Raw genomic sequence first — 57671 nt, 5'->3', positions numbered from 1 at the left:
AAGTTCTGGACGGCGGTGAAGGCTTCATGCGTGCCGACGACCACCAGTTCTTCCAGCCGATCTACATCTCCTCGTTCGGCGAGATCAAGCCGGGCCAGTTCGATGAAGAAAACACCGGCTGGGGCTGGACCCAGGTCGCGAAGGTCGACACGCCGCAGACCATCGTGCCGACCACCTGCAAGATGGACCGGCCGTAAGGCTCGCACGTCGCTCCTCCCTCTCCCCGCTTGCGGGGAGAGGGGCGGGGTGAGGGGGCGCCTCTACACGACGCAACGTCCGCGCTCTGTCGAGACGCCCCCTCACCCGGATTGCTGCGCAATTCGACCTCTCCCCGCAGCGGGGAGAGGTGACCCTCGACCATCCCCTCAGTTGCAGGCAAAAACGTGCTCGAGCTGATCGTCATCTCCACCCTCAACGGCGTCCTGTACGGCATGCTGCTGTTCCTGATGGCGAGCGGCCTGACGGTGATCTTCAGCATGCTCGGGGTGTTGAACTTCGCGCATGCGAGCTTCTACATGCTCGGCGCGTTCTTCGGATTCCAGATCAGCCGCTGGTTCGGGTTCTGGCCCGCGCTGCTGATTGCCCCGCTGCTCGCCGGTGCGATCGGCGCCGCCGTCGAACGCTTCGGTCTGCGCCGCGTCCACAAGAACGGCCACGTCGCCGAGCTCTTGTTCACCTTCGGCCTCGCTTTCGCGATCGAAGAAATCGTCGGCATCATCTGGGGCAAGGTTCCGGTCGATTATCGGCAACCCGATATTCTGGACTTCCCGGCGTTCACGATCTTCTCGACCAACTATCCCGCCTACAAGATGTTCATGCTGGCGGTGTCGGTCGTGATCTTCATCGCGCTGTTGCTGGCGCTGAAGAGAACCCGGATCGGTCTGATCGTGCAGGCGGCGCTGACCCACCCGCACATGGTCGGCCATCTCGGTCACAACGTCGAACGCATCTTCATGCTGGTGTTCGGGGTCGGCACCGCGCTCGCCGCCGTCGCCGGCGTAATCGCCGGTCCGTCGCTGGTGACGCAGTCGAACATGGCGGCACTGCTCGGCCCGATCCTGTTCGTCGTCGTGGTGGTCGGCGGGCTCGGCTCGCTGCCCGGCGCGTTCATCGCCTCGCTGCTGATCGGGCTGCTGCAGACCTTCGCGGTCTCGATCAACGGCTCGCTCGCCTCGCTGTTCGGCCCGCTCGGTCCCGACCTCGCGGCCACCTGGCTCAACGACATCTGGAACGTCACGATCGCGCAGATCGCGCCCATCATGCCGTATCTGCTGCTCGTGCTCATTCTGATCTTCCGGCCGATGGGGCTGTTGGGAACCCGCGAAACATGACCGACCTCGCCTCATCCAGCGTCGCGCCGCCCCGGCCGACGCTGTCCGACCGCATGAAATTCTACGGGATCTGGATCCTCACCGGGCTGGTGCTCCTGGTGTTGCCGAAGGTGTTCTCCTCCGGCGGCTCGATGACGACATTCAGCCTGGTCGGCATATCGATCATCTTCGCGCTGTCGTACAATATCCTGCTCGGCCAAACCGGCATGCTGTCGTTCGGCCACGCGGTGTACTACGGCCTCGGCGGCTTCCTCGCGATCCATGCCATCAACATCGTCGGCTTCCACAAATGGCCGATCCCGCTGCCGCTGATGCCGCTGATCGGCGGGGTGGCCGGATTGTTCTTCGCCGCCCTGATCGGCTGGGTGATGACGCAGCGGTCCGGCACCGCGTTTGCAATGATCTCGCTCGGCCTCGCCGAGCTGGTCGCCTCCTCGGCATTGATCCTGCGCAGCTTCTTCGGCGGCGAAGCCGGCATTTCGGCCAACCGCACCAAACTGTTCAAGGTGTTCGGGCTGTCGTTCGGACCTCAGATCCAGATCTATTATCTGATCGCCGCCTGGACGCTGATCGCGATCATCGCGATGTATGCACTGACCCGCACCCCGCTGGGCCGGATGTGCAACGCGGTGCGCGACAACCCGGAACGGGTGCAGTTCGTCGGCTACGATCCGCATGTTGTGCGCTATATCGCCTTCTGCTTCTCCGGCTTCTTTGCCGGCATCGCCGGTGCGCTGGCGGCGATCAACTTCGAGATCGCCAATTCGGCCTATCTCGGCGCGGTGCAGTCCGGCACCGTGCTGTTCGCCGCCTATATCGGCGGCATCGGATTCTTCATCGGTCCGATCGTTGGTGCGATCTTCGTCACCGTCCTGTCGCTCGGCCTGTCCGACCTCACACAGGTGTGGCAGCTCTATTTCGGCCTGTTCTTCATCGCCGTGGTGCTGTTCGCTCCCGGCGGCATCACCGGCCTGTTGATGATGCACCGGCCGCTGGTCCGCGCCGGGATGCTGAGCCGGATGCTGCCGAGTTACGCGATGGCCGCGCTGCCGACCCTGGCGCTGTGCGTCGGCTTGATGCTGATGATCGAGACCATCGTGCACTACACGGTCAATCCCAACGAGGATCCGCACATCCAGGCGTTCGGCATCCCGTTCGACGCCGCCAGCCCGATAACCTGGGTGACCGCGGCCGTGCTGATCGTCGGCGGCTTCCTGCTCGCGCGGCGGGCCTGGAGCCGGGTCGGCGAGACCTGGGACACCACCCTCACCGCCGCCCGCGCCAAGGTTCACGCCCTATGAGCACCGCGATCGAACTCCGCGGCGTCGAAAAGAGCTTCGGCGTCACCAAGGTCATCCAGAACATCAATTTGACGATCGCCCAGGGCGAGAGGCATGCCCTCATCGGCCCGAACGGCGCCGGCAAATCGACCACCTTCAACCTGATCAGCGGCTATATGCGCCCGACCACGGGCAGTATCCTGCTGCGCGGCGAAGAGATCGCCGGCATGAAGCCGTTCCAGATCAACCGCCGCAGACTGTCCCGCTCGTTCCAGGTCACCAACGTGTTCGCCAACATGACGGTGTGGGAAAATCTCCGCTGCGCCGTGCTGTGGGCGACCGGGCACCGCTACGCGTTCTGGAAGAACATCGACAACCTGCCGGTGGTCCGCGAGCGTACCGCGCAAATTCTCGAGGACATCCACCTCACCTCGCGCCGCGACGTGCCGGCGGGTCTGCTCACCTATGCCGAGCAGCGCGCGCTCGAGATCGGCATCACCATCGCCGGCGGCGCCGACGTGATCCTGCTCGACGAGCCGACCGCCGGCATGAGCAACGCCGAGACCGAACGCGCCGTGACCCTGATCCGCCGCCTCACCGAAGGCCGCACGCTGCTGATCGTCGAACACGACATGAGCGTGGTGTTCGGCCTCGCCGACCGGATCTCGGTGCTGGTCTACGGCCAGATCATCGCTTCGGGCACGCCGGACGAGATCCGCGGCAATCTGAAGGTCAAGGAAGCCTATCTCGGCGAGGAAGCGGCCTGATGATGCTCGAGATCAAGGATCTCCACGCCTATTACGGCAAGAGCCACATCCTGCAGGGCGTCGATATGCACATCGACGCCGGCGAGGTCGTCAGCCTGCTCGGCCGCAACGGCGTCGGCCGTTCCACCACCGTCAAGGCGATCATGGGCGAGGTGCCGCCACACGGCCACATCCTGTTCAAGGGCAAGAATATCGCCGGGCTGCCGAGCTACAAGATCGCGCATCTCGGGCTCGGCTACGTCCCCGAGCACCGCGACATCTTCCCGGGCCTAACGGTCCGGCAGAACCTGATGCTCGGCATCAAGAACCCGCGCAATCCTGGCAAATGGAAGCTGGAGGACATGCTCGACATGTTCTCCAACCTCAAAGCCCGTGCCGATACTCCTGCTGGCGTGCTGTCGGGCGGCGAAAAGCAGATGCTGACGATCTGCCGGACGCTGATGGGGGATCCCGAGCTGGTGATGATCGACGAGCCGACCGAAGGGCTGGCCCCAATCATCGTCCAGCAGGTCGGCGACCTGATCGCCGAAATCGCCCGCCGCGGCGTCGCCATCCTGCTGGTCGAGCAGAAACTGTCGATCGCAATGCGGATCTCGCATCGGGTCTATGTCATGGGCCACGGCAAGATCGTGTTCGAAGGCAGCCCCGACGATCTCAAGGCCAACTCCGCCGTCCGCAAGGAATGGTTGGAGGTCTGAGGTGAGGCCTGCCGAAGCGCATTTCTCAGGGAGAGACTGCTAGCCGACTCAATTCTTCTGCGTGACAGTGATCTTCTTCTAAATCTTCTGGAAAGTCGTGACGCCAAACATTTCCTGCTGCACCTCAGCCAAATCTTCCTTTGGTTGATTTGCTTTTCGGTAGGCTCGACTCATCAGTTTTGGCGCTTCGTCATGATCCGATGCGTGGATCATGTGGTACATCACACGCTTGGCTCCGGCCTCCTTGTTGTAGATGGGCCAAGCATGAGCGTGCTTGTATCCTAGCTCCTCCTTAAATCGATCGGCGAAGAGAAGCGCACGATCAAAAGATCGCATGGTAGCTAGCACCGCCCAATCGTCGCGCCCCCACCACTTGCGAATATTCTGCATATTACGGGTGGTGCCCGCTATAGCTCGTTCCAGCCACCCGGTTGCCAGGAAGTAGAACAGTTCGATCTTGTTGCCCTTCTTGTGAGCAGCAAGCTTCTGGACCGAAACCCATTCACACTCAAACGTATGCTGATCGAGCAAGCAAAACGTCGCCATTTTCTCGGTTATTTCCCCATTGGCGAGAATGCCGTCCAGGTTCCGATTGAAATCACCTGGAACTACCGTGATTGCTCGCCCCTTTTGCTTGCAAGCTGCGGCCAGATGGTAGAGTTGAGGGAGTTTTTCCCTATCCTGCTCACAGAGCCAGAATTTTCGGAGAAACGGCGGCTTCGATTCCAAAACCAACTTTGCGGCCCAAGCATCGTGCTTGTCCGGATATTGAGGGCCTGCAAACCCGTCGATGTAGGCTCCATGCTTCGTAATCATTACGAAGTAATAAAGATATCGCTCGATCAGCTTCGACTTGTTTTCGGTCCAGATCGGGCGGTCTGGTGTTCGAAATCTAATCGGCTTATCGGTAATCGGTAACTTATCGAAAAGATCGTATTGACGGCTCATAAGTAATATTGGGGAACGACATCAATTCCCGTCAAGCAGCCTCTGTCGACAACGCACGAGATTCTGGGAAGACGCGGTAAAGGCGTCCATCGAGCATTCCTCCCCCCTTACCGTTCTCAGGCGGGTCAATGAGCATTGCCTCTCGCTCCGATAAATTGTCTTCTAAAACCAGCGGGTTGTTGGCGTATCGCCCCCACTGTTTGAGGAAGGGGGCAACACCGTATTTCTGACATTCCGCGATTGCTTCTCGAACCCATGCCGGCTTCGTCGGCCGTGTGCGGTCCAGCGCAACTCCACTTTCCCCGCCGATTATCAGCCAATCCGGCACTTGATTACGGACGGACAATCTCCCGATTGGCCCCATGGCAGGTTCATAGCTTATAAAATGAACGACAGCCGGAATCCTCAGCAGATGTTTAGCGCGCTGCTGGTACGCCGCTGCATCCTCTGCCGTGGTCCCCAACCAAACGTTCTCGTAGCCGATCCCCCAATCTGCAGGGAGCATCTTCTGGATATTTTGAGGCCGTTTGGTCAGAAGCTGCCAATCCAATTGGCCACACTCGCGAATCAATTGCCAAAGGTCACTACGCCAGACGGGATCAACTTGATTATCGAAGACGTCGGCGAGAGAAGCGCAGAAAACCCGCCTTCGTCGACCGCGCTCAGCTAGAAAGTCAGCGCCTCGCGCATTCCACTTTCTCGCCTCGTTCCAGTAGGCTTCCGTGGTCCTTCGTCGTGGATGATTGCCCCATTTGACGTGGCCGCTGCGTTTCGACCAACTCTCCGCGTAGCAGAAGTCGCACGCTGATGGAGCGCCTTGTGGTCGATCGATCTTCGTGCACCCGACCCACGGATTGAACGTCGAATCGGTCCACTCGATTGAAGAGAGCTTTGCCATCCCGAATCCTCTTACAATTGCAAGAGAATCTCACAATCTCTTAGATTTGGTTATCGGCTATTTTGGGATAGAATCCTAAATTCGGAAAGAGCTATTGCCCTTCTCTCTCCCCCTAGGAGTCTGTGGAGGCTAAAGCGGAACCCGACCTGATCGCCGAAATCGCCCGCCGCGGCGTCGCCATCCTGCTGGTCGAGCAGAAGCTGTCGATCGCAATGCGGATCTCGCATCGGGTCTATGTGATGGGCCACGGCAAGATCGTGTTCGAAGGCAGCCCCGACGATCTGAAGGCCAACTCCGCCGTCCGCAAGGAGTGGCTGGAGGTCTGAGCCCCGAGTCCCTGACGCCAACTCCGTCCGCTCGCGGTTGCGCTTGACTTAGAGCACGCTCTAACCTGTAGCAACGGAGCGTCGTGACGGACAGAGCGGGCCATGAAGATCGGAGACCTCGCCAGGCGAACCGGACTGTCGGCCCACACGCTGCGTTATTACGAGCGGATCGGGCTGTTGCCCCGCGCCTCTCGCGATTCATCCGGCCAGCGCGACTACGACGCGTCGATCCTGATCTGGATCGAGTTTCTTGGTCGACTCAAGACTACCGGGATGCCGATCCGGGACATGCTGGCTTACGCCAGACTGCGCGCACGCGGAGCTGCAACCGAAGACGCCCGTCGCGTCCTGCTGCAGCAGCACCGTGACAAGGTTCAGGCGCATGTCGCCGAACTTCAGGCCTGCCTGACCGTCCTCGACACCAAGATCGCCGGCTATGCGGCCGGCGCCAGCAAGGTGGAGACAGACGATGACGCAACAGCTATCCGACCAGCACGAAAGATTCGAGCGCGGCCTGCGCGCGCTGTCGACGATTGACGGCGAGGCCGGCCACAAGGTCGTCGATTCACTGGCCGACATTGCGCCGGATTTCGCCCGCTATCTGATCGAGTTTCCGTTCGGCGACATCTACAGCCGCCCCGGACTTGACCTGCGCGCACGCGAGATCGCGACCATCGCCGCGCTGACCGCGATGGGCAACGCCACGCCGCAGCTCAAGGTTCACATCCAGGCCGGCCTGAATGTCGGGCTCAGCCGCGACGAAATCAGCGAAATCATCATGCAGATGGCGGTGTATGCCGGCTTCCCGGCGGCGCTGAACGGTCTGTTCGCCGCCAAGGAGGTGTTCGCCGCCCGCGCTGCGGCGGGCCAGGACGCCCCAGCCTGATCGATCCCTGTCATGCCGTGGTCGCCCGGCGGACAACACCGCCCGTGGCAACAGTCCCCGTCATTGCGGATGCAGCGAGACAGCCCAGCAACCGGGCGCGATGACGCCGGGGTGTCACGTTCTCGCGCGTCACCTTCCTGACAGATGGTTTCCAGGCTACCATTTGGGCCCACTCGCTGATCGATTGTGAGCCTGATGCTGCCACCTGCCCTGATGCGCGCCGCCGACTGGTTTCGCGCCTACGCCGACAATTCCGATCCGCTCGCTGCCGCCGGCAATCTGGTAGCTCTGGTGCTGGCCGGCAACGGACCGTTCTATCCACTCTACGTCGCCTTCGTGGCCGGCACCGGCGGAATGCCGTGGCTGCTGCTGACGCTGTTGTCGTTTCCGCTGTTCCTCGCCGTGCCGGCCCTGGCGCGGGCCCATTCGCGGCTCGGACGGGTGACGCTGTCCTTGGTCGCGACCGGAAACACCATCTTCTGCACCTGGCTGCTCGGCGTGCCCTCGGGCGTCGAGTTGTTTTTGCTGCCTTGCGCAATGCTCGCCAGCGTCCTGTTCCGTCCCAGCGAACGGCTGTTGATGCTGCCGCTGGCGGGCCTGCCGGTCGCGGCCTATCTGTTCCTGCACAATCGCTACGAGCCGCCGCCGCACAGCTACCAACCGGCCGAATACGCCGGCCTGCTGTCGATGAACGCGTTCAGCGCCGCGATGATCTCGATCTTCATCGGGATGGTGTTCTCGCGGCTGTTCACAGAACCGAGCGGCCACTCATCCAGCGCACCATTCTCCCGCCACTGACAGAGAATTCGAGAAACATCCCCGCCTTATCACCGTCGCCTCGGGCGTGATATCAGATGATTGCGGCCGCCCACATTGCAGCGGCGCCGCCATCGCTGGGGATATCGATGGTCTATGTTGGGCGGCAGGACGACGGAACGACCTATAGGCCGGCAGACGCGCCGGTTTCGGCGATCGGCACGGCTCGCCGTTGGCCCGAGACAGCCGCATTCCTGATCGTGCTCGCCGCGGCGATCGGCATCGCCGGGGCAATGTACGCAAGCTACGATCACGCGCCCGACCTGCTATGGCGTGGCTTCTACCACGACCGCAACTCGCACTACAGTTTCGGGCTCGATCTGGCGCTGGCAACCCGCGGCCTCGAGCCTGGATGGTTCTTCAGCGAGCTCGAGAAGGCCAAGGTCTGGCCCCCCTTCCACGGACTGGTGCTCGCCGGGGTATTGCTGCTCGGCGGCATCGACCATCGCCTCGGCGTCGTGCCGAGCCTGATCGGCTGGGTGATGACGATCGCCTTCGTCTGGCTGATCGCACGCCGGCTGTTCGCCGACCGCTCAAGCGGCCTGTTCGCCGCTGCGGTCGCCGTGATTTTCACCGCTGCCAGCCCGACCTTCCGCCTGATCAGCACCGACGTCATGCTGGAAGGGCTCGGCGCCGGACTGTCGGCGGCCGGCCTGTGGGCGTATCTGCGCGCCGAGACCAAGCCGGATTTGCCCGGACGCTGGCGGCTTCTGGCACTGATCCTGACCGTACTGTTCTTTCACAAGGGCAACTATTGGGGACTGCTGATCGCACCGCTGGCGGTAGCCTACGCCACCAGCCATTGGCGGGAGATGGCCACAGGGGTTCGAACGGTCTGGGCGGCAACAAATCCCAGGACGGCACTCAAAGCGACTGTCGGCTCGCCGCTGCTGATTCTGGCAGCCGTGGTGACCGTCTTGGTGGCGACGATCTACGCGCGGGGGCCAATGGCGCTGGACCTGTTCGGCCGCTCGGTATCGCTGTATCCGCCGGAGAACCTGACCACCCTGGCCTACGCGCTGGTGTTTCTATGGTGGTCGCTCACTTGGCTCCGGCATCGCGGCGCGATCGATCGCACGCTCGGCACCGCCGGACGGGCAATACTGTATTGGCACCTGACGCCGATCGCGATCTCGTTTCTGCTGCCGCATCGGCTATCGAAATTTCTATGGTTCGTCGGCCCGGCCAACAACGCCGACCCCAATTACAGCCTGATCAAGGGAGTCCAATTCTATTGGACCGTGTTTGCCGATGGCTTCCATCAGGTGCCCTGGCTCGCGCCGATCGTCATCGCGCTGGCATTGATCGGCGCGATCGCGATCCCGAAGCTGACGCCCGGCGCACGCGCCGTGTTCCTGTTTGCCCTGCTGGCCTGGATCGGCGTGATCGTGCATCCGCAGCACCAGGGCCGTTTCATGTCGACCTGGGTATTCGCGGTGTGGATCTGCGCCGGTACGGGCGCTGGCGTCCTGCTCTCACTGACCCGTGCGTGGCTGTCACCGGTTTGGCGCGGCGCGGTAGCCGCCGTGCTGGCTGCGGCGCTGCTCGCCGTCAACCTGGCCTGGCCGACGCCGAGAGCGGCGGCGGTCTACGCTCTGCAGGACGCCTCCGGCCCAAGCGATCTCGAACTGATCCGCCCTTATCTGGCGGAACTCGACGGCGCGCATGAGGTCGCGATGTTCACCACATTTGGCATGAGCAAGCTGTTCGCCTGGGTGATCCGCGAGCACTGCCGCTGCCACACCATCGTCGACGATCCGTTTATTGCAGGCGTCACCTCGCGCGAGGCGGCGCGGGCGTTGATGGCCGACCGTATCGGACATGCGACCGCCGATGTCGTCGTGACGATCGATGCGCCTCACAGCCGCGACGAAAGCCCTGCGTTCGGATGGGTTCATGCCAACATGGTCGGCATCATCGACGCCATGGCTGAGCAGACCCGCTATGTTCGTGGAAACAGCTATGCGCTCCCGATCGGAGATGCGACGGCCACGATCTGGCGCCGCCGTTAGCAAACGGATTGCTGCAACGCGACAAGTACCGCAGTCCCTGCGGCATCCGGTCGCTCATCCGCCGATTCGTCAGCGTCCCCTGGTAACGACAGCGGTCTTTGTCCGCAGGCTTGCGTCGAGTCTCTCTTCCAAAACTCAAATAGTCGAATATCGTTGGTCTGGTCGCCAGAATAGGCTTAGCTGAGCGACGGAATCGCCTGGCAACAAGGCGAGCCTCAAAGAACGCTGCGGCATCAGATCCAGGCGCGAGCAACGCGCCGGCCGGTGTCCGGGAGGAAATCGGGCTTGGAACACGCATTGGAAGTGCGCAATGTCTCCTTGCGCTTTGGCGGCGTCCGCGCGCTGAGCGAGGTGAGCTTTGCCGTGAATCACGGTGAGCTGTTTTCGATCATTGGACCGAACGGCGCCGGCAAGACCTCCGTCGTCAATTGCATTTCCGGCCGCTACCAGCCGAGCGAAGGCCAACTGTTTTACCATGGCCACGACATCACCGGCCTGAAGCCGAACGCCCGCGCGTCGCTCGGCATCGGTCGCACCTTCCAGAATCTCGCGCTGTTTCACCACATGAGCGTGCTCGACAACATCATGGTCGGGCGCCACCACCTCCTCAAAAACAACTTCCTGACCGGCGCGCTGTACTGGTTTGGCGCACGCCGCGAGGAGCTCGTTCACCGCCAGAAGGTCGAAGAGATCATCGACTTTCTCGACCTGCAGTCGGTGCGCAAGGCGACCGCCGGTACCCTGTCCTACGGCCTGCGCAAGCGTGTCGAGCTCGCCCGTGCGATGGCGCTGGAGCCAACGCTGATCCTGCTCGACGAGCCGATGGCCGGCATGAACTTCGAAGAGAAGGAGGACATGGCCCGCTACATCGTCGACCTCAACGAAGAGTTCGGCATGACGGTGGTGATGATCGAACACGACATGGGCGTGGTGATGGACATCTCCAACCGCGTCGTGGTGCTGGATTTCGGCCGCAAAATCGCCGAGGGCGATCCAGCCGAGGTGCTGGCCGATCCGCACGTCAAGCGCGCTTATCTCGGCGAAGAGGACGAGGTGCTGGTCGATCCTGACGATGCGCCGGATCATCCGACGGCGGCGGAGCGCGTGGCATGATGGACTATGCCGGCCGCGTCGCGGCAGCCGACACCTTCCCGAAGTTGCTGCGGCTCAACGCAAAGGAATTCGGGACCGATATCGCATTGCGCGAAAAGGATCTCGGGCTGTGGCGGGTGTTCACCTGGGCCGATTATCAGGCCCGCGTGCACGACTTCGCGCTCGGCATGATCGAACTCGGCCTCGACCGCGGCGACGTGATCGGCATCATCGGCGACAATCGGCCCGACTGGGTCGCGGCCGAAATCGCCGCGCATGCGATCGGCGGCCTCAGCCTCGGTCTGTACCGCGACGTGCTCGATGAGGAGGCCGACTATCTGCTCAACTACGGCGAGGCCAAGCTGGTGTTCGCCGAGGATGAGGAGCAGGTCGACAAACTGCTCGGCCTCGCCGACCGCGCGCCGCATCTGAAGCACATCGTCTATTCCGATCCGCGCGGGATGCGGAAATACGACGATCCGCGGCTGCTGCCGGCCGATCAGCTCGCCAAGCTGGGTCGCGATCGCGCCGGCCGGGAGCCGGGCCTGTACGACCGGCTGGTCGACGCCACGCAAGGCGAGGACGTCGCGATCCTCTGCACCACCTCGGGCACCACCGCGCATCCCAAGCTGGCGATGCTGGCTGCGGGGCGCGTGCTCAAGCATTGCGCGACCTATCTCAGTTTCGATCCGAAGGGGCCTAACGACGAATACGTCTCGGTACTGCCGCTGCCCTGGATCATGGAGCAGGTCTATGCACTCGGCAAAGGGCTGCTGTGCCGGATGAAGGTCAACTTCGTCGAAGAGCCCGACACGATGATGAACGATTTCCGCGAGATCGCGCCCACCTTCGTGCTGTTCGCGCCAAGGGTCTGGGAAGGCATCGCCGCCGACGTCCGTGCCCGGGTGATGGACGCCTCGCCGCTGAAGCAGCGACTTTACAACGCCGGCATGAGGGCCGGGCTGGCTGCGCTCGACCAGGGCCAGCATTCGGCGTTCGCCGACGCGGTGCTGTTCCGCGCGCTGCGCGACCGGCTCGGCTTCACGCGGCTGCGCTCAGCCGCAACCGGCGGCGCCGCACTCGGCCCGGACACCTTCCGGTTCTTCCGCGCCATGGGGGTGCCGCTGCGCACGCTGTACGGGCAGACCGAACTGCTCGGCGCCTACACGCTGCACAAGCCGGACGCGGTCGATCCCGACACCACCGGTGTGCCGATGGGCGCCGAGATCGAGATCAAGGTCCTGAACCCGGATGTCCAGGGCATCGGCGAAGTGGTGGTACGCCACCCCAATATGTTCCTCGGCTACTACAAGAACCCGGAAGCCTCGACCGCCGACATCAAGGACGGCTGGATGCATTCCGGCGACGCCGGCTATTTCAACGGCGCCGGCCAGCTCGTCATCATCGACCGCATCAAGGACCTCGCCGAGCTGTCGCATGGCGAACGGTTCTCACCGCAATACATCGAGAACAAGCTGAAGTTCTCGCCCTACGTCGCCGAGGCGGTGATCCTCGGCGCCGGCCGCGACATGCTGGCGGCGATGATCTGCATCCGCTACTCGATCATCTCGAAATGGGCGGAGAAGAAGCGGATCGCCTTCACCACCTATTCGGACCTCGCCTCCCGTCCCGAAGTGTACGAGCTGCTGCGCCGCGAGGTCGAAACCGTCAACGCCACGCTGCCGCCGGCGCAGCGGATCGCCCGCTTCCTGCTGCTCTACAAGGAACTGGATGCCGACGATGGCGAACTGACCCGCACCCGCAAGGTCCGCCGCAGCGTGATCAGCGACAAATACGCCGACATCATCGACGGCATCTATGGCGGCAAGAGCGACATCCCGGTCGACACCACCATCAAATTCCAGGACGGCACGACGCAGCGGATCAGGACGTCGTTGAAGGTAGTGGACCTCGGCGGCAGCGCCGCGCACGCGGAGGCGGCGGAATGAGCGCTGTGAGTCTCACGCCGGCGCCGATGGCGGCGCCCTCTCCCCTTGTGGGAGAGGGCAGCCTCGGCATCGGCCCGATTGACGGCCGGATGAGGGGTTGCGCGCGACCTCGACGCCCCCTCACCCGCCCTCGCTTCGCTCGGGCACCCTCTCCCACAAGGGGAGAGGGAAGAATGGCATCCCTCGCTGGCGGTCACGCAAGATGAACTCGCACCTCCTGATCCAGTTGCTCGTCAACGGCCTCGTGGTCGGCACGCTGTACGGCGTCGTCGCGATGAGTTTCGTGCTGATCTACAAGGCCACCCAGGTGGTCAACTTCGCGCAGGGCGAACTGCTGCTGATCGGCGCGTGGGTATGCTGGACGCTGCTGGCGAAATATCAGCTGCCGTTCTCGGTCGGCATGCCGATCACGCTGGTGTTCATGTTCATCTTTGGCATCGCGGTGCAGATCATCGTGCTGCGGCCGATGATCGGCGAGCCGATCATTTCGGTGATCATGGTGACGATCGCGCTGTCGACCGTGTTCCAGGCGGCGCTGAAGTGGATCTACGGCGTCAACCCGCAGCCCTTCCCGCAGATCTTCACCACCCAATCGATCTCGATCGGCGGCCTGCAGATCCAGACCGTCTATGTGATGAGCCTCGTCGTCTCTGTCGCGATGATGATCGGCATGGCGTGGTTCTTCAAAGTGTCGAAATACGGCCTCGCGATGCGCGCCACCGCGTTCAACCAGCAGGTCGCGCAGTCGCTCGGCATTTCGGTGAAGAGCGTGTTCGCGATGGCCTGGGCGATCTCGGCCACCGTTTCGGCGGTCGCCGGCGTCGTCGTCGCTGTGGTCAACGGCGTGTCGTCCGGCCTGTCGGCCTACGGCATCAAAGTGTTTCCGGCCGCGATCCTCGGCGGCCTCGACTCGATCGGTGGCGCGGTGCTCGGCGGCATCATCATCGGCTTGCTTGAGAACATCGCCCAGTACGTCGACAGCGAATATCTGCACTGGGGCAATCTCTACGAAATCGCGCCGTTCTACGTGCTGATCATCATCCTGATGATCAAGCCCTACGGCCTGTTCGGCACCAAGGACATCGAGCGGATATGAGCTTAGGCGCGGACCGAGACAGAACAGCTCATGGTTCGAGACGCGCGGCGTGCCGCCGCGCTCCTCACCATGAGGGCAGCCTCATCCCGAGGAGCCCGGTGAAGCCCGGAGGGCGAAACCGGGCGCGTCGAAGGATGATTTGGAAGGCTGGAGGCTTCTAAAGATGGCGAATGCTTCCCTGATCCCCGCCGGCGATTTCCGCACCTCCTACGCCGCCGACACCACGATTTTCCCGACGAAGACCAGCCGCAACATGGCGATCCTGGGCGTGGTGCTGGTGTGCTTCGCGCCGCTGGTGCTGTCGGGCTATTGGCTGACCATCCTGATCCAGATCGGCATCTTCGGCATCGCCGCGCTCGGGCTGAACATCCTGGTCGGCTTCACCGGCCAGATTTCGATTGGCCACGCCGCGTTCTTCCTGCTCGGCGCCTACAGCTCGGCTTATCTGAACAACCACTTCCAGATCCCGGTGTTCTTCGCGATTCCGCTCGCCGGCCTCGTCACCGCGCTGGTCGGGCTGGTGTTCGGCGTGCCGGCAGCGCGGCTGAAGGGGCTGTATCTCGTCATCGCCACGCTGGCGGCGCAATACATCCTGATCGACTTCTTCTCGCGCGCCGAATGGTTCTCCGGCGGCTCGGTGCCGGCGATGGCCAATCCGTTCTCGCTGTTCGGCTACGTCCTGCAGGGCGACAAGCAGTATTTCTACGTCGTGCTGGCGTATCTCCTGGTCAGCTATATCCTGGTGACCAACCTGATGCGGACCCGCGACGGCCGCGCGCTGGTGGCGGTGCGCGACCATTATCTCTCGGCCGAGATCATGGGCATCAACCTCACCAAATATCGCACGCTGTCGTTCGCGCTCGCGGCGTTCTTCGCCGGCATCGCCGGCGCGCTGTACGCGCACTACCAGCTGGTGGTCTCCAACGAAGGCTTCGGCATCGAGCGCTCGATCCTGTTCCTGGCGATGATCATCATCGGCGGCATCGGCTCGATCTCGGGCACGCTGATGGGCACCGCCTTCGTGGTGCTGCTGCCGGAGACGATGGAATGGCTCAGCAGCGGCCTGAAAGGCAGCGCGGTCGACCAGACGCTGGGGCTGAACAACAACCTGACCTTCCTGCGCGAAATCGCAATCGGCTTGATCATCATCCTGTTCCTGGTGTTCGAGCCCGATGGGCTGGCGCACCGCTGGCGGCAGATCAAGGCGTATTGGAAACTCTACCCGTTCTCGCATTGAGCGCGTGAACGGACGGACCACAAGACGGCAATAAAAACGACACTGGAGGAGAACACCATGACGATGAAATCCCTGCTCAGCAGCGCCGCGCTGGCGCTGGTGATCGCCGGCGCCTCCGCGACCGCGCAGGCGCAGATCGCGATCGGCCACCTCGCCGATTATTCGGGCGGCACCTCGGACGTGGGTACGCCCTACGGCCAAGCGGTCGCCGACACCTTCGCCTGGGTCAACAAGAACGGCGGCGTCGCCGGCAAGCAGCTGAACGTCGACACCAACGATTACGGCTACCAGGTGCCGCGCGCGATCGCGCTGTACAAGAAATGGTCGGGCGGCGACAAGGTCGCGGCGATCATGGGATGGGGCACCGCCGATACCGAAGCGCTCACCGGCTTTCTCGCCAACGACAAGATCCCCGACCTGTCCGGCTCTTACGCGGCCGCGCTGACCGATCCGGAAGGCACCAGCGGCAAGGCCAAGCCTGCCCCCTACAATTTCTTCTACGGCCCGTCCTATTCCGACGCGCTGCGCGCCGAGCTGATGTGGGCCGCGGAAGACTGGAAGGCCAAGGGCAAATCCGGCGCGCCGAAATTCGTCCACATGGGCGCCAACCATCCCTACCCCAACGCTCCGAAGGCCGCCGGCGAAGCGATGGCCAAGGAGCTCGGCTTCGAAGTGCTGCCGCCGCTGGTGTTCGCGCTGGCGCCGGGCGACTACTCGGCGCAGTGCCTCAGCCTCAAGAGCTCGGGCGCAAACTACGCCTATCTCGGTAACACCGCAGCCTCCAACATTTCGGTGATGAAGGCCTGCAAGGCGGCCGGAGTCGACGTCCAGTTCATGAGCAACGTCTGGGGCATGGACGAGAACGCCGCCAAGACCGCCGGCGATGCCGCCGACGGCGTGATCTTCCCGCTGCGCACCGCCGTGGCCTGGGGCGGTAACGCGCCCGGCATGAAGACGGTGGAGGCGATCTCAAAGATGTCCGATCCCAGCGGCAGCGCCTATCGGCCGGTGCACTACGTCGCCGGCGTGTGCTCGGCGCTGTACATGAAGGAGGCGATCGAATGGGCCGCCAACAACGGCGGCGCCACCGGTGAGAACGTCGCCAAGGGCTTCTATCAGAAGACCGACTGGGTGCCGGCCGGGATGGACGGCGTCTGCAACCCGTCGACCTGGACCGCCAAGGACCACCGCGGCACCATGAAGATCGACCTCTACCGCGCCAAGGTGTCAGGCACGACCGACGGCGACCTCAAGGACCTGATCGCCAAGGGCACCATCAAGCTCGAAAAGGTCAAGACCGTCGACCTGCCGCGCAAGCCGGAATGGGCCGGGTGGTGAGCTAACGCGGCCGTGGCGGACGCCGCGGCTGAGCACAGCATTGGTGCCGCGTCCGCCTGAAGCCGCGGCGCCACACCACAAACAACCGTCATCCCCCGCGCATGCGGGGACCCAGTACGCCGCAGCGTCGCGTTTGGATTATCGGCACTCTGGAATACTGGGTTGCCCGCTTTCGCGGGCGATGACGGCAGTCGTTGGGGTTTAGACTGCGCAACCATCAAGTTCAGCGAGTTCGAGAACGTAGGACCACCATGACCGAAGCCGCCGAACTTCACCCTCCGCAGGCCGGAGCCTCCACGGCGCCAGCCCCGCTGCTGAGCGTCCGCAACATCGAGGTCGTCTATGACGACGTCATCCTGGTGCTGCGCGGACTCAGCCTCGACGTCCCGCAGGGCTCGATCGTGGCTCTGCTGGGCGCCAACGGCGCCGGCAAGTCGACGACGCTGAAAGCGATCTCCGGTCTTTTGAAAACCGAAGACGGCGAGGTCACCCGCGGCGAGATCGTGTTCGATGGGGAGCGGATCGACGGCACCGATCCGGACAAGATCGTCCGCCGCGGCATCTTCCAGGTGATGGAAGGCCGCCGCATCGTCTCCGACATGACGTCGCTGGAAAACCTGCGGCTCGGCGCGTTCACCCGCAGCGACCGCGAGGTCGGCCGCGACATCGAGATGGTCTACAATTATTTCCCGCGGCTGAAGGAGCGCACCGGCCTCGCCGGCTACCTGTCGGGCGGCGAGCAGCAGATGCTGGCGATCGGTCGCGCCCTGATGGCCCGGCCCAAGATGATTCTGATGGACGAGCCCTCAATGGGCCTCTCCCCGCTCTTGGTGAAGGAGGTGTTCTCGATCATCCAGCAGATCAACCGCGACCTCGGCGTCACCATCCTCCTGGTCGAACAAAACGCCCGCGCTGCGCTCTCCGTCGCCAGCCACGGCTACATCATGGAACAAGGCAAGGTCGTCCTCGACGGCACCGCCGACGAACTCCGCGACAACGAAGACGTCAAGGAATTCTACCTCGGCGGCGCCGGCGACCAGCGCAAGAGCTTCAAGAACTTGAAGAGTTTCAAGCGGAGGAAGAGGTGGTTGTGAGGGGATGGTGACGGGGTGCCGACCGGATCGATCCTGGTCGTTCAAACTTGTGTGGCCCCACTCACTCACCCAGCCGAGGCCAGAGTCAGGATTTCCGATCGGGGCGGGCGCGCCGGTTGAACAATAGCTGTTCTGGGGAATGCTGCCGACCGTCCGTTGCCAAGCCGGCGCGCTCGCGCCGCTCTCAACCAGCGACGATGGCCTCAGCTCGATAAAGGCGTAGGACCATCGCAGGCGAACAAATCTAAATCACAAAGATCCGGCCATCATTCGCGTGTGGGATCGGCAATTCCGTACAAGGCGACGAGAAACGAACAAGATCATGTCCAGACGCGCATGAAACACCACCGCGCGTCCTGAATTCCCTCCCTCAAGGTCGACGCGCGACGTCCGCCAAACCAAGTGCGGCAGATGATCTGGCTCCGATATGGAGGGGCGGTCGACGGGCCGTAAAACATACAACAGCCGTGCAAAGCATCAGCACAAGCCCCATACCCACACCCCAATTCCACGGATTATAAGTAATAATCACCGGGCCAAACGCCAATAGCGCAACCAAGAGCATTCTCGCCGCAAATGAATCCGGCCTCCCGCTTGCAGCGCTTCTGAGCAAGCCACCCACAAGCAAAACGAAGAAAGCGACCAACACGGCGGCACCCAACCACCCCGTTTCGGCCCAAACATTCATGAGGAAATTATGCGGCTCCGGAAATCCACTGGTACGATATCCTCCAGTTCCAGGACCGAGACCAATTAGCTGAGCGATAGGCGATGAATGATTCATCTTCCTGATCGTGTCCATGGCGAGCGGCGTTCGATCGGCGACAGACAGAAACCGATCCGAAATGTCCCTGCTCGGATCAACCTGCGTTGTGTAGAATCTTTCAACGGCAGACGGCAACGATTGATAGAAAAAGCCGACGAAGTAGGCTGCGACCGACGATGGTATCATTGAAAGAGCAACCCGCCGTGTCGCCGGGCTCGCAAACACCAGAGCCAACAACACAACAGGGAAAACCAGTCGCGCGGTTCTACTTCCAGTCGCCATCATCAGCCATGGCATCGTCTGCAAATATACAACAACAGCCCAACCGATGGCCGCCGACGGCAACAACCACCCCCCCTTGGAACAAGGCAATACGGCGTTTCGATAAGCCCAGAGCAATACTAACGGCACGGAAATGAGAAACAGCATTCCGAGCGAGACCGGCCCCGACAACAGCGATTTGTATTTGTCATAGTAGCCAAACCCAAAAACCGTGTCGTTTCCCTCCGAGACAGGAATGTAGAAAAGCAGCGGAATCGCCACCAAGGCAACGATTGCCTGCCCACCGATTCCCCAAACAAAGCCGTCCAGCAAGCCCACAAAGCGCTTCTCGGATTTTTCCGGATCAACCGAGATCGCGTACAACAGAAGCGCAAAGGAGCCGAACAACACCAGGTAAGCGACACCTACCTTGAGCTGCCATATATTCTGGAAAGTCGTGAAACTAACGACCGTCGAGACCACGCAGACCGCAATAAAAAGCAGAAAAGTCATTCCCCAGAGCGGTACTGAGCGCAACGGGACGAGCCGGAACGCCCCAATCGAGACGGAAACCAACCAGACGAGCACGACCAGATGGGTGTAATCCCTCAGAAACGGCAAGAAGGGCAGTAGAGGAACTGTTCCCAAGGAGATCGACAGGCCAGCCAGCCAAGCCAATCGGTCATCTCTACCGATGAGCAACAGAGCCGGCACCGCCATTGCCAACATAACTGGAATTCTAAGAATCAGAGGCACCGGATCGGCGGCGCCATCCTTCCCCCAGTCAGCGTAGGAAGATCTTAGGAAGCACCACGCAAGGGCCGCCGCAAAGAGCCAGCAACAAAGGATCAGCTTTCCAGCACCTCGATCCAAAAACGACAGGTTCGGCTCAGATACTAGCGAGGCGTCGATCGGAACTGGAAATGCACCCTCCTGTCGCACTGCTGGATCCTCCCTGGCATGGACCTAGAGCTAAGTCCTTGATTGCAGCTTCCGCCTATTCCATTTTAGCAAGACGTAACACGACCAAAGCAACTGTGATCTGTCGGCGCGTCCGCAGCGATGCTCTTCCGCGAACTCGTCGATCGCCTTTGTATTCAGGACAGACTGCTGCCGGGCCAGTTCGAGCAGTTCATCCCGCATCCTGCCTGACTTCATCCATTTACGGATAGGCAGCAAGAAGCCCTTTTTACCGCGCCCGAGCACGTCGGCCGGCAGCAAATCACAAAATGCCTCGCGTAGAATGTGCTTGCGCGAGCGCCCCGATATCAAGAACTCCTGCGGTAAATCAAGCGCGAACTGGACCAGGTGAGAATCCAGGAACGGTAGACGCACTTCCAGGCCGTACTGCATGCTGGCGAGGTCGACTTTCTTCAGCATGTCGGCAGACAGGTTGAAACTGATGTCTGTCGTGAGAATGTCGCGGAGCGTTCTTAGATCAAAATTGACCAGCTGCTCCGGAAGCGCGGAGGCCTCAGCTCGCGAAAAGCCGAGCTGCTCGATCTGTTCCGGCGTCGCGTAGGACCGCCACGAAAGATACTCCGACGCCGACGTGCGCCGCAAATGCATGCGAAAGAACGCCGCAGCGCGAAGCAGACCGTTGTCGATCGCAGTGGGATTACCATGAATCGGGACTAACTGGGCCAGCGTTTTAAGCCAACCCGGGATGCGAGCACTCATCAGCATCGCAGAATAAACGCCGTAGCCACCGAAGAGCTCGTCGGCACCGTCGCCGCCGAGAATTACCTTCTCGTCGACCTGCGCACACAGGAATGCGGTTGGAATCAGCGAGGCATCGGCATAGGGCTCCCCCAGCAACGCCAGCGTGCGATCGATGAATCCCGCAAGGCGATCTTCCGTCACGTCGATGACGTGATGCTCGATCTGCGGGTAGCGCGCTGCCAGCGAACGCGCGAACTGCGACTCGTCGAACGCCGGGTCTTCCGGAAACCCGACCGAATAGGCGGCGATCCCGCCGCTCGATGATTGCGCGGCGATCGCCGATATGATCGAAGAATCCAGCCCGCCGCTGAGGAAGGTCGCGATCGGCACGTCGGATGCGGCCAATCGCTGCTCGACCGACGCCGTCAGTCGGCGGCGTAGTTCTGCCTTCGCTCCCTCGAAACTCGGCTCACCGCTGCGACGCTGCGGCGCCATCGCGGCCGGCAGCTGATAGTAGCAGCCCTCGCGCGTCTCCCAGCGGTCGAGATCGAGTTGCAGCCAATGGGCAGGGCGCAGCTGTCGCATCCCGCGATACGGCGATGCCGGCGCGGGCAGATAGGAAAACCGGAACAGCCACGGCAGCGTGCTGCGATCGACCTCGAGCCCGTCGCCCGCCAGGATCTCGATCGGCGGAATCTCGGATGCAAATAGCAGCCTGTCGGCATCCGCGTAATACACCATCGGCTTTTCGCCATAGCGGTCGCGCGCCAGCGTCAGCATCCGCCGGTCGCGATCCCAGATCGCGAACGAAAACATGCCTTCCAGACGCGGCAGGCATTCAAGCCCGTCGAGCGCGAACGATGCCAGCAGCACCTCGGTGTCGGATTCGGTGCGGAATGTGACGCCGCGTTTGACGAGATCATCGCGCAAGTCGCGGTAATTGTAGATCTCGCCGTTGAACACGATGCTGAGCGCACCGGCATGCATCGGCTGTGTCGAGCGCGGATCGAGGTCGATGATGCTCAGTCGCCTGTGCCCGAGAAACACGCCCGGCTCGTGATGCTGAGCCTCGGCATCTGGGCCGCGATGCGCGAGCGCGCCGAGCGCGGCCGCCGCCACCCCAGGCGCGAGAGGATTTGCCCGTCGCCACACGCCTCCGACCAGACCGCACATCAGGAGTCGGCCAAGAGTCGGCGGAACAGCGCATGGTAGCGCGCGGCATTTGCTTCAGTCGAATACTCGCGCTCGACGCGCAGACGCGCGGCGGCGCCGAGCTTGCGTCGCAAATTGATATCGTCGATCAGTTTCAACAGTGGGTCGACCATTGCCCCCGGACGGCGTTCGACGATGAATCCAGTCTCGCCTTCGCGGTGGCATTCGGTCACGCCAGGTGCGTCCACCACCACGCTTGGCAGACCAAGCGTCATCGCTTCCAGGACCGCGTTGCTCATACCCTCGATCTCCGAGGCGTGGACGAAGATGTCGCTGTCGACCAGCCGGCAGGTGATGTCCGGAACGTGGCCGATGAATCTTACCTTCTCATTGATACCCAGCTTGGCAGCCTGATTGATCAGATTCTGATGTTCCGGCCCGTCGCCGGCAATAATTAGCTCAGCACTGGGTCTTTGCTGCAACACGCGCGCGAACTCATCAAGCAGAAACGCCTGCGCCTTGTGTTTCAGCAGCCGTGCAGAAGAGATCAGCCTGACGCCCCCCGCCGCAGGCGTGCGTTCGCAACGCTCCGCGGCGGCGACGAATGCCTGCCAGTCTATGCCGTTCTCGAGGGTCACGACCTCGCCGCGGCGAACCAGCGATGTCAGAGAATCTGCGGTCGCCACCGAAACACCGGCGACGGCGTCGAACGGCCGGTACAGCAGCTTGAAGATCGGATGCGACCCCGCCTCCGACTTGGTTCCGCGATGCACGTAGACGAACTTCATGCCGCGCAGCAACCACGCCGCCGGCCAGCACGCTGCAGCGGCCTGGACGCCGTGCACGACGCAGATCCGGTGCCCGCCGGTCGCCAGCAGCCACAGCATGCGCAATTGCAGGATCGGCAGCAGCGCGAGCAGCACCAGCATCTCGCTGCGCAGTGACGGAAACACCGGAGCGCGGAATGGAAATACCATCCGCTGCCGCAACTGCGGAATCCGCGCGAAATACGCGGTGCAGTCGGGATTGTCGTACAGCGAATAGAACGTGTTCTGGTAGTTCACGCCATCCTCGGCGGCGAACAGCCGCGCCAGTTGCCGCTCCCCGCCGTGCACGCCGTAGGTCCGCAATACGTGGGCAATGGAAACTGGCATGTCGCTCTTAATCGTCCGAGTGTGAGATCGTCAGCATGTTCGAAACCGCAACGCCCTGCGGAAGCCGCCGCGTCGCTGCGCCGGCAAGGTCGCCGCACAGATCGTGATAGCGCTTGCCGCAAGCGATCAGGTCGAACCGCTGTTCGGCAACGGCGCGGGTCGCCGCTCTCAGCGCGGCGACGTCGGTCCGGTCGAGTAACTCGGCCACACCGCGTGCAAGAGCGTCGTCGTCGCCGACCGGCGCGAGGACGCCGTTGATGCCGCCAATGATCGCATCGGGAATCCCCCCGGCGGCAAAGGCGGCGACCGGCGTTCCACACGCGATCGACTCCAGCACGACATTCGGCAGGTTGTCTTCGAGGAACGGAGCGATCAGCAGGTCGGCGGCGGAATACACCCGCGCCAGTTCCGCCTCACCGTCGATCCGTCCGAGATGGTGGAGCGGGAATCCGCCGAGCTGGCCGATCTCGCCGGCGGCGGCGCCGCCGAACACCACGCAGGTCAGGTCCCGCCGTCCGGCCGCAGCGAGGCGCTCGATCGTGCCCAGCAGATGGCGATATCCCTTGCGAGGGTCTTCGGTGGCCCCGAGCGCGCCGAATAGCACAATCCGGCCTTCAGAGGGCAGTCCGAGAGCGTGGCGCGCGCCTGCCGGATCGTGCGGACGGAACACCGACAGGTCGACGCCGGTTGGAATGTGCTCGATCCGCCGGCCGCCGAACAGGCTGGAGCGTCGGGCGAGATCTGCGATCCAGCGGCTCGGCGCCGCCACCGTGATGTCGAGTCCGCGGTACCCCTGCTCGCGCCGGCGATGCCCGTCGCGCGACAGATCGCCGGCATCAGCGCTGTTTAGCTGCGGGCACTCGCCGCAGGCCTGCTCGAAACGGGTGCAGGCACCGGGATAGTGGCAGCCCCCGCTGAAAGGCCAGATATCGGATAGCCGCCACACAATCGGCTTGCCGATGGCGCGGAGCCGGCGGGCGTCGAGAAACGCGCCGGCGACCCAGTGCAGGCACACCACATCGGCCGAGGCGAAGCTCTGCCGATCAATCCGCCCGTAGCTGAATCGCATCGGCGAGAACGGGGTCGGCGGCCGCCCGGTATAGCGGCGCAGCGCGCGGGCATTGAGATAGGCGACGACATCACTGCCGAACCGCCCGACGCCCGGCCAATGGGCCGGCACCACAGTGGGGTCGTCCTTCGATCTCCGCCCGACATGGAACGTCGAATTCAGCCCCAGCCCCAGCAGCGTCCGATGGATCCGGAACGCCGCCTTGTTGGCGCCGCCTTCACTGTCCGATTGGGCAAGATGCGCGACAGAGAGCGGCTGCATCGGATGGCGCATTCATGCCCGGGCGATAGCGATCAAGGATTGCGGCTTGCGGAAGCGATTCAAAAGCTCGGAGAGTTGATAGCGCAGCGCCGAGACGTGCGCCGGCTTCTGCCCGGGAAAGGTCCGCACTTCGGTCTGGACATCGCGAAAGCCGTGCGCGGTGAGGCATTGCGCCAAAGTGGACTGCGACCAACTTCGGACATGTTGCCAGCGATGAAAGATCACGTTGGATACCGGGCAATACACCATGCTGTCGGCTAGTTGCTCCTCGTTCGGCGTGGTGACGATAAGCGCGCCGCCGGGCTTCAGCAAAGTCTTTGCCTGATTGAGCGTCTTCGACAGCCAGTTATCGTCGAGGTGTTCGACAACTTCGAGCAGGAATACCGCATCGAACCGTCGGCCTTCGGTCAACAGCTCATCGATCGTCGCGAAGCCGAGAAACCCCTTCCGACCCGAAACGCTGACAGCAGACCCCATCGTCTCGCGCGAGAGGTCGGCTCCTTGCACCGAGAAACCTGCGTCGAGCAGATGCGGCAGCAGATGGCCCGGCCCACAGCCGTAGTCGAGAACCGTCAAGCCGCTGGGAAGCCTCGACTTGACGTGAGCTACGACGGCACGCCCTTTCTGATAACTGAAGTAATTCTCTGAAAACTGCGAATGGTAGCCCCAGAAACGCGAAAGCGTTTCCTCATTCCATTCCAGCATCGCCGGCTGAGATGTGGTCATCGCCTTGCCTCTCACAAACCGGCAGACTGCGGCGCGCGTGCCGTGGAGCGCGCCAGATAATCGATCGCCTCGGGGTTCGCCGCCCAGGCGGCGAAGTCGTCGAGGTCGCCATTGTGGCCGATCTGCCGATTGTCCGCCACCGTGGGCACGAGGTTCTGGAACAGAGGATCGGACACGTCGGTGCCGATCTCGGTCCGAAAACTCCGGTAGATCCAGGGCCGCAACGCGAACAGCGCGTGCGCGTGCACCCGGGCGCGGTGCACCCGGTCGGGTGGCAGCCGCTCGATCTGTTCGAGGCAGGCCATCCGCGCCAGATAACTGGCTCGCGTGGCATGGTCCTCGGTGAACCCGAAGCCGGAATAGCGGCCGCTGCCCGCGGTCACCACCGGCACACCGAAGCACGGCAGTTCGTAGCCGATACTGCCGCGCACGGTGATGCCGACGTCGACCATGCGGAACAGCGACAGCGTGCTGATTTGGGTGTCGGGCAGCAGGATCCGGACGTGATCGGGCAGCTCGCCGATCTGCTCGCGGATCAGCCGCATCTCGCCGAACTCGTCGGTGACGCCGGACATCTTGCGCTTCCAGAGGTTCGCAGGGTGCAGCTTGATCAGCCAGTTCAGCCGCGGATTGGCGACAGCGGCCTTGACGGTCTCGATGAACCACTCGCCGTAGTTCTCGAACACGTCCTTGCCGTAGAACAGGTTGGCGTCCCACAGCACATGAGAGAACAGAACCGCGGTCGGCCGCGCGGGGCTCAGCTTCAGAGAGTCGCGGATTTCGTCCGGCGTCATGTCGACCGTGCCGGGCTGGTTGCGCGCCTGCACCTTCCAGACGCCACCGTAGCGCTGTTCGAATTCGGTATCGAGCTCCCGCTCCTGTGCTTCGCCCCAGGGCGACGCGATCAGCCGGTCCAGCGTCTCCGCGGTGATCGAATTCGGATGCACCCGCCGGGTTTCGCGTGTCAGCTTCTTCTGCACCAGCGCGTCCTCGCGCGACGGCTGGGTGAAGTGGATGGTGGAGATGCCGCGCGCGATCGCAACGTCCACGAAGGGGCCTATCACGTGGTAGTTCGGCTCGTTGACCAGGATCAGCGTCGGCAGCGCGCGCTCGAGATAGTGCTCGGCGGCGTGGACGAAGCGCACCGACTCGGCGAGCTGCTCCAGCAGCGCCTCGCGAACCTCGGGCTTGCGCGGATCCGGCGCGCCGTCGAACCGCCGCCGCGACACCGACGACAGCAACTGCGGACCGAGCCAGGCACCGCGATAGGTCCACTCCAGCACCGACTGGAAGTCCATCGGCGTCTCGGCGCGGCGCGCGCCCTCTTCATTCGCAGCGGCTTCCGCCGACTGGCTCGCGATCAGGTCCTCGAAGGCGACGAATTCGTCGATGCCGAACGCGCGGTACAGGTTACGGGCGTGGGTGTAGACGTTCGACGTCAGGACCCTCACCCGCCACCCCTTGCGCCGCAGCGCCAGTGCCTGCATGCATTCGAGCTTGGCCGCGTAGGTGTTGTTGGTCATGCTGAGCACCAGCAATACCGGCGCATCTGCCGCAGGCGGCGGTAGCTGTCGCGCGAAGCCGACCGCGTCCCATGTCCGCGCCTCGTCTGCGCGCAGCCGACGATACAGATCCGGCGACCGCAGCCGGACAACAGCATCCGCGAGCGGTCCGGCGAGCGGCGTGCGGCGAACCCAATCCTGCAGCGCCTTCATGGGACGTATCCAGTGCGCATCAGGTGATCAGCCAGCCGCAAGTCCTCGGGCGCGTCGATGTCGATCGAGGCGATCTCGTCCATTTCGTAGCCGACGGTCGGGTCGCCATAGAGTGCGCCGGCGTCGAGCACGGAACTCCTCACGATCAGTACCGCCGGGCCGTTCCGGCCGAACAGCGTCTCCTTGTCCTGGCGCCGGGTCTTGCCGACCTCACCGCCGAAATACGGCGCCAGTCGGCCATCCTGCTCTCGCATCTGGCCTTCCGGCACGAAGCGGTGCGGCACCCGCACCACGCTGACCAGCGTCGACGCTCTGCTGGCCCGGAACTTCTCGACCGCCTCGCGGACGTGATGCGGCCGGCGGAACGGCGAGGTCGGCTGCAGCAGTACCAGCGCCTCGACCTCGGCGCCGTCGGCGCGCAGCGCGGCGAGCGCGTGCTGCATCACGCCGAGCATCAGTGCGCCGTCGTTCGACAGCTCGGCCGGGCGGCGGAACGGGGCTTCGAGGCCGAGCGCGATGCCGGCCGCAGCGATCTCGTCGTCATCGGTGGAGAGGATCGCGCGGTCGATGACGCCGGAACTCAGCGCGGCTTCGGCAGTCCAGCCGAGCAGCGAGCGATCGCCGCACATCGCGAGATTCTTGCGCGGAATACCTTTCGAGCCGCCTCGGGCCGGGATCAGCGCGGCAAGAGTCATCGTCGCGCTCTCATCGTCAGTAGGTGATGCACTTCTGGACATCCACCTGCTCGGTCGCGAGCAGGTCGGCGATCTTGCGGCCAGCGCTGCCGTCGCCGTACAGCGGGTTCATCGCGTAGCGGCCGTGCTTGACCTGCCGGGCGATCGCGTCGCTGATCTGCTTCTTGTCGTAAGGCACCTCGATGACGTTCTCGCCGCGGTCGCGCATGTTCTGGCGGGTGCCGATGTTGACCACCGGCGTGCCGATATAGGCGCCCTCCCGAATGCCGCTCGAGGAGTTGCCGATCAGACATGCGGTCGCTCGCATCAAATTGACGTAGACGTCGATCGGCAGGTTCTTGAAGAAGTGCATGCGGTCGTCGAGCTTGCGCTCGCGCCATTTGCGGATGCCGCGCGAGATATCGTCCGAGCCGGCGTCTGCATTCGGCCACAGCACGATCGCGGCGAGGCCCTGCTCGCGCACCGCTTCCAGCGTCATGGTGATCTGCGCCTCGCCGCTGCCGTACTCGGTGGTGACGGGATGCTGCGAGATCAGCACGAACGGTTCGTCGACCGGAAACCGCTCGCCGACGCCGATATCGAACAATTGCTCGCTGATGGTACAGTTCGAGTTCTTCAGAATATCGGCGACCAGATCGATGCGCGGGCAGCCGACGAGGTGGACGTGCTGCGGCAGTTCGCCGAGCTTGATGATGCGGTCGCGCGCGCCGGGGCTCGCCGGAAAATGGATGTGCGCGAATTTGGTGACGGCGTGGCGGATGCTCTCGTCGATCGTGCCGCTGACCTCGCCGCCCATCGTATGAGCGACTGGAATATTCATGTAGGCGGCGGCCAGCGTGGTGGCCATGGTCTCGAAGCGGTCGCCGACGGTCAGCACGACGTCGGGTGCGAGCTGCTCGAAAAGCGTCGGCAGCTCGATGAGGCCGAGGCCGGTGGATTTCGCCATCGTCGCCGGGGTCTCGCCCTCGATCAGCATGGTGACCCGGGCGTGAGGGGTGAAGCCGTCCTTCTCGATCAGGTTAACCACCGAGCCGTAGCGGTCGAGTACCGCCGAAGCGGCGACGATCAGCTGCAGCTCGAGCGCCGGGTGCTCCTTGATCGCCCGCATCGCCGATTTGATCGAACTGTAATTGGCGCGCGATCCAACGACGACACAGATCTTCTTCTTGTTCACGCGAAATCCTCCAGGGAAAACTTGTGGTCCCGAGGAACCGCGTTGACGACCCGCCGACCGATCAGGTCGCGGTATTTCGCAGCCGGAATGCCGTCGCCCGGCTTCTTGAAGGCGAGATGGCTCTCGGCAATCTCGGTGCCGGCGGGCAGTTCGGCGGCGGCGACGATGCTCTTTTCGAAGATCAGCTTCATGTCGGTGACCGCCGACAGATCATTCTTGTCGACCTCGCTCGCCATCATCCTACCGGCGTCCTTCAGCTCGCGGCACAACAGCCGGAACTGATCCGGCTCCATGCTGTGCTTGGCGTCGCTACCGTACATCAGCCGCGAGAAGGTAAAGTGCTTTTCGATCACAGTTGCACCGAGCGCCACCGCGGCGATCGGCGCCGCAAAGCCCATGGTGTGGTCCGAATAACCAACAGGCAGTTTGTAGCGGCTCGCCATCTCGACCATCACGTTGAGCCCGACCTTCTCAGGCGGACAGGGGTAGGCCGAGGTGCATTGCAGCAGGGTGACTTGTCCACCCCCGTGGCAAGCGGCGACCGCGGCGTCGAGCTCAGCCCAGCTGCTCATTCCCGACGACAGGAAGATCGGCTTGCCGGTGCGGGCGATCCGCTCCAGTAGCGGTACGTTGCTGACTTCACCGGACGGCACCTTGTAGGCGCCGATCCCAACCTGCTCGAGCAGATCGACGGCCTCCAGCGAGAACGGCGACGACAGAAAGTCGACCTTGGCGGCCGCAGCCACCGCGGCAAGGCGCAGCCACTGCTCGGTTGAAAACCCGGTGCGGCGAAAGTAATCCGCGCGCGGCTCGGCCGAGAAATATGACGGCGACGGCGCGTCGAGCAGGGTCTCGGCCTCGGCGATATGGGTCTGGAACTTCACCGCGTCGGCGCCGCAATCGGCCGCCGCCTCGATCAGCCGACAGGCATTTCCGAACGAGCCGTCGTGGACGGAGCCGATCTCGGCAATCACATAGGGAACTTGGGGGCCCACGATCCAACCTCGCGCGTTCGCGGTAGAAATCGATGATAGCACAGTGACATATCGAAGAGCGGAGGGTTGATCAAGGACGGCCACAGACGCCACCGTCGAGCGTGAGACGCCTCCCCGACGGACGTCATTCCATCTCAGCGCCGCAGCAGCCGGTAGGACAGTCCGTAGAGCTTGGTAGCAGCCGCATAGGCGCCGAGTTGCCACAGCGCTCTGACCATTACCGGCTGGTGCAGCCCAAATTCGCTGCGCCAAGCATTCCTAAGAAGCGACCGATTAGTGTCGTCGAGTCGAAGCACGCCGAGCGAGGATGTCTCCAGCGAGCGCGCGGCGGTATCACCGGCGAACGCAATCTCCCTCGCCTTGAGTTCCCGCCACCGCGGACCTGGATCCTTCAGAGCCGCTTCATGGAACGACTGCTGACCTCCCAGCCGTTCGAAAAGTTCGCGCCCTCCAGTGCCGGGATTGAGATTGTGCAGAGCAACGACCTGGACACGATCGTCGGTTGCGGCAGCCATCATCGAAATCGCCGGCCACCCCTTCGGACCGTCGGTAATCAACGCGAGCCGACGCCCCACACCGTCGCGCGCCAGTCGGCCAAACTCCTCATAAGCACTGCCCTTGACCAACTGGATCGGCAGGTGTGCCAGCCGTTGACGGCAGGCGGCGGCGCGCGCTGCGTCGTGCTCCAGATCGACCGAAGCGATCTGGCGGCCGTTCTGGCTGGCCCAATCACCGAGAATCTCGGTCGAATAGCCGTCCTGGCGGCCGGACTCGATCACCCGGTCGACGCCCGCCAAGCTGCAGACAGCGATAAAGAACGCCATCTCGCACGGAAAGATTGCGCCCTCGACCCAGCGCTCGACATAGCCGCCGTTGAGCAAAATCTCGGCCGCTGCTTCGGCTGCTTCCCGAATGTCCGTCATCAATGACTCGCCATTTCACAATCTGGTACAGCCACAGCATGATCGCGTGGCGGATAGGTATATTTGGCAGCTATAGGTATCGTTGGCAGCTAAAGGCGAAGTGTCCTTAACAGGTCAGCGAACCGTGCGCGTTCAAGCGCCAGAATACCGAGAACCATTACCGCAAAAATTACGCCACGCAGCGCTACGCTCACGGAAGCCTCCGCGTTAAGAAGCCAAACAGCAATAGTCAACACGATTCCGCCGATCACCCACCGGTCCTGGAACTCGATCCGGCGACCGAATGTTGTGCTTTTCCAGCGTAGATACAGCCGGAACGCGATGGCTTCGACGATCAGGACCGCGATCACCCCAGAAATTCCCAGCGAAAGGCCGTAGCCAAACGCCTTGCCGACCACCACCGGTAGAGCGGCCAGCGCCAACAGCGACAGCCCGGCCCGAACCCGGCTGACAGCCGGGCCGGCCCCCTCCGCATAAACCAACGCGTTCTGCGCGCGCCCCGAGACATGAATCAGCAGCAGCACCGCGAGCCACGGCACCAACGGCGCTGCCGCGGTCAGCCGATCATTCGTCAGGAGGGCAACAAACTCCCTTCCGAAGAAGGCGAATCCGATTCCGAACAGCGAGATCAGAATATGCACCAACATCCAGACCTCACCGGTCCTGCGAAACCCACTCTCGGCGTCTCGCGCCTCGGCCAGTGAAACGGACCAAAGATTGTGAGAGAAGGCATTGGTGACGTTCATTTGCAGTCCGTAATACAGACGCGCGTGGTTGTAGAAGCCGACCGACGCCACGCCGACATTTCCTGCAATCACGGCGTTCTCACCGACCCCACGGAGGCCGTCGGTAACGCCGGTGAACGCCGCCGTCGGCGCATGACGCCAGACCACCCCCAGCCAGTGCGCGCTCGGCCGTGTCCACGGCTGGACGCCGAGCGCGAGCCCCGCAATTGCAAGCGAGGCGAGCTGCCCGATCACCGCACCGGCGAACAGTGATGTCGGGCCAAGGTCGAGACCGAACAGGCAGACCAGCGTGCCGGCAAACGTCCCGATTGCCTGTGCGGCGATCTGCGCCGCGATCGCATTGCCGCGGCCGCTGACCGAGAACACCGTGGTCGCCAGCATCGTCACCGACCGCAGAGGGATGATCGTCGCAGCCAGGATTTCGGTAAGCCACGAATAGTCCCCCGCATCGGAGCCAATCAGATAGGGTTCCACCAAAGGCCACGCCGCCACAAACAATACCGCCAACGCCGTGCTCAGCCCCAGCGAGACCACAAAGAAGCTGGCGATCATCCGCCGCCGCTCGGCGGCCGACTCGACACCGTAATGCGCCGGCAGCGCGAGCGCCCCGCCGCCATCCCCGATCGCGTTAGCGAATGCGGTGACCGACATCAATAGAGCGAAATAGCCGAAATCGGCAGCCGTCAGCTTGAGCGTAGTAAGCGGCAGAATCGCCACCGCCAGCAGCGCCTGCAACGCCGTGGCCCCGAGAAACAGCAGCACGCGCCCTGCGAAGTGACCGCGTACTGCGGCGAGAAGATTCATGCTGCGCTGGGCCGGGGCGCGGCAACGCAGACAAACGACACCAGCAAGCAGGTTAGGTAGTGGAAGTTGTCGTAGGCGAGCCTCATCGTGCCCGCACCGAAGCAGCCGAACTCCATGTAATAACCGTCGATCGGGCGATTGACGTTAGCGAAGCGGGCCATGCACAGGAACAGAAACTTGCGCTCTTGGGCAACGTGCTCGAGATAGGAATCTCGAACCCACCGCGCCCGCGGCGACAGCAACGGCGCCTGCAGCACCGCAAAGATCCGCCGCGCGATCATCTTGTAGCGCTCGGGCAGCTTCTCGTAGCGAGGCGGCAGAGCCTGCCGGAGGCGATCCTGCCAACTGCGCGATCCCATTCTAAAACCCCCTGCAAATCCCTGACGAGGGACTACGCCGTCGACGGCACGCTATCATTTCGCCTTACGAACCCGGTCGATGTCAGCGATCCACGCTTCGAGCAGTGGGATTTCCTGTGCTCCCACTAACCCCGCGGTCACCAACGCCTCATAGCAGCGATGTAGATCGTGAACGAGATTGTCCAGCCCGCCCGAGATCGGGAGGTTCTCAAGCATCGTCCGTATGCGGTGATTGTGCAGATACCCTGGGATCTCGTCCTCGAAATCCTTCATCAGGTCGTGCTCGTTACGATCCTGCCAGACCGTGGGACCGTGAAACAGAATGTGCCAGCCGTTTTCCCAGGCAATCCGCTGGGCAATCATGCTGCGCCAGATATCGGTGACTCGGAAGTTGCAGTAGGCAGGCAGGTACATCAGCGGGAAGGCGTCGGGCCACCAGCTCGTATTCTGGCTATTGAACGGGCACCAAGAGCCCGGTCCGAACGCCACCACGCGATCGGTGCGAAAATTCTGTGGTAGCGGTAAAATCAGCCGATACACCGCATCAACATCGGGATTTTCGTCCGCGAGGCCCTGTTGGATCGGGCTGTCGATGTCGGACAGTTCGAGTGACTCCCACGGCGGAACGGGCTTCAGAATTTGATCCAGCGGGAGACCGCGCGGCCAGATGTTGCTGTCCGAGAAGTAGCTGTAGGCATTTACCCAACCGGCATTTGACATCGCTCGCGCACGCAGCTTGCGGCTGCGTTCGGCAAAATATTGCGGCCTCGGATAGTTGTCATCGTCGGTTTCGGTGATCATCTCGGCACCGCGACTGATCGCGGTCAGGTAGCCGACATTCTTACGCGCGTAACACGCGGTGGGCGCCATCTCCGCGTACTTCAGGCCGGACGCAAGTTGATCAGCAATACTCAGGAATGAGCACCCATCGATCGAAAACCCGCTCGGCGACTTGGTGTCGCCGACGACTATGAAATCAAAGCCGGCCGGGTTCGCATCCTTCGCGATCGCTTTCATCACCGGATTCGGTGCATTAATCGACGTTACGATAATCGCTTGCTTCATTGAACCCGGACCAGATAGATTGAGTTTTGAGGCGCCGTTCCTCGCAAACAATCCCGCGGACATCAAGTCAAATTGCGCCTCGGGGGCTCGGTCCGACTGCGCGGCCGGCCGCAATTCGAGCGCTGGAGGCGCGGCTTGACCAATCATCGGCGTGTCGTGATTTGTTCGCTGGGCGTTCCGCACCCCCGCGAAGGAGCAAGTCTCGTCATCATCTATAATTTTATCGAGCCGCTTCGGCGGGCCGGATTCGATATCCTTCACATCGTTCTGCTGGAGGGCGATTCGGCCGCGGCGGGGCCCGCCCTGGAGAGCTACCGCACCACCGTTGAGAGCCCGCACTACGAAATTGTCACGGTAACGACACGGAAATTCGTCGACCAGGGCCCACGGGCACACACGATCGATCTGTCTGGTTGCTCCCGCGCGATCGAGCGAGCCACGAAATTCCGAGCGGACTTGGTAATCGCCTTCGATATTGTCCCGGCGTGGGTCGCCGCATCAATTCCGTCCCGCCGAAAGCTTGCTTGGCTCGGTGACCTGAACTTCCAAACCACCTACTATCATGGCCTGTACGGCCTGCAGGAGCGGCCCTGGCGACTCCTGTCATTCGCAAAATTCTGGCTCGCCGCGCGTAACTGGCGGCACGTCTACGCGAAAGTCCTGGCCGACTACGACGAAGTGATCGTCTCGGCGGAATCGTCGGTCGCGCAGATCGCGGGGCTCGGCCTTCGAAACCACGGCTATCGCCCATATCCGTGGCCGGTAGACGACCCGCCATCCGATCCGTCACCGAAACCGGCGACGCCCACCTTCATGTTCTTCGGCAATCTGGTCGGGCTGGGTTCGCGTTCCGCTTTGCACTTCATGGTCGCCGAAGTTTATCGACGACTCATCGGCCTCTGGGGACAGGGTGGTTTCCAGATCCTGATTGCCGGACGAGGGCATTTGCCGGAATGGTTCTCGGTGGCGATTGCGGACAAGCCGGAGTTCGTCAGGATCGGTTTCGTCGAGGATCTCCCCGCAACGCTTGCCGGGTGCCATGGCGTCCTCGTCCCGATCGACGTCCCAGTGGGAAACCGAACGCGCGTGCTGTACGCCCTCAGCCAAGGAGCCCTTGTGATCGCGCACGCCAATGTCGCACTCGGGAATCCGGCGTTGATCGACGGCGAGACGTGCGCGTTAGGCCATGACGGAAAGTCTTTCGTGGCGCGCATGGAGCGGGCTTTCGCCGATCCGGACTGGAGCCAGAGAATCGGCGAGGCAGGGCGAACCGCTTACATGCAACTATTTCACCCGGGGCGAGCCGGTGCGGACTTCCTGTCGCGAGTGGAGGCGCTTCTGGCGCCGCCGCAGGCTGACACCTAAATTAAGTCGACTGGAGCTTGCCGACATCGCGGCTGGCGCTGTCGGCACCGTAGCCTCGCAGCAAGGCTCCCGCATCGTGGCTTTCGAGGAACCATTTGTAGGTTCGGTCGAGGCCCTCGCGCAAGCTGAGGCGCGAGCGCCACCCCAGTTGCGATAGACGCTCCGTGCTGAGCAGGCGCCGCGGGGCGCCCTCGGGCCGCGTCGTGTCGAACTCGATACGACCACGATAACTAGTAACCTCGGCAACGAGTTCGGCAAGTTCGCGGATCGAAACGTCAACACCGCTGCCAATGTTGACGATCTCGCCCGAAGAATACGACTTCAGCAGAAAGACCAGCGCGTCCGCACACTCGTCGACATAGACAAATTCCCGCCGCGCACTGCCTGAACCCCACACGGTGACAACATCCGCCTTGGATACCGTTGCGTCATGGAAGCGACGCAGGAATGCGGGGATCACATGGGAGTTCTCGGTGTCGAAATAGTCGCCAGGCCCGAACAAATTGCCGGGAACCGCAGAAATGAAGTCGCAGCCATGCTGCTCTCTAAAAGCCGCGCATTCGAGCATACCGGCGATCTTGGCGATGCCGTACCAGCGGTTGGTCGGCTCGAGCAACCCGGTCAGCAATGCATCCTCGTCGATTGGCTGATCGGCCAGCCGCGGATAGACGCAAGATGAACTGACGAAAACGAGCTTAGCAACACCGGCTTCGGCAGCAGCACGGATGACATTGTTCTGGATCGCCAGATTATCTGACAGGAAATTGGCAGGGTAACGGCTGTTGGCCTGGACACCACCGACCCGTGCAGCCGCTAGCATCACAACGTCGGGACGATTGGCGCGCATCCAATCCTCCACAGGCTGCTGCCGGCGGAGATCCAGTTCGTCCCGATCCACAGTGATGATCTCACAGTGCTCCGAGGCCAGACGCCGCGCGATCGCGGATCCCAGCATGCCGCGATGCCCGGCGACCCAAACGCGCCTCCCGCTAAGATCAAAAGGCATTGCAGTTACAGCCATTGTGATGCCGCCTCGTTTTGCTGCCGGATCAAACCGTGCATGGATTTGGGAGCCTCTCCCCGATCAACTCTGGACGACATCGTCCAAGAACGCCTCATACGCCAGCCGAATCCCCTCCCGCAGCGGAGTCTGCGCCCGCCAGCCGGTCGCCGTGAGCTTGCCGACGTCGAGCAGTTTTTGCGGGGTGCCGTCGGGGCGGCCGGCGTCGAATGTCATGGCGCCGCGATAGCCGACGACGTCGGCGACGATCCGCGCCAGTTCGGCGATGGTGACGTCCTCGCCGGTGCCGACGTTGATCAGGCTGCGCTCCGAATAGGTCTTCATCAGGTGCACGCAAGCGTCGGCGAGATCGTCGACATACAAGAGTTCGCGGCGCGGCCGGCCGGTACCCCACACTGCCACCTCGGTGGCGCCGGAAGTCTCGGCTTCGTGGAAGCGGCGGATCAGCCCCGGCACCACATGGCTGTATTCGGGGTGATAATTGTCGCCGGGGCCGTACAGATTGGTCGGCATCACGCTGATGAAGTCGGCGCCGAACTGGTCGCGATAGGCCTCAGCCAGCTTGATGCCGGCGATCTTGGCAATCGCATAGGGCTCGTTGGTCGGCTCCAGCGGCCCGGTCAGCATCGCCTCCTCGCGCAGCGGCTGCGCCGCCAGCTTCGGATAGATGCAGGACGAGCCGAGAAACATCAGCTTCTCGGCGCCGTTGACGTGCGCGGCGTGGATCACGTTGGCGGCGATCACGAGATTGTCGTAGATGAATTCGCCGCGCAACGTGTCGTTGGCGACGATACCGCCGACCTTGGCGGCGGCCAGGAACACCGCCTGCGGCCGATGCGCCGCAAACCATGCGTCGACCGCCGCCTGGTTGCGCAGGTCGACCGCGTCGCGCCCCGCCGTCAGCAGCTCGACGTTCTCGCGTGCCAGCCGGCGCACCAGCGCGCCACCGACCATGCCTCGGTGCCCGGCGACGAAGACCTTCTTGCCCGCCAGCTCAAACGGCAGCGGAGCCATGCGCAGCCTCCTGCCGGGCCTCCGCGAGATCGGCCGCGACCATCTCGCTGACCAGCTGGGCAAACGACGTGGTCGGCGTCCAGCCGAGTTCGCGCTGCGCCTTGGCGGCGTCGCCGATCAGCAGCTCGACCTCGGTCGGCCGGAAATAGGCCGGATCGATCCGCACCACAGTGTTGCCGGACTTGGTATCGATGCCGGTCTCCTCGACACCCTTGCCGCGCCATTCGATGCTGCGGCCGATCTCGGCGAAAGCAATCTCGACGAATTCGCGCACCGAGCGGGTCTCGCCGGTGGCGAGCACGTAGTCGCCCGGCGCGTCGGCCTGCAGGATCTTGTGCATGCCGACGACGTAGTCGCGCGCGTGGCCCCAGTCGCGCTTGGCGTCCAGATTACCGAGATAAAGGCAGTCCTCCAGACCGGTCTCGATCCGCGCCACGCTGCGGGTGATCTTGCGGGTGACGAAAGTCTCGCCGCGGATCGGGCTCTCGTGATTGAACAGAATACCGTTCGACGCGAAGATGCCGTAGGCCTCGCGGTAGTTGACGGTGATCCAGTAGCCGTAAAGCTTGGCGACCGCGTAGGGCGAACGCGGATAGAACGGCGTGGTCTCTCGCTGCGGCACTTCCTGCACCAGGCCGTACAGCTCGGAGGTCGACGCCTGGTAGAACCGCGTCTCCTTCTCCATGCCGAGGATGCGGATCGCCTCCAGCAGCCGCAGCACGCCGATCGCATCGGCGTTGGCTGTATATTCGGGGCTCTCGAAACTCACCGCAACGTGGCTCTGGGCGGCCAGATTGTAGATCTCCGTCGGCCGGATCTGCTGCACCAGTCGGATCAGATTGGTGGAGTCCGTCATATCGCCGTAATGCAGCATGAACGGCGTGTTGCCGGAATGCCGATCCTGATACAGGTGATCGATCCGAGCGGTATTGAACGACGACGACCGCCGCTTGATGCCGTGGACGACATAACCGAGCCCGAGCAGGTATTCGGCGAGATAGGCACCGTCCTGCCCGGTGATCCCGGTGATCAGGGCGACCCGGCGGGTCGAATCATTCGCAGACATCTCTTCTCCAATACCCAGCCGCGATGCCGCGGCAGTTCGGCTGCCATTCCCGGCTGCCCCGGCCGTCGGAAATGTGATGCGCTTAGGACGGCACGAACACGGTGGTTGCTTAGCCAATCCCACCAGCAGAGGCCACAGGAAAACACGCTCCGGACGGGCCCTCGGCACAGCGAAGTCCCGCGCCTTTCCGCCCCGGCGCCGGATTTGGAAGTTCCGCCAGCGTGGTCCGACCGCGGCGGGCGACCGATTTGACACGGGTCGGCCCAAAGTGCAACTTCAGCACCCAGCTAATTAATGCGAATGGGATGGCGATGGCCGCGCCGCCATCCTGCTGCGAGTGGTCCTGGAACAGATGCTAGCCGAGACAGAGCCGCAAACGCCGGCCCGCGACCAGGACCGTCCGCCGACCCTCTCGATTGTAACCGTCACCTACAACAGCGCGGCCACTCTGGATGACACGCTGCGTAGCGTGCGCAACCAGAGCTGGCGCGATTTCGAGCATGTGGTCGTCGACGGCGGCTCCACCGACGGCACACTCGACATCCTCGAGGCGGCAGGCGATACGGTGAAGTGGGTGTCGGAGCGCGATGCCGGCATCTACGACGCGATGAACAAGGGAATCCGCCGGTCGCGGGGGCGCTGGATCCATATCCTCAACTCCGACGATTACTACGCGTCCGACGACGTCCTCAGCCGTGTCATGCCGAGTCTGGTCGAGGATGCGGTGAATTACGGCGATCTGATCCGCGCCCACGACGACGGCAGCCAGGTAACGCAGCGCTATCCGTTCCGGAAATGGCCGCTGTACGTCTCGGCCTATCTGCCGCATCCGTCGCTGATCGTGTCGGCGCGGCAGTATCGGGCGCTCGGCGAATACGACACCAGCTTTCGCGTCGCCGCCGACCATGACATGATCCTGCGGCTGGTGGAAAACTACCCGGCCAACCACATTCCGGTGGAAATGACGGTGATGCGGCAATCCGGCATCTCCGCTACCAATCTCGATCTCAGCATGCGCGAATTCGGTCGGGTGCTGCACAAGCACGGCATGCCAACACCGGCGGTGGCGGCGATCACGGCATTTCGCCGAATCTGGTGGAAGATACGATCCGCATGAACGATCCCAACAGCCTCGCCATCCGCGCCGGTGTCAGCGGCCGGATCCTGGAAATCGCCAAGGATCGCGGCGTGGCGATCGCCGACATCGGCTGCGGCGAAGGCGAACTGCTCGGCAGGCTCGCCGAACTCGGCTACACCAACCTCACCGGGGTCGGCTGGCAGGTCAACGTGCCGCCGAGCATTCCCAAGGTCGAGAAAGTCGATCTGAGCCGCCCTGGCTGGGCCGATCAGCTCGACGGCGCGACCTTCGACATTATGACGGCCACCGAAGTGCTCGAGCACCTCGTCAATCCGTTTGAATTCCTGACCCAACTGCGGCGGCTCACCAAGCCGGGCGGCCGGCTGATCCTCACCTTCCCCAACGTCCACAACTGGCGCAGCATCGTCGGCTACGCATTGGGCGGCAGATTCAGTGGCTTTTTCGGCCCGAACTGGAACGACAACCACCCGCTCCACGATCAGCACATCTTCATTCCTAACCATCACCTGGTGCGTTACTTCCTCGGACTCGCCGGCTTCGAAATCGTTGCGATCGATTATCTCTTCGGGAATGGCAAGCTGTTCGGCACGACCGCGATGTTCGATTGCCGGGCGGTGACGCCCAAGCTCTGAGGCCGGTTCCATCCGGCCTGAGCGCGGCCGCCGCGAGCGACCGTCGATTGCCGATTTCACGGCAGCTTGTTAGCGCAAGGGATTGGCCGTATAGGTTTGCCGGACTGACGGGGGCAAGAGGGTCAGCGCTGAGGAGATGCGCCCATTCCTGCCTCCGGGAAGATGGATTTCAGATGCATTCCCCCGAGGCGGTAGCCCTGACCATTCCAACGGAATTTTTCAAATCGCGCCTTCGCAGGGCGCCAAACGGGATTCCGCTTCACGGTAACTATCCGAAGCACTACGCGTTGCCCAATTCTGCCGACGATCTGTGGCGCACCTGCGGCCGCCGTCTGTCAAACATCGTCGAGCTGATCCGTTCCGGACTGGCATCGAAGCCGGCGTTGGTCGGCGTCCTCAACCTATCGGGGACGCGCCGCATCGAACCGCTGATGGCGCCTTTGCGCATCCGCAGCTTGTCTTGCGGGACCAAAACGTGACGGCAGCGACGGCGCCGACAACGGCTGTTTCAAGTCAGGCGGCCGGCCGCCGCAAGGTACTGATCTGGCACTGGGGCCGGCGCGGCGGCGGTGTGCGCTACACCTACGAACTGGTCAAGGAATTGCGCCAAGATCCGGCGCTCGAGCTTCATCTGTCGCTGTCGCGCCAGGGCGACATCTTCACCGAACTCGACGCGCTCGGCCTGCCCGGATTCCACATCGACACCTACACCGACATCCCCTCCGCCGTGACGGCGCTGCTGCGACTACCGTTGGTGCGTAGCCGGTTCTGGCGCTACGTCCGCGAGCAGGGCATTTCCGTCGTCGTCTGCACCATGAGCCATCTGTGGGACGTACCGGTGCTGTGGCGCAGACCGCGCGATGTCGCATTTGTGTTCGTGCTGCACGACGCTTTGCCGCATTCCGGCGACGACGTGCCGATCCGCAAGCGGATGCTGGACCGCGAGATCTCCGAGAGTGACGGCATCGTCGCGCTGACCGAGCACACCCGAAAGCTCGTCACCGAGGTCAACCGCTTTCCGTCCGACCGGGTCTGGGTAATTCCGCTCGGGGTGTTTCCCTATGCGGACAGCGTCACCGCTGCGCCGGCCACGGCCGCGAACCGTCCGCTGCAGCTTTTGTTCTTCGGCCGGCTGATGCCATACAAGGGACTCGATCTGCTGCTCGACGCCTACCGGATGCTGAAACAGGCCGGTAAGAACGTCGCACTGCGGATCGCCGGCCCCGGCGACATCGGCCCGTATCAGGCGCAGCTCGCAGGCCTCGCCGACGTCGATCTCGACATCCGCTGGATTCCCGAAGAAGAAGTAGGCGCGGTGTTCCGCGACATCGACATCGTGGTCGCACCGTATCGCGGCGCCAGCCAGTCGGGCGTGCTGGTCACCTCGGGCGCGGCGGGAATCCCCGCCGTTGTGACTCCGGTCGGCGGCCTCGCCGAGCAGGTGCTGCACGAACAGACCGGCATCGTCGCCGACGCCGCGACACCAGAGGCGATCGCTGCAGCGGTGACCCGGCTGGTCGACGACGACGCGCTGCGCCGCCGCTGCGGTGAAGGCGCGCGGCAGCACGCAGCCGACGTGCTGAGCTGGGCGTCGATCGCCGCGCAGTTCTCGCCGATCCTGCGCAGCGTGACGCCGCGCCGTCCCGGCGGGGGTGCCTGATGTGCGGGATCGCCGGAGCCACCGCCGCGCGGCACGCGCCGGTCGATCGCACCGTGCTGAAACGGATGACCGACGCGCTGGCGCATCGCGGCCCCGACGGCGAGGGTCTGTGGATCGCCGATGACGGCGCAGTCGGCCTCGGCCATCGCCGACTGTCGATCATCGACCTGTCGTCGTTTGGAGCGCAGCCAATGGAATCGGCCTCGGGCCGCTTCGTGCTGTCCTACAACGGCGAGGTCTACAACTACCTGTCACTGCGCGATGAGCTGGCCGGACTCGGCTATCGTTTCGCCGGTCACTCCGACACCGAGGTGATCGTCGCCGGCTGTCAGCATTGGGGGCTCGAGAAGACCCTGTCGCGGCTCGCCGGGATGTTCGCGCTGGCGCTGTGGGACAAGCAGGAGCGGACGCTGTCGCTCGCCCGCGACCGCATCGGCATCAAGCCGCTGTACTACACGGTCAAGGACGGCGCGCTGGCGTTTGCCTCGGAACTGCGCCCGATCGTGGCGTGGCGCGGCAGCCTGCCGGAGATTTCGCTGCGCGGCCTGTCCGAATTCCTGCGGCTCGGCTACGTCCCCTCCCCGCTGAGCATCTTCGAAGGCGTGCACAAACTACCGCCGGCGACGGTGCTGACCTTCCACGACGGCCAGACGGCCGGACCGAGACCTTATTGGTCCGTCGGCGAAACCGTCGCCCGCGGCTTCGCTCGGCAGCGCCAAGACGAGACTGCGGTGCTCGACGAACTCGACGCACGGCTGCGCGAGATCGTGTCGCAGCACATGATCTCCGACGTTCCGCTCGGCGCGTTCCTGTCAGGCGGCATCGATTCCAGCACCGTCACCGCCTTGATGCAGGCCGGCAGCAGCCAACCGGTGAAGACGTTCTCGATCGGCTTCGAAGACCCCGCCTACAACGAGGCGAAACACGCCGCCGAAGTCGCCGCACATCTGAAGACCGACCACACCGAGCTCTACGTCTCCGAACAGGATGCGCTGGCGGTGATTCCGTCGCTGCCCGACATCTACGACGAGCCGTTCGCCGACATCTCGCAGATTCCGACCTATCTGGTGGCCAAGCTGGCGCGGGAGCGCGTCACCGTGAGCCTGTCGGGCGACGGCGGCGACGAATTGTTCGGCGGCTACAACCGCTACACTTTCGTCTCCAACTATTGGGACAAGCTGAACCGGATTCCGCGCCCGCTGCGCAGCCTGGCGGCGGCCGGGATCAACGCTGCCTCGCCGGCCACCTGGGATTCCGCATTCCGGCTGTTCGGACCGGCGCTGCCACAGCGGCTGCGCCCGGCGCTGCCCGGCCAGAAGATGCAGAAGATCGCCTCGGTGCTTGCAGCGCCGACGCTGTACGATCTACAGAGCCGGCTGATCTCGCAATGGCCACATCCCGAGGCCGTACTGGCATCGGGCGCGGGCAGCGTCGCCGAAGCGCTGCTGCCGCCGCCGGTCGAGGTCGATGGGATTCCCTCGGCTGCGCAGCAGATGGCGTGGGACACCAGCACCTATCTGGTCGACGACATTCTCACCAAGGTCGATCGCGCGACGATGCGGGTCGGCCTCGAGGCGCGGGTGCCGCTGCTCGATCACCGGCTGGTCGAGTTTGCCTGGGAGATTCCGCTGTCGATGAAGTTCCGCGACGGCTCGGGCAAATATGTTCTCAAGCGCTTGCTCGAACGCTATGTTCCTCGTCAACTGTTCGAGCGGCCGAAGATGGGCTTCGGCATTCCGGTCGATAGCTGGCTGCGCGGGCCGCTGAAAAGCTGGGCGTCGAACTACCTGTCGCACAGCGATCATCCCGTGCACGACCTGTTCGACCGCGCCGCGATTGACGCCACCTGGCGCGAACACCTCGGCGGCCGGATCGATCGCGGCGGACAACTCTGGACGGTGTTGATGTTCGATTCCTGGCTCCAGAGAGCGCGGCAATGGGTGTGATGTCGCAGCTACCGTGGTGGGTGAAGATGGGCGCCAAGCTCGGCCTCGCCCGCCTTCCGGTGCCCTACGGCTTCTGGAAGAAGCTCGGCATCTTCCGTCATGGCGAGATGATGGTGCCGGAACGCGCGGTCTCGGCATTCGAGAGCCACTTCGCCGACGCGACCGCCCGCGCCACCATGCCGGCCGGCTTTCACTCGCTCGAACTCGGCCCCGGCGACTCGGTGCTGTCTGGCTTCGTCGCGCGAGCGTTCGGCGCCGGCAAAGCGTGGCTGGTCGATGCCGGCCCGTTCGCCGAGACCGGCATCGACGGCTGCCGTGAACTGATCGAGCTGCTGACCGCTCGCGGCAAGCCGCTGCCCGGCATCACCGGCGACACGCTGGCTCAGGCGATGGCGCAGGCCGAAGTGGAGTACCTGACCGACGGCACCCGCTCGATGGCCGAGATTCCCGACGCCTCGATCGATTTTGCGTGGTCGCAGGTCGTGCTCGAACACATCTACCGCGAGGATTTCCCAGCCTTAATGCGCGAGCTGCGCCGGGTGATGAAGCCGGACGCGATCGGGGTGCACAGCATCGACTTCCGAGATCATCTTGGCGGCGGGTTGAACAATCTGCGCTTTGCCGATGATTTGTGGGAGCAGCCGAAGTTCCGCGATAGCGGCTTCTACACCAACCGGATTCGCCCGCGCGAGATGATCGGCTTGATGCAAGCCGCCGGCTTTTCGGTCGACGTGATCGACCAGCAACGCTGGCCCTCGCTGCCGCTGCCGCGCGATCGGATGGCGCCGCAATTCGCAACTTTCGCCGACGAGGATTTCATGGTGTGCGAAATCCGCGTCGTGATGCGTCCGGTGTAGGGCGATGCTGAAGACGCCGGCGGGCCGGCCACGGCTGATGTTCGTCGTCACCGAGGACTGGTACTTCGTCTCGCACCGGCTGCCGTTGGCGCGTGCGGCGCGCGATGCCGGCTACGAAGTGCTGGTGGCGACCCGGCTCGCCGACAAGGCGGACACCATCCGGCGCGAAGGCTTCGCGGTGATCGACCTGACGAAGATGCGCCGAACCGGCCGCAATCCGTTCAGCGAACTGAGCGCGATGACCGAGCTAGTCGGCATCTACCGTGCCCATCGTCCTGACATCGTCCATCACATCGCGATGAAGCCCGTGTTGTACGGCTCGATCGCCGCGCGGATCGCCGGCGTTCGGAGCATCGTCAACAATCTCGCCGGGCTCGGGTTCGTGTTTTCGTCGCAGAGCGCCAAGGCGCGCGTGCTGCGCCCGGCGATACGGCAACTGCTGGCGCTGGCGCTGAACCGGCCACGGACGCTGACGATCGTGCAGAACTCCGACGACGCTCGGGTGATGACCGACGCGATCGGCGTTGCGCCGGCGCAGCTACGGCTGATCAAGGGCTCCGGCGTCGATCCGTCGCTTTATCCGGCGCAGCATCAGGAGGAAGCCCCGCCGCTGGTGGTGCTGGCGTCGCGGATGATCCGCGACAAGGGCATCGCCGATTTCGTCGCGGCGGCAACGCAGCTACGCCGCGACGGCGGCGCAGAGGCGCGCTTCGTGCTGCTCGGATCGCCCGACATCGGCAATCCGCACGCCATCCCCGAGGCCGAGCTGCAAGGCTACGACCGCGACGGTGTCGTCGCCTGGTGGGGCCATCGCGACGACATGCCGGACATTCTCGCGCGCAGCGCGATCGTCTGCCTGCCAACCACCTATGGCGAGGGCATACCGAAGATCCTGATCGAAGCGGCGGCCGCCGGCTGCGCCATCGTCGCTTACGACGTCGCCGGCTGCCGCGAGATCGTCGCCGATGGCGACAACGGACTACTTGTGCGACCTGGCGACATCGCGGGTCTCGCCGCCGCGCTCGGCGGCTTGCTCGACGACCCGGCGCGGCGCGGCGCGATGGGCCAACGCGGTCGCGCGCGGGTCGAAGCGGAGTTCGCCCAGGAACGCATTCTCGCACAGACCCTGGCGACCTATGCAGAGACAGTGAGCCGATGACGACGCTCGTGGTCGGCGCATCAGGCTTCGTCGGGCGCCACCTGCTGCGCCGGCTGAGCGACGACCGGCGCGACCTGCGCGTTGCGGTACATCACAACACGGCCGGCATCACGGCCGGGATCGACGTCGTGCGCGGCAGCCTGGAGCCGGGCTTCGACTGGCGGCCGGCGTTGACCGGATGCGACGCCGTCGTCCACCTCGCGGCTCGCGTGCATGTGATGAGCGACGACAGCGGCGACCCGCTCGCCGAGTATCGCCGCGCCAATGTCGACGGCACACTGTCGCTGGCACGGCAGGCCGCCGAAGTCGGCGTCCGCCGCTTCGTGTTTCTCAGCTCGGTCAAGGCCTGCGGCGAAGCCACGCCACGCGGACGGCCGCTGACCGAGGACGATCCGCCGGCGCCGCAGGATCCCTACGGCGTATCGAAGTCCGAAGCCGAAGCCGGATTGCGCAGTCTGGCGCAGGCCGGCGGCATTGAGGTCGCGATTTTGCGGCCGCCGCTGGTGTACGGCCCCGGCGTCCGCGCCAACTTCCTGGCGATGATGCGCTGGCTGCAGCGCGGCGTGCCGCTGCCTCTGGCTTCGATCGACAACCGGCGCAGTCTGGTCGGTTCCGACAATCTGGTCGACCTGATCGCCGTCTGCCTCGATCACCCAGCAGCCGCCGGCGAAACCTTCTTCGCGAGCGACGGCGACGATCTGTCGACCCCGGATTTGCTGCGTCGGCTCGCCGCGGCGCTGGGCACCCGCGCGCGGCTGCTGCCGGCGCCGGCCGCGCTGCTGATCGCAGCCGCGACCGTACTCGGCCAGTCCGCCGCGGCGCAGCGGCTATGCAGTTCGCTCCAGGTCGACATCGGCAAAGCGCGTCGCCTGCTCGGCTGGACACCACCGCACTCCGTCGACGATCAGCTCGCACGGACCGCGCGGTGGTATCTCGACCGCAGCCCGGAGACTTAGCGCAGCCACGCTACGGCGACCGCATCGCGTGGCGCTCGCGCAGTTCGCTTTCCGCCAGCCGCTGCACAACACCCTTCATCCGGATCTCGGCCTGCCAGCCGAGCATCCGCCTGGCTTTCCCGGGATCGCCGGCGCTGTGCATGATATCGGTCGGCCGAAGCAGATCCTCGCTGATCTCGACATGACGCCGCCAGTCCAGCCCGAAGTAAGCGAACGCCTGTTCGACGAAGCTCTCGAGTGTGTTGGTCTCGCCGGTCGCGATCACGTAGTCGTCCGGCGACGGCGCCGCCAACATCCGTGTCATCGCGTCGACGTGCTCGCTCGCCCAGCCGAAATCGCGCGCGATCTTCAAATTGCCGAGTTGGACGCTGTCGGCCTTCTTCTCGGCGATGTCGGCCGCCCCGGTGACGATCTTGCGGGTGACGAACCGGCGCGGTCGCAGCTCGGAATCGTGATTGAACAGGATCCCCGAGCAGGCGAACAGACCGTATGCCTCACGATAGTTCGCCACAGTCCAGAACGCCGCGGCCTTACCGACCCCATAGGGGCTGCGCGGATTGAACGGCGTGGTCTCGGCCGCCGCACCCTCGGTATTGCCGAAGCACTCGCTCGAACAGGCGTTGTACAGCCGGGTCTTCAACTTCAACAGCCGCATCGTCTCGAGGATGTTGAGCGGGCCGAAGATGGTCGAATCGAGTGTCTCGACCGGCTGGCCGAACGACAGCCCGACCGACGACTGCCCGGCGAGATTGTAAATCTCGTCCGGCATCGAATCCGATATCACCTGGAAGATGCTGCGGAAGTCGGTGAGGCTCGCGGAGTACAGCTTGACCCGATCGTGCACGCCGACCGCGACCAGATTGCCGAACGCCGACACCTCCTTGTCGCGCGAGGTACCGTGCACGTCGTAGCCACGATCGACCAATTGCCTCGCGAGCAGCGCGCCGTCCTGGCCCGAGATGCCGAAGATCAGGGCTCGCTTGGTCATGCGCAATCCAACGGTCGGTGACAACGGCCCGCCGAATCCGGCGCCGCGGCGGGTGCGCAGCGGAACGGTCCGCCACCACCGGCGCTGCCTCGATCGGACCGCCCTGATAACCTTTCCGACCCGTCAGGACAATAGCAATCGCCTGCTATTGCGGCCCTCGCGCGATTGCGGCTAAACGTCCGTGATCCGGCGCGCGGGGCAGGTATCGGGAAGATGAGACAAATTGCAGTCGTTGGCCTCGGCTATGTCGGCCTACCCGTCGCCATCGCTTTCGCGAGGCGCTGGCCCGGCGTGGTCGGCTTCGACATCAACAAGAGCCGCGTCGCCGAGCTCAAGGCCGGCCACGACCGCACCAACGAGGTGCAGCCCGACGAGCTCCGCCAGTCATCGCTGACCTTCACCGACGATGCCGCCGATCTGGCCCGCAGCGACTTCTACATCATCACCGTACCGACCCCGATCACGGACGCCAACGCGCCAGATCTCGGCGCGGTGCTGGCCGCGTCCGAAACCGTCGGTCGGGTGCTGAAGCCCGGCGACATCGTGGTGTACGAGTCGACAGTTTACCCCGGCGTCACCGAGGAGGAATGCAGCCCGGTGCTGGAGAAGGTCTCCGGGTTGAAGGCCGGGCGCGACTTCAAGCTCGGCTACTCGCCGGAACGGATCAATCCCGGCGACAAGGCGCACCGTTTCGAGACCATCACCAAGGTGGTGTCGGCGCAGGACGCGGACAGCCTCGACATCGTTGCCGAGGTGTACGGGTCGGTGGTGACCGCTGGCATCCATCGCGCGCCGTCTATCAAGGTCGCCGAGGCAGCCAAGGTGATCGAGAACACCCAGCGCGACATCAACATCGCGTTCATGAACGAGCTGTCGCTGATTTTCCAGGCGCTCGATATCGACACCGGCGACGTGCTCGCCGCCGCGCGGACCAAATGGAACTTCCTGCCGTTCCATCCCGGGCTGGTCGGCGGCCACTGCATCGGCGTCGATCCGTACTACCTGACGTTCCGCGCCGGCAAGGCCGGCTATCATCCCGAAGTGATCCTCGCCGGACGCCGCATCAACGACGGTATGGGCGCGACGATCGCGCGCGAGTGCATCCGCGGGCTGCTGCGCAACAAGGTGCACAACGGCGTCGTCACTGTGCTCGGCCTGACCTTCAAGGAAAACGTTCCCGACACGCGCAACTCCAAGGTCGTCGATATCGTCCGCGAGCTCGAGTCGTTCGGTATCGAGGTCCAGGTCAGCGATCCGTGGGCCGACCACGACGACAGCCTGCACGAGCACCGCATCGCGCTGACGCAGCTCGACGCACTGCGGCCGGCCGACGCGGTGGTGCTCGCGGTGTCGCACGAGAGCTTCCTGGCGGACGGCTGGTCGCTGGTCCGCCGGCTGCTGCGCGGCGGTCGCGGTCAGGTGCTCGACGTCAAGGCAGTGCTGGATCGCACCGGCAAGCCGGACGGCATCGATTTGTGGCGGTTGTGATCGCCCCGCACTGAGGGACAGGAACATGCAGGACGATGTGGTGTTGGTCACCGGGGCCGCCGGCTTCATCGGATTTCACGTCGCGCGTCAACTGCTCGACGCCGGCCGCAGCGTGGTCGGCCTCGACATCGTCAACGACTACTACGACCCGAGGCTGAAGGAAGCGCGGCTGGAAATTCTCCGCCGCTATCCCGGATTCTCGTTCGAAAAGATCGACCTCGCCGACCGCGACCGCATCGCGGCGCTGTTCGCGCAAAAGCGGTTTCCGGTGGTGGTCCATCTCGCCGCGCAGGCCGGCGTCCGCTACTCGATCCAGAATCCGCATGCCTATGTGGACTCGAACCTCGTCGGCTTCGTCAATATTCTCGAAGGCTGCCGTCACAATGGCTGCCGGCACCTGATCTACGCATCGTCGTCCTCGGTATACGGCGCCAACACCACACTGCCGTTCTCGGTGCAGCACAACGTCGATCATCCGATCAGCCTGTATGCCGCGACCAAGAAGGCCAACGAGCTGATGGCGCACACCTACAGCCATCTCTACCGGCTGCCGACGACCGGGCTTCGGTTTTTCACCGTGTACGGTCCCTGGGGCCGGCCCGACATGGCGATGTTCCTGTTCGCTGACGCGATCGTCGCCAAGCGTCCGATCAAGGTGTTCAACCACGGCGCCATGCGCCGCGACTTCACCTATGTCAGCGACGTCAGCGAGGCGATCGTCCGCCTCACCGCCAAGCCGCCGCAGGGCAATCCGAACTGGTCGGGCGACGATCCCGATCCGTCGAGCAGCGCCGCGCCGTGGAAGGTCTACAACATCGGCAACAACAATCCCGAGGAACTGCTCCACGTCATTGCGCTGCTGGAGAAGGAATTCGGGCCCGCCACCAAGGAAATGCTGCCGATGCAGCCGGGCGACGTGCCGGCGACCTACGCCGACGTCACCGAGCTGATGAACGACATCGATTTCCGCCCCGCAACCTCGATCGAGGATGGCATCGCGCGGTTCGCGCAGTGGTATCGCGAATATCACAAGATGTAGGTGGTGCCGGCGACCTGCCGCTATGTGTCAGCTCGCAGCAGCCGGAACGTCTAGCGGCGCGCGCGTATTGACCTCGATCAGCACCTGCGATCCATCCTCGCTGCTGGCGACGACGCGCCAGTCGGTCAGCTTGTACAGCGCAAGGAACTCGTTCCACGCCTTGAATTCGTGGTTCACCGAATAGAACTCGTCGAACAAGATCAGATAGCGGTGCTTCAACAGCCCGCACAACGTGTCGAGTACCGGCCGCGTCGAGATGTAGAGATCGGCGTCGAAATGGATCATCCGCACGTCGTGCGGCCAGCCGCCGCTGAGATAGCGGGTCAGCGTTTCGGCGAACAATCCCGACTGGATGCTGACATTCGGCTGCGGCGGCGCCGGAAACCGGATGCCGGCGGCGGCGTCCGCGATCACCTTGGCGCGCGCCTGTGGATCATCGGCCCAGAGTTCGCCAGGCGCACCAAAACCCTTGATCGATCCCGCCGGCAACCCGTCCCACGCCTCGGGCAGTCCCTCGAAGCAATCGAACCCTACCAGATGATAGCTGCGCGGCAGATGATCAACGAAGTACTTCAGCGAGCCGCCGTTGTTGGTGCCGAATTCGAGAATCGTCCCTCCCGATGTGTTCGCGGTGATCCAGTTCAGCGCCGCGTTCCAGATCGGCTTCTTACCAACGGTCTTATTGAAGGTCGGCACGATGGTGACGCGGTCGTCGGATGCGACCTTCTCGGCCCAAAACTTCTCGAACCGAAGCGTGTTGGCAACCTTCTGCATCGCCAGCCCGAGCTTCTCGAGGAGGTCGGCGGCGAGCGACGGCAGCCACGCAACTCGCGCAACCGCGCGGCGCAACCGTCCAACGTGACGCGGTCGCGCAATCCGAGCGACCGACGTCACGTCGAGGATTCGTTGAGTCGAGGCGTCAGACCCGTCCATGCACGAAGTTCCGATCCACCGCCAGGGTGGCACCGAGTATCTCGGCGCTGCTGAAAATCAACTCGACATCTAAACTAAACAGTCGAAGCCATACGACCGAACTCTCTAAACCGCAAGCAAGACGGGACCAACGGACAGGGTTTCCCCACCTCGGCTTGCACTAAAGCCGAACACCGATGATGCGCTCAGTATTTACCGCCCTGTCGAAACGGCAGAAGCCAGAAGCCCGAAGTCGGCGCATATAACCAGACGATTTGAGACTGCAATGCGCTATCCAGCGGCGTAGCCCCCCATTTTGATTTGTCGACCAAGATCGACTAGATGGGTACTATCATTGTAGCTCGTGCCGCTCCGAAGTGACCCGAGCCCCAGCGGACGGAGACCGGCCTATTCGACGTTTCGGCGACATTGCTTGGATGGCAGTCGGCCCGCTGGCGTGTCTCGCCCTCGCGGGCTGCTCGTCGATTCTGGATGTTCTGCCAGACGGCGGCGAGAAAGCGCCGAAAGCTGCCGTGATGTCGGTCGATCTGAAGAAGGTCGGCGAGGAGACGAAGTTGCCGCAGCCGTGGCAGATCGCCGGCCCGATCGAGGCCGATCCCGTGACTGTAACACCGTGGATCGTCTGCCTGCGGAGCAACGCCCCGGATCAGGCCCGGCAGACCTACGCGCTGTTCTACAAGGGCGGCAAACTTCAAAGCTACCGATTCGCCGCCATCGTCGATCGCTGCGACCAGCAGAGCTTCAGATCGTTCTGAGGCGGCCGGTCAAGACGCGCGGCGCTCGAGCGGATAGTCCTCGCTGTCGTACAGCGTGCGGATGCCCTTGTGGTCGAAGCGGGCCTCGTCGACCTGCAAATAGGCGCCATTCAGACAATCGGCCGGCAACTCCTCCATCGCATAGCGCACCGCTTCCGCCGCACGGCTAAAGCGGCGATAGGCGACGCCGGTGCGGCGCTTCTTGCGGATCGCTGCGGGAAACAGTTCTGCGGACGTGTCGTAGCTGAACGCCATGGCGAAATAGCCTCCTCAAGATGGGGATGCGCCACGCGGGACACGATCATGATCGGCACCGGCGGCTTCAATTCCGATCATCTTCATATAGGCACGATGCGCGGATTTGCGACCCGCCGCCCTCGGCAGCAAAGCTAACCGGATGAATCTACTGATAATTCTTGTTTCAAGAGATGCGAAAAGCAGGCCCCAAAAGGGCACCTGCTTCCGCTCATGATCCAGACGGACGGATCGGATCCGCTATTTCGGCTCGAGCTTGAGCGCAGCCGAGTTGATGCAGTAGCGCAGGCCGGTCGGCCCCGGGCCGTCCGGAAACACATGACCGAGATGGCCGCTGCAGCGCGAGCACAATACCTCGGTCCGGATCATGCCGTGGCTGACATCACGCTCTTCGTCGATATGGCCGGCTTCCGCCGGCGCGGTGAAGCTCGGCCAGCCGCAGCCGGAATCGAACTTGGCATCGGACTCGAACAGAACCTGGCCACAGCCGGCGCAGACGTAGTTGCCTGGCCGGGTCTCGAACTCGTACTCCCCGGTGAACGGCCGCTCCGTCGCCTTCTCGCGCAGCACGGCGTACTGCATCGGCGTCAACTGCTTGCGCCACTCCGCATCGCTCTTCTCGATCTTGTCGGAAGTGGTGGTCTTGATGTCGGACATCCTTCCTCCTGAATCGTCGCTCCCTGCCGTCAGTTGGTCGCCTTGACGCTGCTCACCAGCGTCGGCTTGTCGAGATACTCCGTCGGAAACAACTTCTTCAGGGCCTCGATCTTCGGCAGGTCGTTGTACGCAATATAGGGCTGATTGGGGTGCAGCGTCAGGTAATCCTGGTGATAGGCCTCCGCGGCATAAAACCCTTTCAACGGTCCGACCTTGGTGACGATCGGCGCGCTGAACACCTTGGCAGCGTCGAGCTGCGCAATATAGGCGTCGGCGATCTGCTTCTGCTCGTCGCTGGTTGTGAAAATCGCCGAGCGATATTGCGGCCCGGTGTCGGGGCCCTGGCGGTCGAGCTGGGTCGGATCGTGCGCGACTGAGAAGTAGATCTGCAGCAGCTTGCCGTAGGAGATCCGCTTGGGATCGTATTTGACCTCGACAGCCTCGGCATGTCCTGTCGTTCCGGTCGAGACCAACGGATAGCTCGCGCTCGCCCTGCTGCCGCCGGCATAGCCCGACAACGCATTCACCACGCCCGAGGTATGCTGAAACACGCCCTGCACGCCCCAGAAACAGCCGCCGGCAAAGACCGCAGTCTGCAGGCCGCCAGTCTCCTTGGCGTCGAGCTTCGGCGGCGGAATCACAACCGCCTCCTCGGCGGCCCGGGACGGCGCGCTCGCCACCGACCAGACCAGCGCACCAACGGTGGCAGCGCAGAGAGCAAGACGACCGAACGATACGCGCATGGATGATCCTCGCGATTTTGGGAAGCGGCGGCAGCGACAACGCCGCGGCCAGCTGGCTGTTGCGCTTCAAGATACGCAGCCGCCGCCGGGTTGTTACCGGGATACGGACACGAGTTCGTGACCTGTCCGTCCCGTTTGTTGCCACGCCAAAGAACCAGCCCCCTGGCTGGCGGGCCTCGGTTCCGTCAATTCCCGCGGAAAGCAGGTCTTCCTTCCGCAGAGCCTGAGAGCCAGAGCGCTGAATGGTCGGGAACGCCTATTTGCCCTGCGGCAGCCCAGGCGGCGCAGAGGTGCCATGAAACCGCAAACCAAGGACAGCCACGCCCCCGGTCTTCATTAAGGATAGACGGGTTCATGACTGGATCACCCCTTCGTGAAATGCCAAGATGCACGCGGCCCGGTGGCGGAAGATCAACGCAGGAGCGGTGCAACGCTCTTTTTCCTGGTTCAAGTCCAGGCTGGGCCTCCAAAACCCACCAAATTGGTGGTTGACGGCCGGCCGAAGGTCTTTCGCCGTCCGGGAAACTGGTCTAAGACACCTCCGCGCGCCTGGGACGGCCCGGCGCTTGAAGACCTGAGGGACGCGCGGCTGCGCGCCCTTTTTTTGTGCCCGCGATTTCCGCCCGCGTCAGCGAGATTTGATGCCCAAACGTACCGACATCTCCACCATCCTCATCATCGGGGCCGGTCCTATCGTGATCGGCCAGGCCTGTGAGTTCGACTATTCCGGCACGCAGGCGGTCAAGGCGCTGAAGCAGGAGGGCTATCGAGTCGTCCTGGTCAATTCCAACCCGGCGACGATCATGACCGATCCGGAGCTGGCGGATGCGACCTACATCGAGCCGATCACCCCCGAGATCGTCGCCAAGATCATCGAGAAGGAACGCTACGTCATCCCCGGCGGCTTCGCGCTGCTGCCGACGATGGGCGGCCAGACTGCGCTGAATTGCGCACTGAGCCTGCGCAAGCTCGGCACGCTGGAGAAGTTCGACGTCGAGATGATCGGCGCCACCGCCGACGCGATCGACAAGGCCGAGGATCGCGAGCGGTTCCGCACCGCGATGACCAAGATCGGACTGGAAACGCCGAACTCACGCCAGGTCAAAACCCTGCCCGACGCGCTGCGCGCGCTCGACGAGATCGGCTTTCCGGCGCTGATCCGGCCGTCGTTCACGATGGGCGGCACCGGCGGCGGCATCGCCTACACCAAGGCCGAGTTCATCGAGATCGTCGAACGCGGCATCGACGCCTCCCCGACCAACGAGGTTCTGATCGAAGAATCGATCCTCGGCTGGAAGGAGTACGAGATGGAGGTCGTGCGCGACAAGCACGACAACTGCATCATCGTCTGCTCGATCGAGAATCTCGACCCGATGGGCGTGCACACCGGCGATTCGATCACCGTCGCGCCGGCGCTGACCCTGACCGACAAAGAATACCAGATCATGCGCGACGCCTCGCTGGCGGTGCTGCGCGAGATCGGGGTGGAGACTGGCGGCTCGAACGTGCAGTTCGCGGTCAATCCGGCCGATGGCCGGCTGGTTGTGATCGAGATGAACCCGCGAGTGTCGCGCTCGTCGGCGCTGGCCTCGAAGGCCACCGGCTTCCCGATCGCCAAGGTCGCCGCCAAGCTGGCGGTCGGCTATTCGCTCGACGAAATCGCCAACGACATCACAGGCGGCGCGACGCCGGCGTCGTTCGAGCCGACGATCGACTACGTCGTCACCAAGATTCCGCGCTTCGCCTTCGAGAAATTCCCCGGCGCCTCGGCCAACTTGACCACCGCAATGAAGTCGGTCGGTGAGGTGATGGCGATCGGCCGCACCTTCCAGGAGAGCCTGCAGAAGGCGCTCCGCGGCCTCGAAAGCGGCCTCACCGGTCTCGACGAGATCGAAATCGACGGTCTTGGCCGCGGCGACGACAAGAATGCGATTCGCGCGGCGCTCGGCACCCCGACGCCGAGCCGGCTGCTGCAGGTCGCGCAGGCGATGCGGCTCGGCTGGTCGGACGAAGAGATCTTCAACTCCTGCAAGATCGATCCCTGGTTCCTGGCGCAGCTCCGCGGCATCGTCGACATGGAAGCTCGGGTCCGCGAGGCGGGCCTGCCGGATCATGCGTTCGGCATGCGCAGTCTGAAGGCGATGGGCTTCTCCGACGCTCGTCTTGCCGTGCTCGCCAACACCACCGAAGCCGAGGTGAAGACCAAGCGCCGTGCGCTCGGCGTCCGCCCGGTGTTCAAGCGGATCGACACCTGCGCGGCAGAGTTCGCCTCGCCGACCGCCTATATGTACTCGACCTACGAGGCACCGTTCGCCGGCCCGGCTTCGGACGAAAGCCAGCCGTCGGACAAGCAGAAAGTGATCATCCTCGGCGGCGGTCCGAACCGGATCGGCCAGGGCATCGAGTTCGACTATTGCTGCTGCCATGCCTGCTTCGCGCTGCACGACGCCGGCTATGAATCGATCATGGTCAACTGCAATCCGGAAACGGTGTCGACCGACTACGACACCGCCGACCGGCTGTATTTCGAGCCGCTGACGGGCGAAGACGTACTCGAGATCATCGATACCGAGCGTAGCAAAGGCAGTCTGAAAGGCGTGATCGTGCAGTTCGGCGGCCAGACGCCGCTGAAGCTGGCGCGCGCGCTGGAAGCCGCCGACGTGCCGATCCTTGGCACTTCGCCGGACGCGATCGACCTCGCCGAGGACCGCGACCGCTTCAAGCGCATCCTCGACAAGCTGCGGCTGAAGCAGCCGAAGAACGGCATCGCCTATTCGGTCGAGCAGGCCCGCTTGGTCGCGGCCGAACTCGGCCTGCCGCTGGTTGTGCGTCCGTCCTACGTGCTCGGCGGCCGCGCCATGCAGATCATCCGCGAGGAGAATCAGCTCAGCGACTACCTGCTCGGCACCCTGCCCGAGCTGGTGCCGGGCGACGTCAAGTCCCGCTATCCGAACGACAAGACCGGTCAGATCAACACCGTGCTCGGCACCAATCCGCTGCTGTTCGACCGCTATCTGTCGGACGCCACGGAGGTCGACGTCGACTGCCTGTCGGACGGCAAGGACACCTTCATCGTCGGCATCATGGAGCACATCGAAGAGGCCGGCATTCACTCCGGCGACTCGGCCTGCTCGCTGCCGCCGCACTCGCTCAGTGCGGACACCATCGCCGAGCTGGAACGTCAGACGCGCGAACTGGCGCTCGGCCTCGACGTCGTCGGCCTGATGAACGTGCAGTACGCCATCAAGGACGGCGAGATCTACGTGCTCGAGGTCAATCCCCGCGCCTCCCGTACCGTGCCGTTCGTCGCCAAGGTGATCGGTATGCCGGTCGCCAAGCTCGCGGCGCGGATCATGGCCGGCGAGAAGATCGCGGATCTCGGCCTGAAAAAGCGCACGCTCGACCATGTCGGCGTCAAGGAATCGGTGTTCCCGTTCGCCCGCTTCCCGGGCGTCGACACCGTGCTCGGCCCGGAGATGCGCTCGACCGGCGAAGTGATGGGGCTCGATCGTTCGTTCGAGGTCGCGTTCGCCAAAAGCCAGCTCGGCGGCGGCACCCGCGTGCCGCGCAAGGGCACCGTGTTCGTCTCGGTCAGGGAAAGCGACAAGGCGCGGATCCTCGACGCCGTGAAGCTGCTGCACTCGGTCGGCTTCAGGGTGATCGCCACCTCCGGCACCCAGCGCTATCTGGCGGACCACGGTGTGCCGGCAGAGAAGATCAACAAGGTGCTGGAAGGCCGTCCGCACATCGTCGACGCCATCATGAACGGCGAAGTCCAACTGGTGTTCAACACCACCGAGGGACCGCAGGCGTTGGCCGACAGCCGGTCGCTGCGGCGCGCTGCCCTCTTGCATAAAGTCCCCTATTACACCACTCTTTCGGGCGCGGTGGCCGCCGCAAAGGGCATCCGGGCCTATTTGGATGGGGACCTTGAGGTCCGGACCCTGCAGAGCTACTTTTCCGAAAGCTGATCGTCGCCCGGCCTAAACGGCCGGCTATCGACCGACAGGCCGCGAGGCCGGGGAACCCGCCCGCATTGGAATTGTTCTCTCCGGCATTTGCCGGAAAGCTCTGGTGCCGATCTGAGCCGACTTCGGACGCCGCACAGGCGCGGCGCCGCCGTAAACAGCCTACGACGTTGCGGGTGAGCAGGGTTCGGCGATCCGCAATGAATTCTTGAAGGATGAAGAGACGATGGTCGAAAAGATACCGATGACTGCGGGCGGGTATGCCGCACTTTCGGACGAGTTGAAGCATCGCCAGTCGGTGGATCGTCCGCGCATCATCGAGCACATCGCCGAAGCGCGCTCCCATGGCGACCTCTCGGAAAACGCCGAGTACCACGCCGCCAAGGAAGAGCAGTCCCACAACGAAGGCCGGATCAACGAACTCGAGGACAAGCTGGCGCGCGCGGACATCATCGACGTCAGCAAGCTGTCGGGCGACACCGTCAAGTTCGGCGCCACCGTCACCCTGATCGACGAGGACACCGAGAAGAAGGCGGTGTGGCAGATCGTCGGTGAGGCCGAAGCCGACGCCAAGAAGGGCAAGATCTCGATCACCTCGCCGCTGGCGCGGGCGCTGATCGGCAAGAAAGCCGGCTCCTCGGTCGAGGTCGTCGCCCCCGGCGGCGCCAAGGCCTATGAGATCGAAAAGGTCGAGTGGCGCTGACAGCGCCTCCTCAACGGGACGAAAAAGCCGCGCTTCGCCGCGGCTTTTTTGTTGCCCAAACCGCAGCAGCTC

At 63.6% G+C, this 57671-nt stretch carries 52 protein-coding genes, 1 tRNA gene and 1 pseudogene (1 of these 54 running past the window's edge); 31 read left to right on the top strand and 23 right to left on the bottom strand.

Annotated features, from left to right (window positions below):
* From DY468_RS06210 to DY468_RS06190, 5 genes are all read left to right on the top strand, one after another.
* Nucleotides 1–197, top strand: partial view of a branched-chain amino acid ABC transporter substrate-binding protein gene (locus DY468_RS06210; protein WP_164603402.1) — the end only. The gene continues 1036 nt to the left of window position 1, outside the view; 197 of the gene's 1233 nt are visible here — the last part of the coding sequence; its start codon lies beyond the left edge, outside the window; its stop codon occupies nt 195–197.
* Nucleotides 198–383: 186 nt separating this feature from the next.
* Nucleotides 384–1331, top strand: coding sequence for a branched-chain amino acid ABC transporter permease (locus DY468_RS06205; protein ID WP_164603400.1), 948 nt, complete (start codon nt 384–386; stop codon nt 1329–1331).
* The gene (locus DY468_RS06200) at nt 1328–2632 is read left to right on the top strand and encodes a branched-chain amino acid ABC transporter permease (RefSeq protein ID WP_164603398.1); all 1305 of its coding nucleotides are present in this window, start codon (nt 1328–1330) and stop codon (nt 2630–2632) included. The genes DY468_RS06205 and DY468_RS06200 overlap by 4 nt, the downstream gene beginning before the upstream one ends.
* Nucleotides 2629–3378, top strand: a complete 750-nt coding sequence (locus tag DY468_RS06195; RefSeq protein ID WP_164603396.1) for an ABC transporter ATP-binding protein — start codon at nt 2629–2631, stop codon at nt 3376–3378. Before DY468_RS06200 ends, DY468_RS06195 begins: the two co-directional genes overlap by 4 nt.
* A gap of 2 nt (nt 3379–3380) precedes the next feature.
* On the top strand, nt 3381–4076 hold the full coding sequence (locus DY468_RS06190; RefSeq protein ID WP_164603448.1) for an ABC transporter ATP-binding protein: 696 nt from the start codon (nt 3381–3383) through the stop codon (nt 4074–4076).
* A gap of 78 nt (nt 4077–4154) precedes the next feature.
* Here the strand turns inward: DY468_RS06190 and tcmP are convergent, their stop codons facing one another.
* Both tcmP and DY468_RS06180 read right to left on the bottom strand, forming a co-directional pair.
* Nucleotides 4155–5024 (bottom strand): three-Cys-motif partner protein TcmP, encoded by an 870-nt coding sequence (gene tcmP / locus DY468_RS06185; protein ID WP_164603394.1) that lies wholly within the window; start codon nt 5022–5024, stop codon nt 4155–4157.
* A 31-nt stretch (nt 5025–5055) separates the two neighbouring features.
* Nucleotides 5056–5922, bottom strand: a complete 867-nt coding sequence (locus DY468_RS06180) for a DUF5131 family protein (protein WP_164603392.1) — start codon at nt 5920–5922, stop codon at nt 5056–5058.
* Between the two features lie 143 nt (nt 5923–6065).
* Between DY468_RS06180 and DY468_RS06175 the strand changes: the two are divergent.
* From DY468_RS06175 to DY468_RS06125, 11 genes and pseudogenes are all read left to right on the top strand, one after another.
* Nucleotides 6066–6248, top strand: a pseudogene (locus tag DY468_RS06175) (ABC transporter ATP-binding protein); the annotation flags it as partial.
* 102 nt (nt 6249–6350) lie between these two features.
* The gene (locus tag DY468_RS06170; protein WP_164603390.1) at nt 6351–6785 is read left to right on the top strand and encodes a MerR family transcriptional regulator; all 435 of its coding nucleotides are present in this window, start codon (nt 6351–6353) and stop codon (nt 6783–6785) included.
* The gene (locus tag DY468_RS06165; protein ID WP_164603386.1) at nt 6718–7134 is read left to right on the top strand and encodes a carboxymuconolactone decarboxylase family protein; all 417 of its coding nucleotides are present in this window, start codon (nt 6718–6720) and stop codon (nt 7132–7134) included. The genes DY468_RS06170 and DY468_RS06165 overlap by 68 nt, the downstream gene beginning before the upstream one ends.
* A gap of 195 nt (nt 7135–7329) precedes the next feature.
* A complete protein-coding gene (locus tag DY468_RS06160; protein WP_164603384.1) occupies nt 7330–7932 on the top strand; it encodes a hypothetical protein in 603 nt (200 codons plus the stop codon).
* A gap of 107 nt (nt 7933–8039) precedes the next feature.
* Nucleotides 8040–9962 carry a glycosyltransferase family 39 protein gene (locus DY468_RS06155; RefSeq protein WP_164603382.1) on the top strand — a complete coding sequence of 641 codons (1923 nt, stop codon included), beginning with the start codon at nt 8040–8042 and terminating at the stop codon, nt 9960–9962.
* 285 nt (nt 9963–10247) lie between these two features.
* Nucleotides 10248–11075, top strand: coding sequence for an ABC transporter ATP-binding protein (locus tag DY468_RS06150; RefSeq protein ID WP_164603380.1), 828 nt, complete (start codon nt 10248–10250; stop codon nt 11073–11075).
* Complete coding sequence (locus DY468_RS06145; RefSeq protein WP_164603378.1) at nt 11072–13003, top strand: long-chain fatty acid--CoA ligase; 1932 nt, start codon at nt 11072–11074, stop codon at nt 13001–13003. The genes DY468_RS06150 and DY468_RS06145 overlap by 4 nt, the downstream gene beginning before the upstream one ends.
* A 202-nt stretch (nt 13004–13205) precedes the next feature.
* The gene (locus tag DY468_RS06140; RefSeq protein ID WP_164603376.1) at nt 13206–14099 is read left to right on the top strand and encodes a branched-chain amino acid ABC transporter permease; all 894 of its coding nucleotides are present in this window, start codon (nt 13206–13208) and stop codon (nt 14097–14099) included.
* A 163-nt stretch (nt 14100–14262) separates the two neighbouring features.
* Nucleotides 14263–15336, top strand: a complete 1074-nt coding sequence (locus DY468_RS06135) for a branched-chain amino acid ABC transporter permease (protein ID WP_164603374.1) — start codon at nt 14263–14265, stop codon at nt 15334–15336.
* A gap of 57 nt (nt 15337–15393) precedes the next feature.
* Complete coding sequence (locus DY468_RS06130; protein WP_164603372.1) at nt 15394–16674, top strand: ABC transporter substrate-binding protein; 1281 nt, start codon at nt 15394–15396, stop codon at nt 16672–16674.
* Nucleotides 16675–16925: 251 nt separating this feature from the next.
* Nucleotides 16926–17768 (top strand): ABC transporter ATP-binding protein, encoded by an 843-nt coding sequence (locus DY468_RS06125; protein ID WP_164603370.1) that lies wholly within the window; start codon nt 16926–16928, stop codon nt 17766–17768.
* A gap of 370 nt (nt 17769–18138) precedes the next feature.
* On the opposite strand, the gene DY468_RS24965 is transcribed toward DY468_RS06125, so the two are convergent.
* The 13 genes from DY468_RS24965 to DY468_RS06060 all read right to left on the bottom strand — a co-directional run bounded on the left by DY468_RS24965 (nt 18139) and on the right by DY468_RS06060 (nt 33442).
* Nucleotides 18139–19737 carry an O-antigen ligase family protein gene (locus DY468_RS24965; RefSeq protein WP_164603369.1) on the bottom strand — a complete coding sequence of 533 codons (1599 nt, stop codon included), beginning with the start codon at nt 19735–19737 and terminating at the stop codon, nt 18139–18141.
* Between the two features lie 30 nt (nt 19738–19767).
* Nucleotides 19768–21630 carry an asparagine synthase (glutamine-hydrolyzing) gene (gene asnB / locus DY468_RS06115; RefSeq protein ID WP_164603368.1) on the bottom strand — a complete coding sequence of 621 codons (1863 nt, stop codon included), beginning with the start codon at nt 21628–21630 and terminating at the stop codon, nt 19768–19770.
* On the bottom strand, nt 21630–22538 hold the full coding sequence (locus tag DY468_RS06110) for a glycosyltransferase (protein ID WP_164603367.1): 909 nt from the start codon (nt 22536–22538) through the stop codon (nt 21630–21632). Before DY468_RS06110 ends, asnB (DY468_RS06115) begins: the two co-directional genes overlap by 1 nt.
* A 232-nt stretch (nt 22539–22770) precedes the next feature.
* Nucleotides 22771–24093 (bottom strand): glycosyltransferase, encoded by a 1323-nt coding sequence (locus DY468_RS06105; RefSeq protein ID WP_164603366.1) that lies wholly within the window; start codon nt 24091–24093, stop codon nt 22771–22773.
* A 12-nt stretch (nt 24094–24105) separates the two neighbouring features.
* Nucleotides 24106–24819, bottom strand: coding sequence for a class I SAM-dependent methyltransferase (locus tag DY468_RS06100; RefSeq protein WP_164603365.1), 714 nt, complete (start codon nt 24817–24819; stop codon nt 24106–24108).
* Between the two features lie 11 nt (nt 24820–24830).
* Nucleotides 24831–26534 carry a capsule polysaccharide biogenesis protein gene (locus tag DY468_RS06095; protein ID WP_164603364.1) on the bottom strand — a complete coding sequence of 568 codons (1704 nt, stop codon included), beginning with the start codon at nt 26532–26534 and terminating at the stop codon, nt 24831–24833.
* A complete protein-coding gene (locus DY468_RS06090) occupies nt 26531–27229 on the bottom strand; it encodes an acylneuraminate cytidylyltransferase family protein (RefSeq protein WP_164603363.1) in 699 nt (232 codons plus the stop codon). Before DY468_RS06090 ends, DY468_RS06095 begins: the two co-directional genes overlap by 4 nt.
* Nucleotides 27230–27245: 16 nt before the next feature.
* Nucleotides 27246–28403 carry a UDP-N-acetylglucosamine 2-epimerase gene (gene neuC, locus DY468_RS06085; protein ID WP_164603362.1) on the bottom strand — a complete coding sequence of 386 codons (1158 nt, stop codon included), beginning with the start codon at nt 28401–28403 and terminating at the stop codon, nt 27246–27248.
* Entirely contained in the window at nt 28400–29398 is a 999-nt protein-coding gene (locus tag DY468_RS06080; RefSeq protein ID WP_164603360.1) for an N-acetylneuraminate synthase family protein, read from the bottom strand. The genes neuC and DY468_RS06080 overlap by 4 nt, the downstream gene beginning before the upstream one ends.
* Before the next feature lie 134 nt (nt 29399–29532).
* Nucleotides 29533–30321, bottom strand: coding sequence for a hypothetical protein (locus tag DY468_RS06075; protein WP_164603358.1), 789 nt, complete (start codon nt 30319–30321; stop codon nt 29533–29535).
* Nucleotides 30322–30410: 89 nt separating this feature from the next.
* Nucleotides 30411–31871 carry a lipopolysaccharide biosynthesis protein gene (locus DY468_RS06070; protein ID WP_164603356.1) on the bottom strand — a complete coding sequence of 487 codons (1461 nt, stop codon included), beginning with the start codon at nt 31869–31871 and terminating at the stop codon, nt 30411–30413.
* Nucleotides 31868–32230, bottom strand: coding sequence for a hypothetical protein (locus DY468_RS06065; protein WP_164603354.1), 363 nt, complete (start codon nt 32228–32230; stop codon nt 31868–31870). Before DY468_RS06065 ends, DY468_RS06070 begins: the two co-directional genes overlap by 4 nt.
* Before the next feature lie 54 nt (nt 32231–32284).
* Entirely contained in the window at nt 32285–33442 is a 1158-nt protein-coding gene (locus DY468_RS06060; protein WP_205512058.1) for an STELLO glycosyltransferase family protein, read from the bottom strand.
* On the opposite strand from DY468_RS06060, the gene DY468_RS06055 reads away from it, so the two are divergent.
* Complete coding sequence (locus tag DY468_RS06055; RefSeq protein WP_164603352.1) at nt 33431–34660, top strand: glycosyltransferase; 1230 nt, start codon at nt 33431–33433, stop codon at nt 34658–34660. The genes DY468_RS06060 and DY468_RS06055 overlap by 12 nt on opposite strands.
* Nucleotide 34661: 1 nt before the next feature.
* Here DY468_RS06055 and DY468_RS06050 read toward each other — a convergent pair whose 3' ends face one another.
* From DY468_RS06050 to gmd, 3 genes are all read right to left on the bottom strand, one after another.
* Nucleotides 34662–35681, bottom strand: coding sequence for a GDP-L-fucose synthase family protein (locus DY468_RS06050; RefSeq protein ID WP_164603350.1), 1020 nt, complete (start codon nt 35679–35681; stop codon nt 34662–34664).
* Between the two features lie 63 nt (nt 35682–35744).
* Nucleotides 35745–36695, bottom strand: coding sequence for a GDP-L-fucose synthase family protein (locus DY468_RS06045; protein ID WP_164603348.1), 951 nt, complete (start codon nt 36693–36695; stop codon nt 35745–35747).
* Nucleotides 36676–37761 (bottom strand): GDP-mannose 4,6-dehydratase, encoded by a 1086-nt coding sequence (gene gmd / locus DY468_RS06040; protein WP_164603346.1) that lies wholly within the window; start codon nt 37759–37761, stop codon nt 36676–36678. The genes DY468_RS06045 and gmd overlap by 20 nt, the downstream gene beginning before the upstream one ends.
* A 352-nt stretch (nt 37762–38113) precedes the next feature.
* On the opposite strand from gmd, the gene DY468_RS06035 reads away from it, so the two are divergent.
* The 8 genes from DY468_RS06035 to DY468_RS06000 all read left to right on the top strand — a co-directional run bounded on the left by DY468_RS06035 (nt 38114) and on the right by DY468_RS06000 (nt 46070).
* A complete protein-coding gene (locus DY468_RS06035; protein ID WP_164603344.1) occupies nt 38114–38878 on the top strand; it encodes a glycosyltransferase family 2 protein in 765 nt (254 codons plus the stop codon).
* Entirely contained in the window at nt 38875–39492 is a 618-nt protein-coding gene (locus DY468_RS06030; protein WP_164603342.1) for a class I SAM-dependent methyltransferase, read from the top strand. Before DY468_RS06035 ends, DY468_RS06030 begins: the two co-directional genes overlap by 4 nt.
* Before the next feature lie 173 nt (nt 39493–39665).
* Complete coding sequence (locus tag DY468_RS06025; protein WP_164603340.1) at nt 39666–39971, top strand: hypothetical protein; 306 nt, start codon at nt 39666–39668, stop codon at nt 39969–39971.
* On the top strand, nt 39968–41152 hold the full coding sequence (locus DY468_RS06020; RefSeq protein WP_164603338.1) for a glycosyltransferase family 4 protein: 1185 nt from the start codon (nt 39968–39970) through the stop codon (nt 41150–41152). Before DY468_RS06025 ends, DY468_RS06020 begins: the two co-directional genes overlap by 4 nt.
* Entirely contained in the window at nt 41152–43098 is a 1947-nt protein-coding gene (gene asnB, locus DY468_RS06015) for an asparagine synthase (glutamine-hydrolyzing) (protein WP_164603336.1), read from the top strand. Before DY468_RS06020 ends, asnB (DY468_RS06015) begins: the two co-directional genes overlap by 1 nt.
* On the top strand, nt 43089–43955 hold the full coding sequence (locus DY468_RS06010; protein ID WP_164603334.1) for a methyltransferase domain-containing protein: 867 nt from the start codon (nt 43089–43091) through the stop codon (nt 43953–43955). The genes asnB (DY468_RS06015) and DY468_RS06010 overlap by 10 nt, the downstream gene beginning before the upstream one ends.
* 4 nt (nt 43956–43959) lie before the next feature.
* A complete protein-coding gene (locus DY468_RS06005) occupies nt 43960–45114 on the top strand; it encodes a glycosyltransferase family 4 protein (RefSeq protein WP_164603332.1) in 1155 nt (384 codons plus the stop codon).
* Nucleotides 45111–46070 (top strand): NAD-dependent epimerase/dehydratase family protein, encoded by a 960-nt coding sequence (locus DY468_RS06000; protein ID WP_164603330.1) that lies wholly within the window; start codon nt 45111–45113, stop codon nt 46068–46070. The genes DY468_RS06005 and DY468_RS06000 overlap by 4 nt, the downstream gene beginning before the upstream one ends.
* Before the next feature lie 10 nt (nt 46071–46080).
* On the opposite strand, the gene DY468_RS05995 is transcribed toward DY468_RS06000, so the two are convergent.
* The gene (locus tag DY468_RS05995) at nt 46081–47058 is read right to left on the bottom strand and encodes a GDP-mannose 4,6-dehydratase (RefSeq protein WP_164603328.1); all 978 of its coding nucleotides are present in this window, start codon (nt 47056–47058) and stop codon (nt 46081–46083) included.
* Between the two features lie 213 nt (nt 47059–47271).
* Here DY468_RS05995 and DY468_RS05990 point away from each other — a divergent pair, with 213 nt between their 5' ends.
* Together DY468_RS05990 and DY468_RS05985 are read left to right on the top strand one after the other, a co-directional pair.
* Nucleotides 47272–48546 (top strand): nucleotide sugar dehydrogenase, encoded by a 1275-nt coding sequence (locus tag DY468_RS05990; protein ID WP_205512056.1) that lies wholly within the window; start codon nt 47272–47274, stop codon nt 48544–48546.
* A 25-nt stretch (nt 48547–48571) separates the two neighbouring features.
* Nucleotides 48572–49585: an NAD-dependent epimerase gene (locus DY468_RS05985; RefSeq protein ID WP_164603326.1), complete on the top strand. Its 1014-nt coding sequence runs from the start codon at nt 48572–48574 to the stop codon at nt 49583–49585.
* Nucleotides 49586–49612: 27 nt separating this feature from the next.
* Here the strand turns inward: DY468_RS05985 and DY468_RS05980 are convergent, their stop codons facing one another.
* On the bottom strand, nt 49613–50518 hold the full coding sequence (locus DY468_RS05980) for a hypothetical protein (protein ID WP_164603324.1): 906 nt from the start codon (nt 50516–50518) through the stop codon (nt 49613–49615).
* A gap of 416 nt (nt 50519–50934) precedes the next feature.
* On the opposite strand from DY468_RS05980, the gene DY468_RS05975 reads away from it, so the two are divergent.
* Nucleotides 50935–51273, top strand: coding sequence for a hypothetical protein (locus DY468_RS05975; RefSeq protein ID WP_164603322.1), 339 nt, complete (start codon nt 50935–50937; stop codon nt 51271–51273).
* Between the two features lie 9 nt (nt 51274–51282).
* Here DY468_RS05975 and DY468_RS05970 read toward each other — a convergent pair whose 3' ends face one another.
* The 3 genes from DY468_RS05970 to msrA all read right to left on the bottom strand — a co-directional run bounded on the left by DY468_RS05970 (nt 51283) and on the right by msrA (nt 52928).
* Entirely contained in the window at nt 51283–51528 is a 246-nt protein-coding gene (locus DY468_RS05970) for a hypothetical protein (protein WP_164603320.1), read from the bottom strand.
* Between the two features lie 240 nt (nt 51529–51768).
* Complete coding sequence (gene msrB / locus DY468_RS05965) at nt 51769–52185, bottom strand: peptide-methionine (R)-S-oxide reductase MsrB (protein WP_164603317.1); 417 nt, start codon at nt 52183–52185, stop codon at nt 51769–51771.
* A 29-nt stretch (nt 52186–52214) separates the two neighbouring features.
* Nucleotides 52215–52928: a peptide-methionine (S)-S-oxide reductase MsrA gene (msrA, locus tag DY468_RS05960; protein ID WP_164603315.1), complete on the bottom strand. Its 714-nt coding sequence runs from the start codon at nt 52926–52928 to the stop codon at nt 52215–52217.
* Between the two features lie 394 nt (nt 52929–53322).
* Between msrA and DY468_RS05955 the strand changes: the two genes are divergently transcribed.
* The 3 genes from DY468_RS05955 to greA all read left to right on the top strand — a co-directional run bounded on the left by DY468_RS05955 (nt 53323) and on the right by greA (nt 57599).
* A tRNA-OTHER gene (locus tag DY468_RS05955) sits at nt 53323–53397 on the top strand.
* A 172-nt stretch (nt 53398–53569) separates the two neighbouring features.
* Nucleotides 53570–56899 (top strand): carbamoyl-phosphate synthase large subunit, encoded by a 3330-nt coding sequence (carB, locus tag DY468_RS05950; RefSeq protein ID WP_164603313.1) that lies wholly within the window; start codon nt 53570–53572, stop codon nt 56897–56899.
* Between the two features lie 223 nt (nt 56900–57122).
* Complete coding sequence (gene greA, locus DY468_RS05945) at nt 57123–57599, top strand: transcription elongation factor GreA (RefSeq protein WP_110784984.1); 477 nt, start codon at nt 57123–57125, stop codon at nt 57597–57599.
* Nucleotides 57600–57671: the final 72 nt, after the last annotated feature.

This window comes from Rhodopseudomonas sp. BR0M22 (assembly GCF_010907035.1).
Classification (GTDB): Bacteria; Pseudomonadota; Alphaproteobacteria; order Rhizobiales; family Xanthobacteraceae; genus Rhodopseudomonas.
This window is presented reverse-complemented; position numbering and strand designations above follow the sequence as displayed.

Excerpts from the sequence above, each read along its gene's own strand:
- DY468_RS06200 (WP_164603398.1), top strand. The coding sequence starts at position 1,328 with ATGACCGACCTCGCCTCATCCAGCGTCGCGCCGCCCCGGCCGACGCTG.
- DY468_RS06195 (WP_164603396.1), top strand. The coding sequence starts at position 2,629 with ATGAGCACCGCGATCGAACTCCGCGGCGTCGAAAAGAGCTTCGGCGTC.
- DY468_RS06190 (WP_164603448.1), top strand. The coding sequence starts at position 3,381 with ATGCTCGAGATCAAGGATCTCCACGCCTATTACGGCAAGAGCCACATC.
- tcmP (WP_164603394.1), bottom strand. The coding sequence starts at position 5,024 with ATGAGCCGTCAATACGATCTTTTCGATAAGTTACCGATTACCGATAAG.
- DY468_RS06180 (WP_164603392.1), bottom strand. The coding sequence starts at position 5,922 with ATGGCAAAGCTCTCTTCAATCGAGTGGACCGATTCGACGTTCAATCCG.
- DY468_RS06170 (WP_164603390.1), top strand. The coding sequence starts at position 6,351 with ATGAAGATCGGAGACCTCGCCAGGCGAACCGGACTGTCGGCCCACACG.
- DY468_RS06165 (WP_164603386.1), top strand. The coding sequence starts at position 6,718 with ATGACGCAACAGCTATCCGACCAGCACGAAAGATTCGAGCGCGGCCTG.
- DY468_RS06160 (WP_164603384.1), top strand. The coding sequence starts at position 7,330 with ATGCTGCCACCTGCCCTGATGCGCGCCGCCGACTGGTTTCGCGCCTAC.
- DY468_RS06155 (WP_164603382.1), top strand. The coding sequence starts at position 8,040 with ATGGTCTATGTTGGGCGGCAGGACGACGGAACGACCTATAGGCCGGCA.
- DY468_RS06145 (WP_164603378.1), top strand. The coding sequence starts at position 11,072 with ATGATGGACTATGCCGGCCGCGTCGCGGCAGCCGACACCTTCCCGAAG.
- DY468_RS06140 (WP_164603376.1), top strand. The coding sequence starts at position 13,206 with ATGAACTCGCACCTCCTGATCCAGTTGCTCGTCAACGGCCTCGTGGTC.
- DY468_RS06135 (WP_164603374.1), top strand. The coding sequence starts at position 14,263 with ATGGCGAATGCTTCCCTGATCCCCGCCGGCGATTTCCGCACCTCCTAC.
- DY468_RS06130 (WP_164603372.1), top strand. The coding sequence starts at position 15,394 with ATGACGATGAAATCCCTGCTCAGCAGCGCCGCGCTGGCGCTGGTGATC.
- DY468_RS06125 (WP_164603370.1), top strand. The coding sequence starts at position 16,926 with ATGACCGAAGCCGCCGAACTTCACCCTCCGCAGGCCGGAGCCTCCACG.
- asnB (WP_164603368.1), bottom strand. The coding sequence starts at position 21,630 with ATGTGCGGTCTGGTCGGAGGCGTGTGGCGACGGGCAAATCCTCTCGCG.
- DY468_RS06110 (WP_164603367.1), bottom strand. The coding sequence starts at position 22,538 with ATGCTGGTGCTGCTCGCGCTGCTGCCGATCCTGCAATTGCGCATGCTG.
- DY468_RS06105 (WP_164603366.1), bottom strand. The coding sequence starts at position 24,093 with ATGCAGCCGCTCTCTGTCGCGCATCTTGCCCAATCGGACAGTGAAGGC.
- DY468_RS06100 (WP_164603365.1), bottom strand. The coding sequence starts at position 24,819 with ATGACCACATCTCAGCCGGCGATGCTGGAATGGAATGAGGAAACGCTT.
- DY468_RS06095 (WP_164603364.1), bottom strand. The coding sequence starts at position 26,534 with ATGAAGGCGCTGCAGGATTGGGTTCGCCGCACGCCGCTCGCCGGACCG.
- DY468_RS06090 (WP_164603363.1), bottom strand. The coding sequence starts at position 27,229 with ATGACTCTTGCCGCGCTGATCCCGGCCCGAGGCGGCTCGAAAGGTATT.
- DY468_RS06075 (WP_164603358.1), bottom strand. The coding sequence starts at position 30,321 with ATGACGGACATTCGGGAAGCAGCCGAAGCAGCGGCCGAGATTTTGCTC.
- DY468_RS06070 (WP_164603356.1), bottom strand. The coding sequence starts at position 31,871 with ATGAATCTTCTCGCCGCAGTACGCGGTCACTTCGCAGGGCGCGTGCTG.
- DY468_RS06065 (WP_164603354.1), bottom strand. The coding sequence starts at position 32,230 with ATGGGATCGCGCAGTTGGCAGGATCGCCTCCGGCAGGCTCTGCCGCCT.
- DY468_RS06060 (WP_205512058.1), bottom strand. The coding sequence starts at position 33,442 with ATGATTGGTCAAGCCGCGCCTCCAGCGCTCGAATTGCGGCCGGCCGCG.
- DY468_RS06050 (WP_164603350.1), bottom strand. The coding sequence starts at position 35,681 with ATGGCTGTAACTGCAATGCCTTTTGATCTTAGCGGGAGGCGCGTTTGG.
- DY468_RS06045 (WP_164603348.1), bottom strand. The coding sequence starts at position 36,695 with ATGGCTCCGCTGCCGTTTGAGCTGGCGGGCAAGAAGGTCTTCGTCGCC.
- gmd (WP_164603346.1), bottom strand. The coding sequence starts at position 37,761 with ATGTCTGCGAATGATTCGACCCGCCGGGTCGCCCTGATCACCGGGATC.
- DY468_RS06035 (WP_164603344.1), top strand. The coding sequence starts at position 38,114 with ATGCTAGCCGAGACAGAGCCGCAAACGCCGGCCCGCGACCAGGACCGT.
- DY468_RS06030 (WP_164603342.1), top strand. The coding sequence starts at position 38,875 with ATGAACGATCCCAACAGCCTCGCCATCCGCGCCGGTGTCAGCGGCCGG.
- DY468_RS06025 (WP_164603340.1), top strand. The coding sequence starts at position 39,666 with ATGCATTCCCCCGAGGCGGTAGCCCTGACCATTCCAACGGAATTTTTC.
- asnB (WP_164603336.1), top strand. The coding sequence starts at position 41,152 with ATGTGCGGGATCGCCGGAGCCACCGCCGCGCGGCACGCGCCGGTCGAT.
- DY468_RS06010 (WP_164603334.1), top strand. The coding sequence starts at position 43,089 with ATGGGTGTGATGTCGCAGCTACCGTGGTGGGTGAAGATGGGCGCCAAG.
- DY468_RS06005 (WP_164603332.1), top strand. The coding sequence starts at position 43,960 with ATGCTGAAGACGCCGGCGGGCCGGCCACGGCTGATGTTCGTCGTCACC.
- DY468_RS06000 (WP_164603330.1), top strand. The coding sequence starts at position 45,111 with ATGACGACGCTCGTGGTCGGCGCATCAGGCTTCGTCGGGCGCCACCTG.
- DY468_RS05995 (WP_164603328.1), bottom strand. The coding sequence starts at position 47,058 with ATGACCAAGCGAGCCCTGATCTTCGGCATCTCGGGCCAGGACGGCGCG.
- DY468_RS05990 (WP_205512056.1), top strand. The coding sequence starts at position 47,272 with ATGAGACAAATTGCAGTCGTTGGCCTCGGCTATGTCGGCCTACCCGTC.
- DY468_RS05985 (WP_164603326.1), top strand. The coding sequence starts at position 48,572 with ATGCAGGACGATGTGGTGTTGGTCACCGGGGCCGCCGGCTTCATCGGA.
- DY468_RS05980 (WP_164603324.1), bottom strand. The coding sequence starts at position 50,518 with ATGGACGGGTCTGACGCCTCGACTCAACGAATCCTCGACGTGACGTCG.
- DY468_RS05975 (WP_164603322.1), top strand. The coding sequence starts at position 50,935 with ATGGCAGTCGGCCCGCTGGCGTGTCTCGCCCTCGCGGGCTGCTCGTCG.
- DY468_RS05970 (WP_164603320.1), bottom strand. The coding sequence starts at position 51,528 with ATGGCGTTCAGCTACGACACGTCCGCAGAACTGTTTCCCGCAGCGATC.
- msrB (WP_164603317.1), bottom strand. The coding sequence starts at position 52,185 with ATGTCCGACATCAAGACCACCACTTCCGACAAGATCGAGAAGAGCGAT.
- msrA (WP_164603315.1), bottom strand. The coding sequence starts at position 52,928 with ATGCGCGTATCGTTCGGTCGTCTTGCTCTCTGCGCTGCCACCGTTGGT.
- carB (WP_164603313.1), top strand. The coding sequence starts at position 53,570 with ATGCCCAAACGTACCGACATCTCCACCATCCTCATCATCGGGGCCGGT.
- greA (WP_110784984.1), top strand. The coding sequence starts at position 57,123 with ATGGTCGAAAAGATACCGATGACTGCGGGCGGGTATGCCGCACTTTCG.